Raw genomic sequence first — 57,254 nt, 5'->3', positions numbered from 1 at the left:
ACCCAGTCGACGAGCGAGGCGTAGCGGGTGAAGAACGACGCGGTGTTCCAGTACGTCATGAGCACCTTGCGGACGATCTCCTGCAGCGGCCCGTGCCCCACCCGCCGCGCCGACCACGGCGAACCCGTGCAGAGCATGAACCACCGCAGGGCGTCGGCGCCGTGCGCCTCCATCAGCGGCAGCGGTTCCAGCACGTTGCCGAGGTGCTTGCTCATCTTCCGGCCGTCCTCGGCCATGATGTGTCCTAGGCACACGACGTTCTCGTACGCGGAGCGGTCGAACAGCAGCGTGCCGACCGCCATCAGGGTGTAGAACCAGCCGCGGGTCTGGTCGATCGCCTCGCAGATGTACTGGGCCGGATAGCTCTTCGCCAGCTCCGCGACGCTGCCGGGCGCGTGCGGATAGCCGAGCTGCGCGAAGGGCATCGAGCCCGAGTCGAACCACGCGTCGACGACCTCGGGCACCCGCGTCGCGGAGCGCAGGCAGACCGGGCAGGGGAACTCGATCTCGTCCAGGTAGGGGCGGTGCGGGTCGAGGTCGGTGAAGTCCTGGCCGGTCAGCCCGCCGAGCTCGGCGCGGGAACCGATCGCCGTGACGTGACCCTCCGGGCACCGCCACAGCGGCAGCGGCGTGCCCCAGTATCGGCTGCGCGACAGCGCCCAGTCGACGTTGTTGTCCAGCCAGTTCCCGTAGCGGCCGTGCTTGACGTTCGGCGGGAACCAGTTCGTGCGCTCGTTCTCCCGCTGCAGCGCTTCCCGGATCGCCGTGGTGCGGATGTACCAGGACAGCTGCGCGTAATACATCAGCGGCGTGTGGCAGCGCCAGCAGTGCGGGTACGGGTGCTCGAAAGTGCTGTAGCGGAACAGCAGATCCCGGTGTTGGAGGTCTTCGACGAGCACCGCGTCGGCGTCCTTGAAGAACATCCCGCCGACCAGCGGGACCTCGGCGGCGAACCGGCCGTCGCCGTCGACCGGGTTCACCACCGGCAGGTCGTTCTCGCGGCAGACGGCCAGGTCGTCGGCGCCGAAGGCGGGCGCCTGGTGCACCAGGCCGGTGCCGTCCTCCGTGGACACGTACTCGGCGAGCACCACGCGGTGCGCGTCCGGGATGTCGACCAGGTCGAACGGCCGCCGGTACCGCAGCCCGGCCAGCCCGGTGCCCTGCAGCGTCGCGAGCACCTCGCCGTCCGCGCCCAGCACCGCCTCGACCAGCGGCGCGGCCACCACGAAGGTGCCGCGCACGGTGCGCACCACCTGGTAGTCGACCTCCGGGTGCACCGCGACCGCGGTGTTGGACACCAGCGTCCACGGCGTGGTCGTCCAGATCAGCAGGTCGGCGTTCCGGTGCCCCGCGACCGGCCCGTCGACCGGGAACCGCACGTAGGCCGAGGGGTCGTGCACGTTCTCGTAGCCCTGCGCCACCTCGTGGTCGGAGAGCGTCGTCTCGTCGCGCGGGCAGTACGGGGCCACCCGGTAGTCCTCGACCAGCAGCCCCGCGTCGAAGATCTGTTTCAGCGCCCACCACGCGCTGTCCACGTAGCCCGGCGACATCGTCCAGTAGGCCTCGGACAGGTCGATCCAGTAGCCCATCCGCCGCGTCACGGCCTCGAACTCGCCGACGTAGCGCTGCACCGACTCCCGGCAGCGGGCGTTGAACTCGGCGATGCCGATGCGCTCGATGTCCCGCTTGCCGCTGATGCCGAGCTCCTTCTCGACGGCCAGCTCCACCGGCAGCCCGTGGCAGTCCCAGCCCGCGCGGCGCGGCACGGAGCAGCCCTTCATCGTCTTGAACCGAGGGAAGACGTCCTTGAACGCCCGCGCCTCGACGTGGTGCGTGCCGGGCGTCCCGTTCGCCGTCGGCGGGCCCTCGTAGAACACCCAGCGCGGACCGTCTGCGGACTGGGCGAGGCTGCGCTCGAACACCTCGCGGTCGCGCCACCACTCGACGATGCGCCGCTCCACGGCGGGCAGTTCGATCGCGGGCTCGACCGGCCGAAACGGCGTTTCAGGCTGCTGCATCCCTATATGCTCACACCTTCCCCGGCCGCGGACCGGGGAAGGCGGGCTGGAGGGTGCGATGTCGCTGCCGGTGGTGTCCGACGAGGTCCGGCGGGCCGTCGCCGAGGGCCGGCCGGTCGTGGCGCTGGAGTCGACGATCATCACCCACGGGCTGCCGCGCCCGGACAACGGCGAGGTGGCGCGGGCCGCCGAGCGGCAGATCCGCGCGGCCGGGGCGGTGCCCGCGACGATCGGCGTCGTCGACGGAGTCGCGACGGTCGGCCTGACCGGCGCGCAGCTCGACCGGCTGGCCGACGACCGCGCCGCGGCGAAGGCGAGCGTCCGGGACCTGCCGGTCGCGGCGGCGAAGCGCCGCAACGCCGGGACCACCGTGGCGGCGACGTCGTTCTTGGCGCACCGCGCGGGCATCCGCGTGTTCGCCACCGGCGGGCTCGGCGGGGTGCACCACGGCGCGGCGACGAGCTTCGACGAGTCGGCGGACCTGGTGACCCTGGCCGCCACGCCGCTGGTCGTGGTCAGCGCCGGGGTGAAGTCCATTTTGGACGTCGCCGCCACGCTGGAACGGCTGGAGACGTTGAACATCCCGGTGCTCGGCTACCGGACGTCGCGCTTCCCGGGCTTCTACGTCGCCGATTCCGGCCACGAGATCGAGTACTCGGCCGACACGCCGGAGGAGGTCGCGGCGGCGGTGGCGGCCCGGGACGAGCTGGGCCTGCGCTCGGCGGTGCTGGTGGCGAACCCGGTTCCGGCGGACGAGCAGCTCGACCCGGCGCTGCACGACCGGGCGCTGGCCGAGGCGTGGGAGGAAGCCCGGCGGCAGGGCGTCGGCGGCCACGACATCACGCCGTTCCTGCTCGACCGGATCCGCAGCGCCACCGGCGGGCGCAGCCTGGCGGTCAACATCGCGGTCTACCGGAACAACATCGAGCTGGCCACCGCGATAGCCATCGCGCTCGCCGAGGCCGCCTAGGGCGGTTTCGCGCGAAACCGGCCCCGGTAGGCGTGGAGGACGGCGCTTTCGCGCGAAACCGTCGTTCGGCAGGCGTGGGTATGGCGCTTTCGCGCGAAACCGCCACGCCTCTCGTGCGCCAGCGCCGCGGCCGGGTGCACTCCGCGGGGCGGGTTCTTCCGGAGTCCGAAAGTGCTCGCCGGCCCGCCGGAGCAGCGCAGTTGGGTCGCTTGGACGAGCTGCGCGGTCCCGGCTCGCCCGCTGTACTGTTCAGTAGGTCGTGCGGGGGTGAGCGCGGCGGCAACGGAGCAGGAGGAAATTCGGCGTGAAGGCGGAATCGGCCACCGCTGAACAGGCGGGCAGCGGGCAGAACGTGGTCAAGTCCGCCGACCGCGCGCTGGTCATCCTGGAGCTGCTCTCCCGCGGCCGGCACCGGCTCAGCGACATCGCCGAAATCCTCCGGCTGCCGCTGTCCAGCGTGCACGGGCTGCTCGGCACGCTGGTGCACCGCGGCTTCGCCGAGTTCGACCCGACCACCCGCACCTACGGGCTCGGGCTGAAGGCCTGGACCGTCGGCCAGGGCTACACCGGGCACCGCGACATCGTCGGCCTGGCGCTGCCGCTGATGGAGCAGCTCGCGCAGCAGACGGGCGAGACGGTGCAGCTGTCTCGGCTGGACGGCACCGAGAACGTCTACATCGCCATCGCCGAGTCGCCGCAGCCGATGAAGCTGGTGTCCGCGGTGGGCATGCGGCTGCCCGCGCACGCCGTCGGGCTGGGCAAGGCATTGCTGGCCGGGCTGCCGGGCGACGAGCTGGAGCGCCGGTACCGCGGCGGGCAGCTGGAGCGCTTCACGGAGAACACCGTCACCGAGCCGGCCGAGCTGCTGGCCGAGGTGGAGCAGGCCCGCGTTCGCGGTTACGCCGTCGACGACGAGGAGTACATCGTCGGCTGCCGCTGCGTCGCGATGCCGATCCACGACCACTCCGGTGCGGTGGTGGCGGCCATGTCGGTCTCCGCGCCGACGCCGCGCTGCGGGCCGGACTGGACCGACGAGACCCGCGCCCCGCTGTCCACTGTGGTCTCCTCCGTGGAGCAGCAGCTCCGCCGCTGATCAGGCTTCGCGAGTCGTCCCGGTCTCCGGCCGGAAGGATGGCGATTTCGCGCGAAATCGCCATCCGGCACGCGTGGAGTGGCGATTTCGCGCGCGAAATCGCCGGCTCACGAGCCGAATTGGACGGAGCGCTTGGCCAGGCCCCACCAGAAGCCGTCGATGGCGATCTTCTGCCGGTCGAGGTCCGAGCCCGCGGCGCCCAACGTGACGAACAGCGGGGCGAAGTGCTCCGTGCGCGGGTGCGCCAGGCGGCCCGCCGGGGCCTTGTGCTCGAAGTCGAGCAGCGCGTCGACGTCGCGAGCCTCCAGCGCCCGTTTGCCCCAGTCGTCGAACTCCGTCGACCAGCTCGGGGTGGTCTCGGCGCGCAGCGCCGCGAGGTTGTGGGTGAAGAAGCCGCTGCCCACGATGAGCACGCCCTCGTCGCGCAGCGGTTCCAGCGCCTGGCCGATGCGCATCAGGCGCTCCGGCTCCAGCGTCGGCATGGAGATCTGCAGCACCGGCACGTCGGCGTCGGGGTACATCTCCTTCAGCGGCACGTAGGCGCCGTGGTCGAGCCCGCGATCCGGGAAGTCCTGCACCGGGGTGTCCGGGCCGCGCAGCAGCGAGCGCACCCGCGCGGCGAGTTCCGGGGCGCCGGGCGCGGCGTACTGGACCGAGTAGTAGTGCTCGGGGAAGCCCCAGAAGTCGTACACCAGCGGCACGGTCGTCGTGGCGCCGATCGCCAGCGGGGCCTCTTCCCAGTGCGCCGAGATGATCAGGATGGCCTTCGGCTTCGGCAGATCGCGGGACCAGGCGGCGAGCTGCCCGGGCCACTGCGGGTCGTCGGCCAGCGGTGGGGCGCCGTGGCTGAGGTAGAGGGCGGGCATCCGGCCCGTCGCCGGAGCGGTCATGGCGATCCTCCTCGTTCGAATTTGAACTACACCTCGAAAGTACGCTGTCGTTCGAATTTGAACAAGCTAGGCTGGTGGCATGACGGAACCGCGCTGGCTCGACACCGAGGAGATGGCCGCCTGGAACGCCTTCGTGGAGGCGAGCAACCTGGTCGCCCGGCGGGTCGAGCAGCAGCTGCGCGAGCAGGCCGGGCTGTCGCACCCGCAGTACGAGATCCTGGTCCGGCTCGCCGCCGAGCCCGACGGCGAGATGCGCATGACCGAGCTCGCCCAGCGGGTGGTGACCTCGAAGAGCGGCCTGACCTACCAGGTCACGCAGCTCGAGAAGGCGGGCCTGGTGCGCCGCCGGAACTGCGACACCGACGACCGCGGCGTCATCGCCGGGCTCACCGACGCCGGTCGGGAGAAGCTGCGCGAGGCCGCGCCCGGGCACGTCGAGCTGGTCCGCGCGAACCTCATCGACGTGCTCAGCCGCGACCAGCTGCGCGTCATCGCGGCCGGGCTGGGCGCGGTGACCCGCGCGCTCCGCGAGCGGCCTTGACGGCGCGCTCGCGTTCCTGATCTGATTTTCAGGACATCGAAGCCTCTTCCGATATGTGAAGCCGTGTTGGGGTATTGCCTCCTGGACCGGTTCCGTGGAAAGTCTGAGGGCTGCCGTGCCGGTGGGCTCGGGGCGCACCGCGTCCCACCCGGCCGCCCGCTCGCCGCGGCAGGACCGAAGGAAGTTGCGTGGCGCAGCGCGACCGCCACGCGCCATTTCGAAGGAGAGAAATGAAGTTTCTGAGGTTGGGTCCGGTGGGGGCCGAGCGCCCGCACGTGGCAGACGACCAGGGCCGGGTGTTCGAGTTGAGCCCGATCACCGACGACATCGACGGGGACTTCCTGGCCGGTGACGGCATCCAGCGGGCCCGCGCGGCGCTGGCCGCCGGCGAACTCCCGGCGGTCGACGACCCGGGCGACGGCACCGGCCTGCGGGTCGGCGCGCCGATCGCGCGGCCGATGGCGGTGCTGTGCATCGGCCAGAACTACGCCGCGCACGCCGCCGAGTCCGGCTCGGCCCCGCCCGAGGTGCCGATCCTGTTCTTCAAGCACCCGAACACGGTCGTCGGTCCGTACGACGAGGTGCTGATCCCGCGCGGCGCCGAGCAGACCGACTGGGAGGTCGAGCTGGGCGTCGTGATCGGCCGCCGGGCCCGCTACCTGGACAGCGCGGAGGAGGCGCTCGCCAGCATCGCCGGGTTCGTGGTGTCCAACGACGTGTCCGAGCGGGCGTTCCAGAAGGAACACTCCGGCGGGCAGTGGTCCAAGGGCAAGTGCTGCGAGACGTTCAACCCGGTCGGCCCGTGGCTGGTCCCCGCCGACGAGATCGCCGATCCGCAGGCGCTGCGGCTGCGGACGTTCGTCAACGGCGAGGCGCGGCAGGACTCCAGCACGGCGGACATGATCTTCAACGTGGCGGAGATCATCAGGCACCTCTCCCAGTACCTGACGCTGGAGCCGGGTGACCTGGTCAACACCGGCACGCCGGAAGGCGTGGCGATGTCCGGGAAGTTCCCGTACCTGGCCGCGGGCGACGTGATGGAGCTGGAGATCGACGGCCTTGGCCGCCAACGCCAGCAGCTCAAGTCGGCCTGAGAGGCTGTTTCCAGGCTCGTTCTGCGTAGCGGTGCGGCTTCAAGACAAGATCGATTCCGACTGCGCTAACGAGTTCTGACGCAAGAAAAACGGCGACCCGGCACCGAACCCCCTCGGTGCCGGGTCGCCGTCTTCGTGGAACTCCGCTGCGTCGACCCCCAGTGCGACGCTGCTGATTCCAGATCAGGCCGCCAGCTTCCGCGCCTTCGCGTAGCGGTTGTTGGCCGGCAGCCAGCACAGCACGACCGCGATGACCGCGGTCGCCAGGCCGATGTAGCCCATGGTGTTCACCAGCCCCGGGCCGCCGTCGTCGAAGGCCGCCGCCAGGCCACCGATCAGCGACAGGATCGCGAAGATGGTGACCAGCACGCGCGACCAGGTCGAGCCCTTGATCGCGAACAGGGTGAACAGCAGCAGCGGCGCGGCGAAGATGATCAGCAGGAACGCCTTGAAGATCAGCCCGGCGTGCGCGAGCGAGACCATGGTGTCCCACTCGTCAACGGACTTGGCGAGGTCGATGGCCTCCTGGGGGTTGTCGGTGCCCATGGTCTCCATGACCGTGTCGAGGCCGACCAGCGAGGGGTTGTTGATCGCGACGTCGGTCGCGTAGCTGTCGGCGAGGTCGCGGCCGCCTGCGAACAGGTAGATCGCGCCGATCAGGCCGGATAACGCGGAGATTCCGGAGATGACCACCAGCGCCAGCAGCGTGGCGGGCTTCTTCAACGCGGTCTGGACGGGGCCGTCCGCCGGGGGAGCGGTCTGGGAGTACGTCACGGCTGTTTCTCCTTGCCAGGGTTCATGAACGGGGGGATCGGTGGGGAATCCGCGGGGCGCGGTCACCTCGGTCGGCGGCTGCGGTGCCGCCGGGTGGTCGTGACCCGTTTCCGGGCGGAGCATCCGTCTGGGGAGCCGGTAGCCGTGTCGACCGCCGCGCGCCGCTCCCGCTGTCCGACGCGATTTCGCGCAGCGCGGGCCCAAGCGCTGCTGAAACGAGCCTCGTCCGACGCCGCGCCCGGGCAGGGCGCAGCGGTGGTGATGCGCATGGTGCTTCGCGAATCCTTCCCAAGCGGGTTGCGGTGCTCACGCCACCGCAGGGCCCGCGTCCGTGCGAATTGCCCCGAGCTGACCGGTCGGTGCGAACCGAACCGGGCGGTCGTCGAAGGACCGCCGTTGGGGCGAGGCAGATCATTACACTGCGCCGCAACGGATTCCAGCACTTTTCGGAAAAATTCCCCAGATCATTAGTTCTGGCACGCAGATCAGTTCGGCGCACTACACTCCGGCGCGGAAAAGGGATAGAGAGGGACGCATGCCGTGCCGTTAGCCGGAACCGCCAGCCTGCCAGCGACCGACCTGCGCAGCCGCCTGCTGCAATCGCCGTCCGCATTGCTGGACACCACAATGGACCAGATGCGGACGTTGGTCCTGGTGCACGAGTTGGGAACGGCGCTGGCAGCGGCGCGTTCGCTCGGGCGCGAGCAGTCCAGCGTGCAGAAGCAGCTGGACACCTTGAACCGGAACTTCACGCAGCTGTGCGGAGAACCGCTCGTCGTCAAGCAGGGGCGCGGGAAGAAGGTGCTGTTCACCGCCTCCGGCGAAGCGTTCGTGGAGATCGCGCGGGACACCTTGGCCGATTGGCTCGACGGAGTGCGCGAAACGAGACGACTTCGCGGCGAAACGGTTACTGTCGGCACCACTCGCTTCACTCTCGGTTTCCTCGCCAATGCGGGTGAACACGTCGCCGAGGAATTCCAGGACCGTGGAATCGATTTGCGCGTCACGCACTTGCGGACCCGCGAGTTGTTGGATGCGTTGCGGACGAAGCAGGCGGACCTCGTCTGCGGCAGCGTGCTGGTGTCCGAAGATGACGCCGCGCTGGGCGAATTCGACGTGATGGAGTGGCGGCGCAGCGGGCTGAGCCTGGTCACCAACTTATCCGGAGAACAGTTGCCGAACCGCGCGTTGCGCGCGAGTGAACTCCACGCGGTGCCGCTGGTGGTGCCGGCGAGCGGGCTGATCTCCGGGTTCCTGCACGGCTGGTTCGGCACCGACTTCCGGGACAAGCTCGACATCGCCGCCGAGATCGACGACGTCCGCTACGGGTTCGACCTGCTGCGCTCGGAACTGCTGCACGGCTGCATGATCGTCACGCAGGGCGTGGGCGAGGCGGCCGGCGACGGGCGGCTGCCGGAGGGCCAGGGTCTGCGCACCATCGAGCTGATCAACGACGTCGGCCCGAAGATGCAGGTGCTGGTGGGCGCCTTCACGCGCCGTGGGGAGCGGCAGGGCTACTACGCCGAGCACCCGCTGAACCTGCTGTGGACGGCGCTGGAGCTGGAGAACGCCAAGTGGAAGAGCGGCGAGGTCGTCACGGCCAAGGCGTCCTGACGCGATTTCATTGAGGTTTCCCATTCTCGTTGTGCGTGGCGGTGCGGGTGGCGGAACCTCAGCGTCCGCCTGGGCGGTGGGTGCCCAACCTGATGTATGTCCGATACGCGGTCCTCGCCAGGCGAACGTTGAGAACCCGTGGCGGTGCGAGCTGTGTGGGTGGGCTATGCGCCTCCGGCGCATGCGACTGCTTTCGGGATATGGTCCGTTGGCTGTCGCGGCTGCGGTCACCAGCCACGAGGTCCGGTTTCCATTGAAACTGCGGAAGTCGTCCACAGGCCCGGGGGAGTTGTCCACAGGTTCCTGCGGTCGGTCCCGGTCGGTGCCGGTTGTCGTTGGTGCTCTTGGGGTTTCGTGCTGGGCCGTTCGGGTCGAGGCGAACATGAAAGGGTTTCGGTTTTGGTTCGGGGTGGCTAGCGTCCGGACTCGGCGACGACCGACCGAGAGGACCTGGCATGCCGCGACGTTCGCGCACCCTGGCCGCGCTCAGCGCCGCGGCAGTCGTCGGTTCCCTGGTGCTCGCACCGGCTTCGACCGCCGAGCCGATCCCGGAACCCGCCCCGGACTACTGCGGGCAGCAGTGCCACCACATCCTGCCGCCCGGCCAGAACGGCAACGCGACCTTCGCCGAGCTCGTCGCGCACATGCTGCTGGGTACCCGGCCGCCGCACTCCGACGACCAGCTCGCCAAGTACGACCGCCTCGCCGGCGGCTACCGCGAGCTGACCACCGGAACCATCGACGACTTCTTCAACGACAACTCCTTCGGCGTGCGGCCCGACGACGTCGAGCGGACCTACCGGCCGCGCGAAGACGTCACCATCGTCCGGGACAAGACCGCCGGGATCCCGCACGTCTACGGCACCACGCGGTCCGGCACCGCCTACGGCGCGGGTTACGCGACCGCCGAGGACAAGCTGTTCCTGATGGACGCGATGCGTCGGGCCGGGCGCGGCGAGGTGACCCCGTTCGCCGGCGGCGCGCCGGCCAACCGGCAGCTGGAGCAGCAGTTCTTCGCCGTCTCGCCGTACACCGAGCAGGAGCTGCAGCAGCAGATCGACACCGTCGCGCGGCACGGCGAGCGCGGGCGGCAGGCGCTCGAAGATGCCAAGTCCTATGTGGACGGGATCAACGAGTACATCGAGAAGTCCTACAACGGGCGCTACTTCCCCGGCGAGTACGTCGCCACTGGACACGTCGACCCGATCACCAACGCCGGGCGGATCGAGCCGTTCCGGCTCACCGACCTGGTCGTGCTGGCGTCGCTGGTCGGCGCCCAGTTCGGCGGTGGCGGCGGCAACGAGGTGCAGAACGCCGTCGCGCGGATGTCGCTGCACGAGCGATTCGGTCCGGAGCGCGGCGAGCAGATCTGGGCGGCCTTCCGCGCCGAGAACGATCCCGAAGCGATCAGCACCATCCACGATGGACGGTCGTTCCCCTACGGCGGAACGCCGGCGGATCCGCGCGGGGTCGTGCTGCCCGATCCCGGCTCGGTGTCCGCGCAGCAGCTGATCTTCGACCCGACCGGCTCGGCCGTCGAGGCCGCCGAACCGGCTACCCGGCCGGAATCGAGCAACCCGCCGCCGACCACCGACGACCCGGTGGAGAGCCTGCGCGGCATCTTCGACGACGGCGTGGTGCCCGGCGGCATGGGGCAGGCCCGCGGCATGTCCAACGCGCTCGTCGTCTCCGGCGCGCACACCGAGAGCGGCCACCCGGTGGCCGTCTTCGGGCCGCAGACCGGCTATTTCTCGCCGCAGCTGCTGACCCTGCAGGAACTCCAGGGTCCCGGTATCTCGTCGAAGGGCGCGTCCTTCGCCGGGCTGAGCTTCTACACGCTGCTCGGCCGCGGCCAGGACTACGCCTGGAGCGCCACCACCGCAGCGCAGGACATGATCGATTCCTACGCCGTCGAGCTGTGCGAACCCGACGGCCGCCCGGCCACGAAGGACTCGAACTTCTACCGCTTCCGCGGTGAGTGCCTGCCGATGCAGACCGTCGAGCGCAAGAACGCCTGGCAGCCGAACCTCGGCGACAACACCCCGCAGGGCTCCTACCGCCTGGTGTCCTTCCGCACCCGCTACGGCCCGGTGACGCACCGGGCGACGGTCGACGGGAAGCCGGTGGCGTTCGCGCAGGCCCGCTCGACGTTCCTGCACGAGGTCGACTCGATCATCGGGTTCCAGAAGTTCAACGACCCGGGCGCGATCACCTCGGCGGCGGACTTCCAGCGCGCCGCCCACGACGTCAACTACACGTTCAACTGGTTCTACGCGGACGCCACCGACACGGCGTACTTCAACTCCGGGGCGAACGTGGTGCGCAAGCCCGACGTCGACCCGAGCATGCCGATCGCCGGCGACCCGGCGTTCGAGTGGCAGGGCTGGAACCCGGCGGACAACACCGCGGCCTACGCCCCGTTCGACGAGCACCCGAACTCGATCAACCAGGACTACTACATCAGCTGGAACAACAAGCAGGCGCCCGGGACCGCGGGCGCCAAGGCGGAGAAAGGCGCGGTGCAGCGGGGTGACCTGCTCGACCGCCGCGTCGCCGAGCACATCGCGGTGGGCGGCAAGTTCGACCGGGTCACCTTGACGCAGGCGATGGCCGACGCGGGCGTCACCGACCTGCGCGCCGAACGGGTGCTCCCGGACCTGCTGCGGCTCATCGACGGCCAATCGATCACCGACCCGGAGACCGCGGCGCTGGTCGACCGGCTGCGCGCGTGGCTCGCCGACGGCGGCAGGCGGGTGGAAACCTCGCCGGGCAGCAAGGAGTACGCGCACGCCGAGGCGATCGAGCTGCTGGACGCGTGGTGGCCGCGGCTGGTGCGCGGCGAGTTCGAGCCGGCCGTGGGCGCCGACGCCTACCAGGCGATGACGGACATGATGCAGATCAACGAGTCGCCATCGGGCTGGCAGAACGGCGAGCCCGGCCTGCACGTCGGCCAGGGCCACCAGGGCTCGGCCTTCCAGTACGGCTGGTTCGGGCAGGTGTCCAAGGACATCCGCGCGGTGCTGGGCGAGCCGGTGCCCGGCGGCTTCGGCGAGCCGCTGTGCGGCGGCGGTGACGCCGGGGCGTGCCGGCAGATGCTGCTGGACACCCTGCGGCAGGCCGCGGAGGCCCCGGCGACGGACACCTATCCCGGTGACGCGGACTGCAAGCCCGGCGACCAGTGGTGCGCGGACGCCATCCTGCAGACCAAGATCGGCGGCATTAGCCAGCAGAAGATCAGCTGGCAGAACCGCCCCACCTACCAACAGGTCGTCGAATTCCCCACCCACCGGTGAGGAGGTCCCAGCTCGTTCTGCGCAGCGGTGCGGGTGGCGGAACCTCAGGAGCCTTCTCGCTGTGGGATGCCCGACGCACGTATGACCAACAGAGGCCGCGTCGCCAACTCCGAGTTCGTCCCGAGGTGCCCGTTCCTCGGCCGGGTGTGGTGCGTGCGGGTGATCGCGCATACCGTGAGTTCCGACGAACGGAGGCGCTGTGGGCGATCTTGGGACCGTGTTGGGCCGACTCGACGACATCCGGGCCGATCTCACCGAGCTGTACAAGGACCTGCACGCGAACCCGGAGCTGTCCTTCGCCGAGCACCGGACGGCCGCCGAGGTCGCACGCCGGCTGGAAGCGCTGGGCCTGGAGGTCACCACCGAGGTGGGGCGCACCGGCGTGGTCGGCGTGCTCCGCAACGGCGACGGCCCGACGGTGCTGCTGCGCGCGGACTTCGACGCGCTGCCCGTCCTGGAGCAGACCGGACTCGACTACGCCAGCACCCGCCGCGGCACCGACCCGGACGGCAACGACGTCCCGGTGATGCACGCCTGCGGCCACGACATGCACGTCACCTGCCAGCTCGGCGCGCTGGACCTGCTGGTCGCGGCCCGCGACCGGTGGGCGGGCACGATCGTCGCGGTGTTCCAGCCCGCGGAGGAGATCGGGGCCGGCGCGCAGGCGATGATCGACGACGGCTTCCTCGACCGGTTCCCGAAGCCGGACGTCTGCCTGGGCCAGCACGTCTTCCCGTTCGAGTCGGGGACGGTCGGCATGATCAGCGGCCCCAGCATGTCCGCCGCCGACGGCCTGAAGGTCACCATGTTCGGGCGCGGCGCGCACGGGTCCCAGCCGCAGAACGCCATCGACCCGGTCGTGATGGCCTCGGCGACCGTGATGCGCCTGCAGACCGTCGTGTCCCGGGAGGTCGCCCCGAGCGACACCGCGGTGGTCACGGTGGGCTCGATCAAGGCGGGCACGAAGGACAACATCATCCCCGACCAGGCCGAACTGCGGGTCAACATCCGCTCCTTCGACGAGCGGGTCCGGGAACACGTGATCGCGGCCGTGCAGCGCATCGTGCGCGCCGAGGCGATCGCCGCCGGGGCCGAGCGCGAGCCGGAGTTCGAGCGGCTCACGGACTTCCCGGTGCTGGTGAACGATCCCGAGGTCACCGGCCGCACGACGGCGGCGCTGCGCGAGGAGCTCGGCGACGGCCGGGTGCAGGAGCTGCCGCCGGTGGTCGGCAGCGAGGACGTCGGCCTCTTCGGCACCGCGGCGGGCGTGCCGACCTGCTACTGGTTCTTCGGCGGCACCACCCCGGAGAAGTGGCAGGCGGCGAAGGACGCGGGCACCCTCAACCGGGACATCCCGTCCAACCACTCGCCGTTCTTCGCCCCGGTCGTCGAGCCGACCCTGACGACCGGCGTGACGGCGATGACCACCGCGGCCCTGGAGTGGCTGGCGAAGAGCTGACCGCCCGGCAGGTGACCGCGCCGAATTGGTCCGGCGCGGTCACATGCCGGTGGCGCCGTCGATGCGTTCGCGCAGCATGTCCGCGTGGCCGTTGTGACGGGCGTACTCGGCCAGCAGGTGGAACATGACCCAGCGCAGCGAGATCGGCTCGCCGGTGGAGCGGCGGATGCCGGTGTCGTCCAGCGAGGCGGCCGCGGCGACGATCTCGCGGGACCTCGCGCACTCCGCCCGCCAGGTCTCCAGCGCGACCGCGAAATCGCCGCCCAGGTCGTCGAAGTCCTGGTCCGGATCGTCGTCGGAGTAGTACAGCAGCGGCACGTCCTCCTGGGCGAACTGGATGCGGAACCACCACCGCTCGACCCCGGCGAGGTGCCGCACCAGGCCGTGCAGCGAGAGTCCGGAGGGCTCGACGAGCCGGGCGGACAGCTGCTCGGCAGGCACGTCGGCGCACTTCAGGGCCAGGGTTTCCCGGTGCCAATCCAGGAAAGCGCTGAGCGTCTCCAGCTCGCTGCCGGTCCGCGGCGGCTCGGCCCGATCGCCGCCGGCCCACCGAGGCGAAGTGCTGACTGGGGTTTCCGGCACGATGCCCTCCAATCGAAGAACCCCGACCCTCCCACCCGCCCCTGACAGCGGCCGTCCGGCGGTCGTGCCGGATGGCGCTTTCGCGCGAAACCGTCATCCGCCCGCCCGGCGAACGGCGGTTTCGCGCGAAACCGGCGCCGCTGTCGTCGGGCCGCGACTGGCACCGGCGCGCGGGACGAGTGCTCGGACGGTCTCCGCGGCGGGTGCTCAGGGGGCGGAACTCATGGGGTCGCGCTGGTGAGGAGGGCTTTGACCAGGTCGGCCGGGGGCGGGCTGGGCTGGTCCGTGAAGTGGGCGAAGAACGCGGACTGGAGGCAGGCCCCGAGGAGGAGCGCGGCCAGGGCTTCCGGGTTCGCTTCCCGGTCGATTGCTCCCGCCCGCTGCTCCGCCGCGAGGTAGGCCGCGAGCTTCTCGCGCACCACGTTGGGCCCCATGTTCCGCTCCTGCAGCGCGGTTCGGTGGGCCGCCAGCAGGGTCGGCTCGGAGAACAGGGACGCCGCGATCGGGAACGTGTCGGTGTAGAAGTCGATCGCCTCGGCCGCGACCTCCTCCAGCGTTTCCCGCACGGCCCCGCGTCCCGCGCGCTCGTCCAGCGCGGCGAGCAGCTTGTGGATGTTGCTGGGCACGCGCTCCATCAGGACGCCGAGGAACAGATCGGTCTTGTCGCGGAAGTGCTTGTACAGCGCGGCTTCCGAGTAGCCGGCCTCCTTGGCGATCTCCTTGGTGGTGGCGCGGGCGAGGCCGCGGGTGCGCATCACGTGCGCTGCGGCGTCGAGCATCCGGTCGCGAGTTCCCACGGCGCACCTCTCGTTGACAAGTTGGTGAGTGTTCACCCACTATAGTGGTTAGTGAACACTCACCAACTTGACGGGGTGCGGAACATGCGGATCACGATCTTCGGCGCGACCGGCGGCACCGGAAAGCACCTGCTGGAACAGGCCTGCGCGGCGGGGCACGAGGTCACCGCGGTGGTGCGGGACCCGGCGCGGCTCGACTACGACCACCCGGGGCTGACCGTGGTGACCGCCGACGTGATGGATGCCGCCGCGATCCAGCCGCACGTGGCCGGCCGGGACGCGGTGATCTCGGCGATAGGCTCGCGCGACCTGAAGCCGACCACCATCCAGACCGACAGCACCAGGAGCATCCTCGACGCGATGACCGCCGCCGGTGCGCGCCGGTTCCTCGTGGTCAGCAACTGCGGCATGCTCTCCGATGGCGACGGTCCGGTGACCAAGCACGTGGTCAAGCCGATCCTGTGGCGCGTCCTCCGGAACCCGTGGACGGACATGGGCCACATGGAGGAGGTCGTCCGGGCCAGCGGGCTGGACTGGACGATCATCCGGCCGCCGCAGCTCACGAACGGCCCGCGCACCGGGCGGTACCGGACGGCGGTCGACCGGAACGTGCGTGGTGCCAAGCGGATCTCGCGGGCGAACGTGGCCGACTGCCTGCTGCGCGAGCTCGCCGATCCGGGCTCGGTGGGCAAGGCGATCGCGGTCGCCAACTGAACCCGCCTACTTCGTGACCAGCCCGATGTCGAAGTTCGGGAACTGGTTGATCTTGCCGTCGGTCAGCGCGACGACGGCGGTGGCGGTGCCGTCGGCCGGGTCGGCGTCCGAGTCGGTCTCCGGCGCCCCGGCGTGCTGCGGCGAGAACCCCATGCCCTCCGGCGGGACGAAGCGCAGGACGTAGGTGCTGGTGCCCTGGTTGGGCATCGCGTAGTGCCCGGTGCCGTCGGAGCCGCTGCCCCATCGGCCGATCCAGAACCGGATGTCGGGCAGCAGCGGCTCGTCCGCCTGGCGCTGCCCGTCGGCGTTGAGGTCGTGCCAGGTGACGCCGGTGATGTCGCTGCCGAGCTTGCCGAAGTCCGCGCGGCTGGTGCCGCCGGGGCGCACGTCGACGATGACCTCGTCGGGGGTGGTCATCTGGTATCCGATCGGGTTGATGCCGACCCGGTACCGGCCGGGCGGCACGCCCGGGATCTCGTACGTGGCATCGGGATTCGTCCCGACCGTCGCCACCCAGCTGCCGTCCAGGTGGTAAAGCCCGACCGCGCTGCCGCCGCTCGGTTCGCCGGGCTGCCAGACGCCGTCGGCGTTGCGGTCGAAGTAGTGCAGTCCGCGCACGGTCCCGGGCGGCGGCTCGGCCGCCGCCGGCATCGCCGTTCCCAGCAGCGCCAACGCGCTCGCCGCCACGAAAACCGCGCCTCTTCCCGTCATCACGCCTCCGCTCGCAGTGGATACCCGTTCTGCGTCGAAGACGCGCTCCATTCGGCTGAGGTTGTCCAGGTGTCCCGCGCTGTCAGCGGCGGACCCGGTAGGTGATGTGCGTGACCAGCGAGGCGGGACGTGCCGAAACCAGTTCCGGGTCCAGCGCGGCACGCCGTCGAACAGCCGCTCGCCGGCGCCGATCGCGACATCGCGGTCGGCCGCGGCCTTCTCGGCCTGGTCGAGCGATCTTCCTTGTTCCTCGTCTCATCCGATTGCATTCCGCAACCGGTGGTGGGATCATAGGCATGACCGGATGCAGAGTGCAAGCGGTTTCTGATCGAAGGAGGTCCGATGAAGGACGGGCGACGATCCGGCTGCCCGATCAACCTCTCCGTCGAGGTGCTCGGCGACAAGTGGTCGCTGGTCGTCATCCGGGACATGATGTTCGGCAACCGCAGGCACTTCCGCGAGCTGCTGAACAACTCCGAGGAAGGCATCGCCTCGAACATCCTCGCGTCGCGGTTGCAGCGCCTCGCCGAGAACGGGCTGGTGTCGAAGGCCGCCGACCCGAGCCACAAGCAGAAGGTGATCTACAGCCTCACTGAGGCCGCCATCCAGCTCGTCCCCGTCATGGCGCACCTCGGCGCGTGGGGGCGCCGCCACCTGCCGGCGACGCGCGAGCTGTCGATCCGCGCCGAACTGCTCGAACGGGGCGGCCCCGAGCTGTGGAACGAGTTCATGGACGAGTTGCGGGAGCAGCACCTGGGCATCCCGCGGCCGGCCGGCGCCGAATCGGTCTCCGCCCGCCTTCGGGTCGCCTACGAGGCGGAGCTCGCGCGGAGCGAATGAATCCGGCGGTCAGCCGTGCGCGGGCTGGGCCATGAGTTCGTGCATCCGGGACTTCACCGTGGCTTCCGGTCCTAAAATAAACGTACGACCGATCGTATTGTTATCGTAAGCGGTGTGGCAGGATGACGCCGATGGGAGATCACCGGCCCCCCGCCGGCGTCGACGAAGCGGTGCTGGACCGACGCCTGCAGCGCGGCGCGCGCACCAGGCGGACGATCGTCCGCCACGCCGTCGACGTGGCGTCGTTGGAAGGGCTCAACGGGCTCAGCCTAGGCAGGCTCGCCGCCGACCTCGGACTGAGCAAGAGCGGTGTGCAGACGCTGTTCGGAACGAAGGAGAACCTGCAGATCGCCGTGGCCGAATGCGCGCGACAGGAGTTCCACGACGCGGTCCTCGACCCCGTGCAGGCGGAGGACCGCGGTGCCGAGCGGCTGCGGGCGCTGGCCGAGCGGTGGATCGCGTACGCCGAGGAGCCGCTGTTCTCGGGCGGCTGCTTCTGGGCGGCGAGCCTGCCCGACTTCGACAGCCGGCCGGGCCCCGTGCGCGACGTGCTGTCCCGCCACCAGCAGGACTGGCGCGACGTCATCGCCGCCGAACTGCGGCATGCCGCCGACTCCGGTCAGATCGCCGACCTCGACGCGGAACTCGCGGCGTTCCAGATCGACGCGGTGCTGATCGCGGCGAACACCGCCTTCCGCCTCGGCGACGGGAAAGCCGGGGACAAGGTCCGCCGCGTCATCGACGGATTCCTGACGCCGCCGCGCTGATCCGCGCGACGAGTCCGCAAGACCGGAACACCGGCCTTTGATGCCGGTTGGGCATCTATTCCCCACCGAATCGGTATTGGTCCGGGCGAGCGCGAATGTGCAAGGCTCGCAACGTGATTCGGCCAGCTGCAACGGAGGGGCGAACGTGCCGACCGACAAGACCCTGAGCCTCGCCGAGGCGATGACCCGGTACGTCCGCGACGGGCAGACGGTGGCGATGGAGGGGTTCGGCCACCTGGTCCCGACCGCCGCCGCGCACGAGATCATCCGGCAGGGCGTCACCGGCCTGACCCTGGCGCGGATGACCGGCGACACGCTCGTGGACCAGTTGCTGGCGGCCGGGTGCGTGACCAAGCTGATCTCGTCGTTCGTCGGCAACAGCTCCGCCGGGTCGCTGCACGAGCTGCGGCGGCGCATCGAGCACCACGACCCGGAGCCGCTGGAATTCGAGGAGTACAGCCACGGCGGCATGGTCGCCCGCTACGCCGCCGGCGCGGCCAAGCTGCCGTTCGCGCCGATCCGCTCCTACACCGGCAGCGACCTGGTCGCGCTGAACCCGCAGATCAAGAGCGTCACCGATCCCTACGGCGGCGGCGAGATCCACGTGGTGCCCGCGCTGAACCCGGACGTCTCGATCATCCACGCGCAGCGCGCCGACCGGGCCGGGAACGTGCAGGCCTGGGGCATGCTCGGCGTTCAGCAGGAAGTGGCGTTCGCCGGCGGATCGGTGATCGTGACCGTCGAAGAGGTCGTCGACGACGACGTGGTCCGCTCCGACCCCAACCGCACCATCGTGCCGTCGCACGTGGTCGACGCCGTGGTGGTGTGCCCGCGCGGCGCGCACCCGGCGCCGGTGCAGGGCTACTACGACCGCGACGACCGGTTCCAGCGCGAGTGGTCGGAACGGGCCCGCGACGCGGCCGCGCTGCGGGCGTGGATCGACCGGCACATCCGCGGCACCGAGGACCACGCCGGGTTCATCGCAAGCCTCGGCGAGGGCTACTGGGACCGGCTGGAGATCGACGAGCAGCTGTCCACGCCGGTCGACTACGGGAGGCGGCGATGACCGACACCACCAGCAGCGAACTCCTCGCGGTGACCGCGGCGCGCGAACTGGCCCGCCGCCGCGTGGTCTTCGCCGGGCACGGCCTGCCGACCCTGGCGGTCTCGCTCGCCCAGCGCACCGTGTCACCGGAGATCGAGATCGTCTACGAGTCGGGCGTCACCGGCGCGCACCCGGTGGACCTGCCGCAGAGCATCGCCGACTCGATGCTCGTCACCGGCGCCGAATGCGTGCTGGGCATGCCGCAGCTGTTCAGCTACGTCCTGCAGGGGCGGCGGATCGACGTCGGATTCCTCGGCGCCGCGCAGATCGACCGGTACGGCGGCCTCAACTCGTCGATCATCGGGGACTGGGCGAAACCGAAGGCGCGGCTGCCCGGTTCCGGTGGCGCGATCGAGGTGATGGCCAACGCCGGGGAGATCTTCGTGGTGATGCGCCGGCACACCGCGCGCACGTTCGTCGAAGAGCTGGACTTCTGCACCTCGCCCAGCCCGCGCCGGGCCCGCGAGGCCGGCGGCGGCGTGCAGCCGCACGGCAAGGGCGTCACGCGGGTGATCACCGATCTGGGGATCATGGCGCGCGACGGCATCGACGACGAGCTCGAACTGGTCGCGGTGCACCCGGGCGTGACCGCCGAGCAGGTCCGCGCCGCCACCGGCTGGGACCTGAAGGTCGCCGACGACCTCGCGGAGCTCGCGCCGCCGTCCGGCGACGAGCTGCGGCTGCTGCGCGAAGAACTCGACCCGAACCGCATTTACCTGCGCTGACCAGCATCGATGCCTGTGCCGGGCCTCGCGCCGAGGCCCGGCGCAGGCGCGTCGGTGCTAGAACTACCGGTGCTCGATCCGCACTCGCACCAGGTAGGTAGCCATGGATCTTCGGCACATCGAGGCTTTCATCGCGGTGGCGGAGGAGCTGCACTTCGGCCGCGCCGCCGAGCGCCTGCACACCACGCAGCCGCCGCTGAGCCGCCAGATCCGCCAGCTGGAGCGGTCCTTGGGCGCGTCGCTGCTGTCCCGCACCACGCGCCGGGTCACGCTCACCCCGGTCGGCGAGGCGTTCCTGCCCGCCGCGCACAAGGTGATGAAGTCCGTCGAGGAGGCGGCCGCGGTGGCGGCGTCGGCGGCGCACGGCGAGATCGGGACGGTGCGCATCGGCGTCGGCGGCGTCGGGCCGCTGGCGTGCCTGCCGGGCCTGGTGAAGCGGCTCAACGCGGAGAAGCCCGGGATCGAGCTCGTCGTCGTCGGCCAGGTGTACTCGCAGGCGGGGTTCGACATGGTCGTCGACGGCAGCCTGGACCTCGCCTTCGTCCGGCTGCCCGCGGTCCGCGAGGGCGTCTCGACGCGGGTGGTGTTCGACGAGCGGCTGATCCTCGCGGTGGCGCCCGACCACCCGCTTGCCGGGGCCGAGTCCGTGGAGCTCGCCGAGCTGGCCGAGGAGCGGTTCATCGCCTACCCGCCCGGCGGCGTGTCCAGCCTCCGCGACCTCATGGTGCACGCCTGCGTGGACGCGGGTTTCACGCCCCGGATCGTCCAGTACGGGCCCGAGACGAGCACCATCATGGCGATGGTCGCCGCCGGGCTCGGGGTGACGCTGACCGTCACCTCGGTGCTCGATGTGATCAGCAACGTCGTCTTCGTGCCGCTGGCCGGCCGTCCTTACCAGACGCAGGAAGCGATCGCGTGGAGCCAGGAGCACCTCTCCCCGGCGGCCGCGGCGGTGCTGCGGATCGCCGAGGAGGTGCTCCCGACCCCGTGACCGCCCGGAATTGATGCCGGCGGCGTATCAGTCCGCGACAAATCTTGTATTGGACGAAACAAAGTTCCGCCTGCGAGGCTTCTCCTCCAGTGGCAGCAGTCACATCGGCTGCCGACCTGCCCTCAACCGCCCGCGGGCGGAGAACCCCTGTGCCACACGGGGTTTCCTCAGCGTGGAGGAGCGCATCTCTTGAGCACCGTGATTCCCCCGGCCGCGTCGCGCGCGGACGACGAGCTCGTCGTCCCGCCGGCCGACCTGCGCCGCGCGGCCGTGTCCTCGTGGCTCGGTTCTGCCTTGGAGTACATGGACTTCACCCTGTACACCCTGGCGGCGGCGCTGGTGTTCGGCCCGCTGTTCTTCCCCGAGCAGTCCCCGGCGGTGGCGCTGATCGCGAGTTTCGGCGTCTACGGCTCGGGTTTCCTGATCCGCCCGGTGGGCGGGCTGTTCTTCGGCCGGGTCGGTGACCGGCACGGGCGCAAGGTCGTGCTCATCGCCACGCTGGCGATGATGGGCCTGGCCACCGCCGGAATCGGCCTGCTGCCGACCTACGCGCAGATCGGCGTCTGGGCACCGTTGCTGCTGACCGTGCTGCGCCTGGTCCAGGGCTTCGGCGCGGGCGCGGAGCTCGCCGGCGCGTCGCTGCTGATGGTCGAGTCCGCCCCGAAGCACCGGCGCGGTTTCTTCGGCTCGGTAGTCGCGATGGGCACCAACTCCGGCATCTTCCTGGCGACGGTGCTGTGGCTGTCGCTGTCGCAGATGCCCAAGGAGCAGTTCATGAGCTGGGGCTGGCGGGTGCCGTTCCTGCTGAGCCTGGTCACCACGTTCGTCGCGCTGTACCTGCGGACGTCGGTGAAGGAATCGCCGGTGTTCGAGGAACTGCGCCGCCGCCGCGAGGCGCAGAAGCACGAGGCCGAGCACGGCGGCGTGTGGCGGGACGTGGCGAAGGCGAAGAAGCCGTTCCTGCTGTCGCTGGCCATCCGGGTCTCCGAGAACGGCGCGGTCTACCTGGTCAAGGGCTTCCTGGTCGGCTACACGGCCTCGACGCTCGGCCTCGCGGGCAGCGTCGCGACGACCGGCGTGATGATCGGGACGGTGCTCGGTTTCGGGACGGTGCCGCTGTTCGGCAAGCTCAGCGACCGGTACGGCCGCCGGCCCGTCTTCCTGGCGTTCGCGGTGTTCCAGCTGCTGTTCGCGGTGCCGGCGCTGGCGCTGATCCACACGGAGAACCCGGTGATCATCGCGATCGTGTTCGCGGTCTTCGTGGGCGGGCCGCTGCCGAACCTCTACGGCGTGGAATCCCCTTGGCTCGTCGAGATGTTCGGCGCCAAGCACCGCTACACGTTCATGTCGACGGTCAAGGAGGTCGGCGCCGTCCTGTCCGGCGGCCTGGCCCCGATCCTCACCGCCGCGGTGATGGCGGCGGCGGCCCCGGCGTGGTGGCCGATCGCGGTGATCATGCTCGCCTACGCGGCGATCGGCGTCCTCGGGGCCTGGCTGGCCCCGGAGACGAATGACCGCGACCTGGCCTCGGAAGCCGACGCCTGCTGACCGGCGGTCGACGCGGCCGGGGGAGTTCGACTCCTGAAACCGTTGTGCCCCAACGGAAACGTTCACTGGTCTCGGTCGCGTCGACCAATCCCGCGAGTTGCCCCGCACGGATCGAATCCTTAGGTCCGCAAGTGGCCCAAGCGGCTCATAGCGTGCGGAGCATGACGAACGAACAGCACGACGTACGGCCCTTCCGCATCGAAATCCCGCAGGAGCAGCTCGACGATCTGCGGTCCCGGCTGGCCGGCACCCGGTGGCCGGACGAGCTGCCCGGGGTCGGGTGGAGCCGCGGTGTCCCGGTCGGCTACCTCAAGGACCTCGCCGAGCACTGGCGCGCCGGGTACGACTGGCGCGCCCACGAGGCGGAACTCAACGCGCACCCCCAGTTCGTCACCGCCATCGACGGGCAGAACATCCACTTCCTGCACGTGCGCTCGCCGGAACCGGGCGCCACGCCGCTGGTCCTGCTGCACGGCTGGCCGGGCGGGGTCGTGGACTTCCTCGACGTCATCGGGCCGCTGTCGGATCCCCGCTCGCACGGCGGTGATCCGGCCGACGCCTTCCACCTGGTGATCCCGTCGCTGCCCGGGTTCGGGTTCTCCACGCCGCTGGCCGGGCCCGGGATGAACGTGGCGCGGATGGCCGGGCTGCTGGCGCAGCTGATGGCCCGGCTCGGGTACGACGGCTACGGCGTGCAGGGCTACGACGCGGGCGCGTGGGTCGGCCCCGCGATGGGCAAGCAGGACCCGGACCACGTCATCGGCGTCCACGTCAACGCCCTGCTCGCGTTCCCGGCCGGCATCGACGGCGAGATGGACGGCCTGACCGAGGTGGAGCAGCGGCGCTGGGAGGCGATGCAGAACTTCAACGACGGCTACCTGCAGTGCAATTCGAAGCGACCGCAGACGGTCGGCTACGGGCTGCACGACTCACCGGTCGGCCAACTGGCCTGGATCGTGGAGAAGTTCAAGGAGCTCACCGACCCGCCGGAAGGGCTGCCGGAGGAGAGCGTCGACCGCGACCGGATGCTCACGGATGTCTCGCTGTACTGGCTGACGGGAACGGCGACATCGGCGGCGCAGATCTACTACGAGGAGATCTCGGCGGCCGGCTGGATCGCGGAGCCGGCGGGCAAGGGCGAGGTGCCGACGGGCGTGCTGGTCTCGACCCACGACGTGACGATCCGCCGCTGGGCGGAGCGGGACCACGACATCGTGCACTGGACGGAACTGGAGAAGGGCGGCCACTTCCTCGCGATGGAAGAACCGGAAGCCCTCGTCGAAGACGTCCGGACCTTCTTCCGCACCCTCCGCTGAAAGGCGCCCCGCCAGGCCGGTGCGGGCGGGCCGCACCCGGCGAGGACATTCCGGCGATGTGCCGGAGTGCTAGCCGAGCGGAAGGGTGGAAACGACCGCTCTCGGCGCCTGACCGGACTCCACTTGTCTTATTCGCTGACAGGACCAGGGCGATCTGGGACGCGTACTGGGCGTACCTCGCCGCCCGTAGGTGCGATTTGACCGGCAGTTAGCGCGATTTCGCTGGTCATGGCCGAACCGGACGGCGGGAACGCTCCGCATCGCGGGGGCTGGGCCCCGCGATGAGATGACGAGACGAAGGGTTCGCGCTTTCCGCGAACACACCACGCCTGGAGTCTCGTGGGGCCGGAGGGACTCGAACCCTCACTGGCTAGGACCTAAACCTAGTGCCTCTGCCAATTGGGCTACGGCCCCGCACGGCACAGCCTAGCGCGTGGGGTGATCTTGGCAGCACGGGCGTTCCCGACCGAGGCTCCCGCGCGCCCACTCGACGGGGCGCGTACCGGACGTGGTCAGTCCGCGCTCCCGTCGACGTCCAGCGAGATGGCGTTCTTGGCGCGGTTCAGGGACTCCTCGGGTGCGGGACCGTCGGGGTTCTCGGTCGCCAGGGCCTGGTTGAGCGCGACGAACGGGCGCATCCGCCGTTCGTAGGCGGCGAAGGCGGAGGTGTGGTCGATGCCGGGCCGGCCCAGTTCCTCGGCGAGGACGTATGCGCCGACCAGGGCCAGGCTGGTGCCCTGCCCGGACAGCACCGAGGCGCAGTAGCCGGCGTCGCCGACCAGCGCTACCCGGCCAGTCGTCCACCGGTCCATGTGGATCTGGGACATCACGTCGAAGTAGAAGTCCGGTGCCTCCGCCATCGCCGACAGCAGTTTCGGGACTTCCCAGCCGAGGCCGGCCAGCCGCTCGGCCATGAGCTGCTTCTGCTGTTCGGTGTCCCGGTAGTCGTAGGTCACCGGCTCGGACCTGAAGCCGAGGGTGACCCGCAGTTCGGTGTTGTCGCGCACCGGGTAGACGCCGCCACCGGCGCCCGTGGCCCCGTCCTGGAACCACACCTGCCAGTTGTCCAGGCCCAGGAAGTTGGTCATCGGGAAGATCGCCAGGTACTGGCCGAGATGCGAGCTGAACTGCTGCTCCGGCCCGAAGGCGAGCCGCCGCACGGTGGAGTGCAGGCCGTCCGCGCCGATGACGAAGTCGAAGGTGCGGAAGCCGCCGTGCTCGAACTCGACCCGGACGCCGCGCTCGTCCTGCCGCAGGGCGGTGATCGAGTCGCCGAAGACGTACTCGACCTGGTCCTTCGTCGCCTCGTGCAGCATCGCGGTGAGGTCCTCGCGCAGCAGTTCAACGTCCTCGTTGTCCAACCGGCCGCCGCTGATCGTGTGCTCTTCGGACCGGAACAGTTCGTTGCCTGCACTGTCCAACATGGACATCCCGCGCATCCGGGTGCGTGCGGCCCGGATCCGCTCACCGAGGCCCATCCGGTCCACCACGTCGAGCGCGACGCCGCGGATGTCGATCGCCTGGCCGCCATTGCGCGGGCCGGGGCTTCGCTCCACCACCGTCACCGAGAAGCCCTTGCGCTGCAGCCAGTAGGCCAGGGCCGGGCCGGCGATGCTGGCTCCGGAGATCAGGACGTTCCGCATGGGTTGCTCCACTGATGAGACGATGTACGCGTTAGTGATTGCGCTGCACACAGTGCCAGTTCGCCCGCAGAAGCGCCAAAGCTGACGTAGTACAGTTGGGCATCTGTACTAGCACAGATGAGAGAAGCGCATGCCGCCGGAACCGCGTTACCTGGCCATCGCCGCCGAGCTCCGGCGCCGGATCGAGCAAGGCGAGCTGGTCCCCGGCGCCAAGGTGCCGTCCACCCGCAGGATCGCCGCCGAGTGGGGCGTTGCGGCCGCCACCGCGGCCAAAGCTCTGGCGGCTTTGAAGCAGGAGGGCCTGATCCGTGCCGAGCCCCGCTCGGGCAACGTGGTCGAGGGCCCCAGCCGCACGGCGGCGACGAAGCCCGCCCACCGGCCCGTGCCGCGCGGCCGACCGGAAGACCTCACTCGTGGCCGGATCGTGCAAGCCGCCATCGAGATCGCCGACAACGAGGGGCTGGCCGTGCTGTCGATGCGCGGCGTCGCGGCCTGGCTCGGCGTCGCGCCGATGTCGTTGTACCGCCACGTGGCCGGAAAGGATCAGCTGGTCAGGCTGATGGCCGACGCCGCGTTCGGCGAGCGCGGCTACCCGGCCCAGTCGCCGACCGGCTGGCGGGCTCGCCTGGAGCTCTGCGCGCGCACCCTGTGGTCGCTGTACCGGCGGCATCCGTGGCTGGCCCAGCTGAGCCCGATCACCAGACCGCTGCCGCTGCCCAACCTGGCGGTGCACGCGGAGTGGGCGCTCGCCGCGCTGGACGGCCTGAACCTCGGCGCAGCCGCCATGTGCGACCTGCACGTGCTGTTCTTCAGCCACGTTCAGGGCATCGCGGTCCACCTCGAACGGGAACAGCAGGCGCTCGGTGCGTCCGGGGTGTCCGAGGACGAGTGGATGGACAGCCAGGCGCCGACCCTGGAGGCGATCATCGGCACGGGCCGCTACCCGACATTCGCCAGGGTGCTGACCACGCTGTCCGCCGAAGGCTACGACCTGATCCTGGACGACCTGTTCGATCTGGGCCTGCGCCTGCTGCTCGACGGCCTGGCCACGCGGATCCACCGCATGACCGGCTAGGGCCGTGTTTTAGGTGGCGGGTGAGTCTTGGGCGGATAGTTCTTCGGCCAGTTCCATACAGCGCAGGCGGGCCGGGGAGAAGTCGTAGGGCATCTTGCCGATGGCTTCGAACACGCTCATGGAGTCAGCCTCCCGCCTGCCAGAGCCGAGGTCGGCCTCGTCCTCGCCGTCATCGGCGGTAGCAGGGTGCAAAGCGTCCCAGGCGTCAAAGAGGGCATCGTCGTCCTTACCCAGGCCGGACTCCTCGATGACGGCATGCAGGGCGCTTTCGAAGGCGTGCCGCTCGACGGCCACTTGAGCCACCCGTGGATCATCGACGGCGACGCTGTCATCGAGTGCCTCCTCGGCGTCATCGACGCGGTCGGAATCCTCCCGCAGAGCGGGATGCGTGGCCAGGACGACGAAGCGGGTGGCCTGGACGGCCGCGCCGAGCGGGCCGAAGATCCGCTCAGTGACCAGCAGACTGTCCAGGTCCGCCTGACGCAGGGAGCCCTCGGGCAGGCTCTTGAGGAGTTCGGTGACGAAGTCGGAGAGCAGGCCCATCCGGCTGCCTTCGGCGCGCATCCGCTGCACGGCGGTCCGTTGCCGCCGCAATTCCGCCTCCTGCTCGGCGAGGGTTCCCTCCAACCGCTCCAGGATGCCCGCGATACCTTCTCCGCTGTCCGCACCGGCGGAAGCCGTGCCGGTGGTAAAGGCGTCACGGATGTCGTCCAGGGCGATCCCGGCGTCGGCCATCTTGCGAATCCACAGCAAGCGGATCATGTCCTCGTACCCGTAGCGGCGGCGGTCATCGCCGCCCCGCTCAGGCTCGGGGAGCAGGCCGATCTCGTGGTAATGGCGAATCGCCCGTGGCGTGCTGCCGGCGAAGGCCGCCGCGTCACCGATCTTGACCTGGCGGGGTGGCATGAAAGACGAATGCATGAGCAGGGACCTTTCCTCAAGGGATCGGGACGTAAGTCCACCGGACCACATGCCGCTACGGAAGGTGCAACCCCATACGCACCGCTCCGTGCCAATGCCAGGAAATGCGCCCTTCCTGGTTCGGCGCTCACTCCGCCTGGCGGTTCCTTCTGCACAGCACCGCGCCGGCGGGCACCGGCAGCATGCTGGTGTGCCCGGCAGATGGTGGAGTCGACATTGACCTCCCAGAAGATCAGCCCGGCCGCATCAGCCCTCGCCTGCAACAACGTCAGCAGCCGGGCCCACACACCCCGACGCTGCCATCTCCGGAACAGTCCATACACCGTCTGCCACGGTCCGTACTCGAACGGCAGGTCCCGCCACGGAACTCCGGTCCGAACCCGCCACCGCACACCGTCTACCAGCCACCGACAGCAAGGCCACCACGGTGGTGAAGCGCTGTGATCTGAACTTCCCCATGGGGATAGGCTGGCGTTCCACAGCTACGGGAGACGCCAGGCGCAGACCACGGCTTCGTCATCCGCGCCAGGCGGGGCACTCTCGTGGTGCCTCCTTCGACTGGCGGTCGGGCTGCCGAGGATCCGGCCAGTGCGGCGCTTTTGCGAGAAGGCAGGTCAACATGGCCGCGGCGGACGAGGCGAACGACCATCGACACTCGATGAAGTCCACCACCACCCGCTGGGTTTCGTGGACGTTGGCTGCGACGGTCATGGCCGTTGGTCTGCTGCTCTACGTCGGGGCATCGATCGTGTTCCGGGCCAACTACGAGATCTACCCCGTCTCTTCTCCCGACATGACGAACACCGTGCAGTCCGGAGACGATGCGATCGTCACTGTGGCGGGTGATCGTGACGTGCAGCGGGGCGACATCGTCGTTTTCGACGGGTCGTCCTGGTCCTTTGACGAGCCGTTCATCAAGAGGGTCGTCGCGATCGCCGGAGACACGGTGTCCTGTTGTGACCAGCAGGGCCGGATTCAGGTGAACGGCACGTCGATCTCCGAGGACTACGTCCGCCACGACGACCCTTGGGCTGACCAAGCCGGGCAGTTGCCGTTTGCAGAGGCTGTGCCCCAGGGCATGGTCTTCGTCCTTGGTGACTGGCGGGCGAACTCCGCCGACTCCCGATTTCATCGCGACCAGCAAGGACGAGGAAGCATCCCCACTACCGCGATCACGGGACGGGTCGTGGGAATCCACAAGCCCTGGACCGCCCCAAGCGCCGTGCCGCCGACCTCTGCGTTCACTGACGTCGGCCTGGCCACGCCCACCCCAGCGGATCATCGTTATAGCTACCTGCTCTGGGCGACGCCCGTCAGCGCAATGCTTTGCGGGATCGCGTCCGTGTGGCTCCTTGTCCTCGCAGCGACCACGCTCGTGCGCAGGCTGCGACGAGGACGGCGCAGTCCAGAAGGTGGGAGTGCTCTCCCACGCCACGGCTTCTAGGCAGCGCTAGCTCCAGCACCATGGCTCCAACCCGCAGCCGGCGGGGTCGCGGTGTGCGCCCTGGACCGGCTGGCGATCGCGGGCATGGCCCCGGCCCCGCGGGCGCCGGGAGTCAGCATCCCCGTAACGAACCGGACAACTGTCACTGGTGCGTGTTCAAGAGGTCGAGAGTTCGGGTTGTGACGCGTTGTGGACCTAACGAACCACGACCCGAACTCTTCGGTCGTCAGATGCGGCCACTCGAATCGTCAAGGAGCCGGGGCTCCCGCTCGGTGAGCGCGAGCAGACCGGCAGGCAAGGCGATCGCGAGGCCGAGTGCGACCATGAGCAGTGCGGCGGTCGACGGCGCGAGATGATCGAGCATGGTCAGATGTACGAAGAAGTGCGGGACCGCCCAGGTCAGGTACATGACGAGCGCGGTCCGAGTGATCCACTGTCCCATGTTGATGGTCGCGGCGCCGAGTACCACGGCGCTGGCGAGTGTCATGGCGCCGTAGTCAAGCATCAGGTGCTTGTTGTAGGCCATGCCCATGCCGACCACCTCTAGCGCGAAGAACCGCGCAGGGAGGAGCAATGCCCACAAACCAACGACGAGCTGGGTCGCCGCGAGAAACCCGAGGCCGACGCGAAGCCACCGCCGCATCACCGGCTCCGTCCGTGCGCACGGTCTCCGGCGAGGAAATCGTCGAAGGTGATCTGCCCTGCCGCCCGACTCGGGGTGATGTGATGGCCCGCGCGATAGTCCCGGATCGCCTTGCCAGGCAAGGGAACCGTCCACACCGGCCGACGACGGCCGATCGCCAGGAGGTACCTGCGGGCCAGGTCGGCGGCCTCTCGCACCTCCGGGCCGCCGATGTCCGGCACCCGGTTCGCGGCTGGTCCTGCCGCGAACGCGACCAGTTGGTCGGCCACCTCCGTGACGTCGATCGGCTGGAAACGCACCTTCGACGGCATCAGCACCACCGGCAGCAGGCGCTGGACCTCGCACATGGCGGCGATCAGGTCATGGAACTGGGTCGCGCGCAGGATCGTCCACGGCAGCCCAGAGCGCTCGACCAGCCGTTCGCACGCCAGCTTCGCCCGGTAGTAGCCGAGCGCGACGTTCTCTATACCGACGATCGACACGTACACCAGGTGCGGGCTGCCCGCCGCTTTCGCGGCCTCGATCAGGTTGTCGGTCGCGGCCACATCGCCTCGCCCGTTGGTGGTCGCCAGGTGGATGATCACGTCCGCTTCGGCGGCCGCGCCTACCAGCCCGCCGCCGCTGCGCAGATCACCCGTCACCCAGCGGTGAGCGGCAGGCTCGCGCCTCCCGCGGGTCAGCACCCGCACGTCGTGGCCCGCATCGAGCAGCCGTGGCACCAGCGCGCGCCCGAGCCGTCCAGTGCCGCCGGTGACCAGAATCCGTTTCGCCATGTCTCGCTACGTGGTGGCCGAATCTCGCCTTGCACCACTAGGAACCGAATGACTCCTCGGAACGTGACAACCGGGCCAGTTGCGTGCCGACGAACCGGAGCTTGTCCGGGTTGGCGGCTATCCGGATGCCGGTAATCCGGCCGTCCGCGATTTCCGGCACGAACACACCGAGCAACGTGGACGCGGACCGAGCGAGTAGCCCCGGAGTCCCGTTCACCTCGTAAATGGACACCGTGAGACCTTCGACATACCGGCTGGTGACAGTCGCCAGATACCGCGCCACCTTCGCCGCGCCGCGCACCGGCAACCGGGCGACACCGAGCGTGCCGCCGCCATCGGCGACCGATGTGACGTCCTCGGCGAGCATCCGCTCCAGGCCTGCGAGGTCACCGCCACGCGCGGCGTCGAGGAACCGCTCGACCAGCATCCGATTCTCGGAGGGGTCGCCCGCGGACCGCAGGGGCCGGACGACCGACAGGCGTTTCCGTGCCCGGCTGTGCAGCTGTCGGCAGTTCGACTCCGAAAGCTCGACCAGCTCGGCCACCTCGCGATGGCTGTAGCCGAATGCCTCGCGCAGCACGAAAACCGCCCGCTCTGCTGGGGTGAGCCGTTCGGCGAGCACCAGGAAGGCCAGCGATACCGTGTCCCGTTGCTCGGCCGTCTCCATCGGCCCCAGCGCGCTATCGGAGGTCAGCACCGGCTCCGGCAACCACGACCCGACATAGCGTTCTCGACGAACCGGGGCCGATCCGAGCCGGTTCAGGCACAAGTTCGTGGCGACTTTGACCAGCCACGCGGAGGGATCCTCGACCGAGCCGGGTTCGGTGCCGTGCCATCGCAGGAAGACGTCCTGAACGACATCGTCCGCGTCCGCGGCCGAACCGAGCATCCGGTACGCCAGCCCGAACAGCCGCGGCCGCTGCCGCTCGAACTCCGCGACCGGCGCGGATCCGGGGCTTCCCCCTGGGCGGTTCACGGCCGTGATTCTCGCACGACACCGCCGATGGCCGTGGTCAGTCGCGCGGCGCCCGCCTCCGGCGCGGTGCTTTCTGATCGGCGAACCTCACTGGCCAGGACCTGAACCTGGTGCCTCTGCCGATTGGGCTACGGCCCCGTTCTGCGCAGCCTGGCGCGTGGGGTGATCTCGGCGAGAGGCGCGTTCCCGACCGGGGTTGCGGGCGCGACACGCTTACCGCTGGTGCGTGGCCGGTTCGGCGGTGCTCTACGGTGTCAGCAGCCAGGTGAAGGTGAGGAGGACACGTGGCCCGTGATCCAGACGCCATCGAGCGCGACATCGAGCAGGCGCGTGAAGCGCTGGCCAGCACGCTGGACCAACTGAGCGACAAGGCGAACCCGAAGCGGTTCGTCGAGTACGGCAAGTCCAGCCTGCAGGAGAAGCTCAGCGATCCGAGGGTGCGCTACGTGCTGATCGGCGTCGGTGCTCTCGTCACCGTTGCGGTGGTGCGCAAGCTGTTCCGCTGAGGTCCGTGGGCCTCTTGGATTGTGACGGTGTGCGGTAGGGCGGGTTCTGAAGCGGCGCAGCCGCTTAGCCCGCCCTCGCAACCGGCACCGCCGCGGGTTCTCAGGGGTCTTCTCGCGAGGACAGCCCCGACGTGGTGATTTGGCTTCATGATGTCGGGGATCCCACAGCGAGAAGGCGCCTGTAACTACCGCAGGGGGGCCGCTACCCGCACCGCTGTGCAAGACACTTCTGGAAACAGGTTTGCGGCCCAGAAGGCTTAGGAAACCGCGTCGCCCACTCGTACTTCGCCGGGTTTGGTGACGCGCATGATCACGCCGAACTTGTTGTCGTGGCGGTCGATGAGGTGGGTTTGCAGTTCCCGCCAGCGCTCGCGGCCGTCGGCGTCCCAGCTGGGCACCGCGCAGCGGATGCACGGCCCGGCGCGTTCCCCGATCACCGCCAGTTCCACGTCGCCCACGGTGAGCACGGTGTCGTGCTCCCAGGTCTCCTCGGCGAAGGCCGGCAGATCGGCGGTCACGTGGATGTTCGTGCGGAACCGGCGGAGATCGACGTCGGCGCCCAGCTCGTCGGAGAGCGCCACCCTGGAGGCCTCGAAGGTCACGAGCACGGTCGGCCCGCGGTCCTGTTGCCCGTCCGCGGCGCGCAGGCTCAGCGGGATGTCCAGCGAACCGGCGAGGGCATCGGCGAGCTTCGGGTCCGTCCAGGACCAGTCCGCGCCGTCCGGGCCTCGCAGGGTCGGTGGTTCGGCCGGGTCGGCGATGTCGCCGTAGCTCGCCGACCAGCTCAGCATCACCGCGTTCTGCCGCACCGTCAGCACCTTGCCCGAACGCTTGTCGCGCTCGTCGAGCAGCGCGTAGGCACGGTCGCCCGCCATGCCGCGGTCGTCGAATCGGGCCGCTTCGACGCGCTCACCGCGCAGCGACTTCACCGGCCAGCGATTGAGCTCCGTCACCGATCCCCGCGCCACGCAGACCTCCATTCACCGCGTGGCCTCACCCTAGCGCGTGATCTCGGTGCCCCGACTCCCGCGAACGGGGATCATCGCCGGGGCGCGGCGCTGTGGAGCAGCGGTAGCAGGGCCTCGTGCAGCAGCCGGTCGACGAAACCGGTGTCGAGCGGCTCGTCGGTGAGCATCAGGCGGTAGATCAGGCTCGCGCCGGCGAGTTCGACGACCGTGTCGATCGGCGAGTCGGCGCGGATCTCGCCGCGCTGCACGCCGCGCTCGATGATGCGGCGCAGCATGTCGCGCTGCGGCAGCAGGAAGGACTCGCGGAACGCTGCGGCCAGTTCGGGCTCGTGCGGGAGCTCGCCGACCAGCGCCTGCGCCGCCTTGCCGACCGGGCCGGTCAGGAACGACGCGAATCTGCGGAGGAAGTCGCCGAGGTCGGCCTCGATGGTGCCCTGGTCGGGTTCCGGGATGCTGCGGCGCACCAGCTGGGTGCAGGTGTCGATGACCAGGTCGAGCTTGGAGTCCCAGCGGCGGTAGATGGTGGCCTTGCCCGCCCGCGCGTGGGCGGCGACGGCGTCCATGGTCAACGCCCGGTACCCGACGTCGGCCAGCACCTCCATCGCGGCCTGGCGCAGCGCCGCGTCGCGGGTGGCATCGCGCGGGCGCCCCCGGCCGCTGGCCGACCGGTTCGTTTCGACGCTGGCCAACGCTGCTTCCTCCTCGCGTGCACTGCTCGCCGCTTTCACACCGGACATCCTAAGAGGAGATTTCGGGATGGGCTTGCGTGGCGGTGCGGGTAGCGGAACCTCAGAAGCCTTCTCGACTCCGGGATCCCCGACTTGAGTATGGTCCAATACACGGCGCTGGGGCTGTCCTCGCGAGAAGACTTCTGAGAACCCGCGGCGGTGCGAGCTGAGTCCCACACCGCATGTGGCTGGCGCCGCATTCTCAAAACGCCCCTAAGGTCCGAGCCGCTTTCGTCCACTGTGCACGCGATCGGGACGTTCCGCGCGGTCACCGGCCGCCGCGTGCGTGGCCCGTCGCGGCGGCCATGGCGCTGCGGGTCGCCTCGTCGGACAGGCCGTGCCTGGCCTGCAGGTATGCGCTGGTGAAGGCGAATCCGTCGCCGTCGAGCAGGTGGATCACGACGCGGCCCGCCTTGCTGGGCGCGAGTTGCTCGATGAACTGGTCTGCTTGGTCGCGCGCCGCGATCAGGCCCGGCGCGCGGGCGGTACGCCGGTCGGCTCCGGTCGTGACCGTGATCAGCCAGTCGTCGCCGTCCGGGACGTAGTCGGCCGTGATGTGTCCGCTTCCCATGAATGCCTCCGCCTCCGGCGTGCTCGGGCGTTCGTGTGACGTCGCGGACCGGTGCGGGCTGCGTCGATCGCCGTAGGCGCTGGGCAGCCGCTGGCAGGCCGGTCGCGCGTGGCCGTCGACTCTACGGGTTGCCCCGGTCGAGGTCTTCAGGACGGTCGATGTCGAAGCCCTCCGACACGTCATCGCAGGCCACCAGCGCGACTTCGCGGCCCTTGAGGTAGCCGCGCGCGCCGGCGTCGCCGGTGGCGGCCGCGCGGGCCCCGGCCCAGTGGTCGCGGCCGAACAGCACGGGGTGGGTGCGCGCGCCGTCGTGCGCGGCGGCGGCCAGGGCGCTCCGGCTCGCGAGCGCCGCGACCCGCCGCACCGCTTCCGGGCTGATGCCGGGCATGTCGACCGGCAGCACGAGGGCGGCGTCGGCATCGGTCGGGGCGAGCGCGTCGAGCGCGGTGCGCAGCGACGAGCCCATGCCGGTGGCCCAGTCCGGGTTGACCACGGCCGTCGCGCCGGTCAGCTCGGCCCGTTCGCGGACCTCGTCCGCGGCGGCGCCGAGGACGACCACGACGGGCGCGCACCCGCCCGCGGCCAGCACTCGCACGGCCCGGTCCACCAGCAGCGATCCGTGGTACTCCACCAGCGCCTTCGGCATTCCGAAGCGGCGTCCGGCACCGGCGGCCAACACGACTCCCGCGACTCCCACGCACGCACCGTACCCATCCGGAGAAGGCGGTGGAGGGCGCCTCTCGGGGAAAGGCGCCCTCCACCTGATTCCTGGTCGGGTGGCAGCTACTCGACCAGGGCCTCGACGCCCTCGACGCCGAAGTAGAAGGCGAAGACGATCGCCAGGATGCCGACGAACCAGCCGATCTCGCGCACCTTGCCGCGGGCGATCTTGATGACCGCGAACGCGACCAGGCCCGCGCCGATGCCGTTGGTGATCATGTAGGTGAACGGGATCACCGCGATGGTCAGGAACGCCGGGATCACGTAGTCCGGGTCGTCCCAGGGGATGTGCCGGACCTGGGCCATCATCAGCGCCCCGACGATCACCAGCGCGGGCGCGGCGGCCTGCGCCGGCACCACCGCGGCCAGCGGCGTGAACAGCAGTGCCGCGCAGAACAGCAGGCCGGTGACCACGCTGGCCAGGCCGGTGCGCGCGCCTTCGGCGACGCCGGTGGCCGACTCCAGGAACACCGTGTTCGGCGACGAGCCGGTGAGCCCGCCCGCCGCGGCGGCGATGCCGTCCACGGCCAGGATCCGGCCCATGCCCTCGACCTTGCCGTCCTTCACCAGCCCCGCCTCGGAGGAGACGCTGGTGATGGTGCCCATCGCGTCGAAGAACCCGGACAGCACGAGGGTGAACAGGAAGACGGTGGCCGCGATGCCGCCGGCCGCGGCGAACCCGCCGAACAGGTCGACGTCGCCGAACAGGCTGAAGTCGGGGCTGCCGACGACGTTATCGGGCAGCTCGGGGACGATCGTGCCCCACTGCTTCGGGTCGATGGCGAAGGCCGCGTTCGCCGCGATCGCCAGCACCGTGCTCACCGCGATGCCGATGAGGATCGCGCCGGGCACCCGCCGCGCCAGCAGCACCAGCATGATCAGCAGGCTGACGCAGAAGATCGCGATCGGCACGCCGACCAGGTGCCCCTCGGTGCCCTGGCCCATCTGGACCGGCACCGTGGTGTTGGCCGCGTCCGGCTTCCGGGTCACGAACCCGGCGCTGACCAGGCCGATCAGCGCGATGTAGAGGCCGATGCCGACGGTGAGCGCGGTTTTCAGCGCGGCCGGGATGGCGTTGATGATCTTCTCCCGGACGCCGCTGACGGCCAGGACGACGATCACGATGCCTTCGAGCACCACCAGCCCGAAGGCCTGCGCCCAGGTCATGGCGGGCGCGATGGTGAAGGCGACGACGGCGTTGACGCCCAGCCCGGAGGCCAGCGCCAGCGGCGCGTTGCCGACCAGGCCCATCATGATGGTCATCACGCCGGCGGTGGCCGCGGTGGCCGTCGTCAGCTGCTCGGGCGTCAGCTCGGCGCCGGTCGCGTCCGCGGACGCGCCGAGGATCAGCGGGTTGAGCATCACGATGTAGGCCATCGCGACGAAGGTGGTCAGGCCGCCGCGCAGTTCTCGGGAAAAGGTGGAACCGCGGGCGGTGATGCGGAAGAAGCGATCTAATCCGGAAGCGCCTGCGTCGGCGGATCTTTCCGGTTGCACTTGCTGGGTCATGCGTCCTCCCATGCCGGTGGGCGCCCCCGCGCGGCACTCGGATTCGGTGCCGCCCGGACTTCTTTCCGGCGTTTTCCGGGCAGGGGAGAGCCCGGCGGGAATTCGCCGAAATCGGTGCGGGGCGTTTGATCGATTGGTTTTCGCTGTCCCGGATCGGTTCATCGGGACGGCGGGCGGGCCCAGTTCCGGCGCAATGGCGGGAACTGTCGGTGCGGCCCGTCCGCAGGCTTCGGGCGACCCGGTCGTCGCTACCGATGCCTCTGCTCAGGACGTCGTCGTCGGAATCTTCTTGCTATCCGGGGAATTGCCGGATCGGATCGCGGTTCAGTAGTCGACGCGGTCGGACTTGCCGCGCCAGGCGTCGAAGGCGGCGTTGCGGGAGGCCATCTCCACCCGGACGACGGGCGTCGGGCACTTCGTCTCGGGATCCTCGAACGCGTCGTAGAAGGCGCGGTCGTCGAAGCCCGCCTCGGCGGCGTCGTCCCGGTCGGCGGCGAACAGCACCCGGTCGACCCGCGCCCACAGCGCCGAGGCCAGGCACATCGGGCACGGTTCGCACGAGGTCACCAGCACGCAGCCGTCCAGCTTGAAGGTGCCCAGCGCCCGGCAGGCGTTGCGGATCGCGGTCACTTCGGCGTGCGCGGTCGGGTCGAGGTCGACGGTCACCTTGTTGGTGCCCGTAGCGATGATCTCGCCGTCCCGGACGATCAACGCGCCGAAGGGCCCGCCGCCACTGTCCACATTGGTGGTGGCGAGGTCGATGGCCTGCGCCATCCAGTGCTGCTCGGCGCCCGTTGCGACGTCCACGGACATTGCTTTTCCTCCTGGGTTCTCTTCAGCAAGCGGCGGTAGCCGCTTGCGGTGTGGGACTCGGCCCGCACCGCGGCGGGTTCTCAGGGGTCTTCTCGCGAGGACCGCCCCGACCAGGTGAATTGGTCATTCATGAGGTCGGGAATTCCAAGCGAGAATGCCCTGTAACTTCCGCAGGGGCCGCTATCCGCACCGCCACGCAAATCACTTTGAAATTTTCTCCGGGTTTTCCGGTGATTCCGTTGGGATGCTGGGGCGACGGCCCGGCACCGCCGCCCCAGCTGGTCTGGTCACACGATGTGCTCGGGGGCCACCGGGGTGTGCGGGAGTTCCCTGCCGGTGGCGGCGCGGATGGCCGCCACCACGGCGGGCGTGGTCGAGATCGTCGGCGGCTCGCCGACCCCGCGCTGGCCGTAGACCGCGTTCGGGTCGGCGCGTTCGATCACGTCGATCTCCATCGGCGGCGTGTCGAGGATCGTGGGGATCAGGTAGTCGGTGAAGGAGGGGTTGCGGATGTGCCCGTCCACGACCTTGATCTCCTCCATCACCGCCAGTCCCATGCCCTGCGCGGTGCCGCCCTGGATCTGGCCGATCACCGCGTCCGGGTTGATCGCCTTGCCGACGTCCTGGGAGCAGGCCAGCTGCACGACCTTGACCAGGCCGAGATCGAGGTCGACGTCGACCACCGCGCGGTGCGCGGAGAACGCGTGCTGCACGTGCACCCGTTCGCTGCGGCCGCTCTCGTCCATCGGGAAGGTCTCCCGGTGGTGGTACTCGCGGGTTTCCTCGATGACGTCGTCGCCGAGGACCTCCACGAGGTCGGCCAGCACGCCGTGGGCCTCGGACACGACCTTGCCGCCCTGCAGGGACAGCAGCGCCGGTGCGACGTCGTAGCGCTCGGTGACCCGGGCGAACAGCGCCTCCCGCACCGCGTCGCAGGCCGCCTTGACGGCGCTGCCGGTGACCAGCGTCTGCCGCGAGGCGGAGCTGGAACCGGCCGGGCCGACGCTGGTGTCGTTCGGGTGGATGGTCACCCGCTCGACGCCGAGCTCCGACCGCGCGATCTGCTGCTGCACCGTCACCAGGCCCTGCCCGACCTCGGCCGCGGCGGTGTGCACCATGGCCGCCGGCTCGCCGCCGATGGCCTGCAACCGGACCCGCGCGGTCGAGAAGTCGTCGGCGCCTTCGGCGTAGCAGATGTTCTTGATCGTCACGCCGTAGCCGACGCCGCGCACCACGCCTTCGCCGTGCGTGGTGTTGGACGCCCCGCCGGGCATGTCCCGGATGTCCACCGGCCCGGTGCGCTCGTCGGGCATCGGCAGGTCCCGCACGCGCGCCAGCAGCTCGGCCACCGGGGCCGGGAAGTCCAGCACCTGACCGGTCGGGATCGAGTCGCCCTGCTCGATGGCGTTGGCGATGCGCAGGTCGACCGGGTCCATGCCCAGCGCGGCGGCGAGCTTGTCCATTTGGGACTCGTACGCGAAAGTCGGCTGCACCGCGCCGAGTCCGCGCATCGCGCCGCACGGCGGGTTGTTGGTGTAGAGCCCCCAACCCTCGATGTCGACGTTCGGCACCTTGTACGGCCCGGCGCCGAGGGTGGTGCCGTTGCCGACCACGACCGGCGTCTTCGAGGCGTACGCGCCGCCGTCGAAGTACTGCCGCGCCTTGACGTACACGAGCTTGCCGTCGCGGGTCGCGCCGTGCTCGTAGTACATCTTGGCCGGGTGCCGGTGCACGTGGCCGTAGAACGACTCCTCGCGGTTGTAGACCATCTTGACCGGTTTGCCCAGGTGCAGCGCCAGCATGCACACGTGCACCTGGATGGACAGGTCCTCCCGGCCGCCGAACGCGCCGCCGACGCCGGACATCGTCATCCGCACCTTCTCCGGCGGCAGCCCGAGCGCCCGCGCGGTCTGCCGCAGGTCGGAGTGCAGGTCCTGGGTCGCCAGGTACAGGTCGACGCCGCCGTCCTCGGCCGGGATGGCCAGCCCGGACTCGGGCCCCAGGAACGCCTGGTCCTGCATCCCGACGGTGTACACGCCGGAGACCACGACGTCGGCCGTCGCGTTCGGGTCGCCCTTGACGATCTTCTGGTGCCGCACCACGTTGCCGTCCGGGTGCAGCCTCGGCAGCGTGTCGTCGTGCGCGACGCGCTCGGCGTCGAGCACCGGCTCCAGCACCTCGTAGTCGACGACGATCTTCTCCAGCGCGCGCCGCGCCGTCTCCGGGTGGTCGGCCGCGACCAGCGCGACCGCCTCGCCCTTGTAGCGCACCACATCGGAGGCCAGCACCGGCTGGTCGGCGTACTTCAGGCCGAAGCAGTTGTCGCCGGGCACGTCCCCGGCGGTGAGCACGGTCTGCACGCCGGCCATCGCCATCGCCGGCCCGATGTCGATCGAGCGGATCCGGGCGTGCGGGTGCGGACTGCGCAGCGTCGCGCCCCACAGCATGTCCTCGGCCCACAGATCCGAGGAGTAGGCGAACTCGCCGCGCACCTTGATGGCGCCGTCCGGGCGCAGCGGGGATTCGCCGATGCCGCCGCCGATGGCGTCGTTGAGCTCCTGAGGACTGCGAGCAGGCGCATGGCTACTGCTCATGCGGACACCTCCGGTGTGAAAACCTGTTTCCAAACGCGTTCTGCGTGGCGGTGCGGGTAGCGGAACCTGAGAGGCCTTCTCACTCCGGGATCCCCGACTTGTGTATGGACCAATACGCGGCGCCGGGGCTGTCCTCGCGAGAATGCCTCTCAGAACCCGCGGCGGTGCCGGTTGCGAGCGTGGGCTAAGCGGCTGCGCCGCTTCAAAGGCAAAACCCGAGCTCGACAACAGGTTTCTAGGAAGGAAACTTGCGCCGGATCGGTTCGCGCCGTTCATGACGCCTCCCGGGTGCGGATCCGGGCGCTCGCCCGGTCGAGTTCGTGGGTGAGTTCGGCCTCCGACACCGGCATCAGCCGGCCGTCGTCGACCACGACGCTGCCGCCGCGCAGCAACCGCTCCAGCTTCGGCAGGCGGCCGAGCACCAGGGCGGCCACCGGGTCGGCGATGCCCGCGTGGTCGAGGCCGCCGAGCCGCCAGACCGCGATGTCGGCGAGCTTGCCGTTCTCCAGCGAACCCAGCTCGTCGTCGCGGCCGAGGCACCGCGCGCCGCCACGGGTGGCGAGCCGCAGCGCGTCGCGGACCGACAGCGCCTCCGGCCCGTAGCGGGCGCGGGCGGTCAGCAGGGCTTGGTGCATCTCCTCGCCGAGGCCGCCGGCCTCGTTGGAGGCGACCCCGTCGACCCCCAGCCCGACGGGGGCACCGGCGTCCAGCAGCGGCCGCACCGGCGCGATCCCGGCGCCGAGCCGGCCGTTGGAGCTGGGGCAGTGCGCCGCGCCGGTGCCGGTCTCACCGAGCCGGGCGATGCCCTTCTCGGACAGGTGGATCGTGTGCGCCAGCCATACGTCCGGCCCGAGCCAGCCCAGGTCGTCGGCGTACTCGACCGGCGTGCGGCCGAACTCGGCCCGGCACTGCTCCTCCTCGTCGGTGGTCTCGGCGAGGTGGGTGTGCAGCCGGACCCCGTTGCGGCGCGCCAACTCCGCGGCCTGGCGCATCAGGTCGGTGCTGACCGAGAACGGCGAGCACAGCCCGACCGCGACGCGCACCTGCGCGCCCGGGTTCGGGTCGTGGAACCGGTCGATCGCCTCCTGAGTGCCGGCCAGCGCGGCGTCGAGGTCCTCGACGACCGAGTCCGGCGGCAGGCCGCCTTGCGAGCGGCCCCGGTCCATCGAGCCGCGCACCGCGTGCAGCCGCACGCCGATCCGCTGGGCCGCCGAGACCACGGCGCCGAACACGTCGCCGCCGCCGCGCGGGAAGACGTAGTGGTGGTCGGCGGCGGTGGTGCAGCCGGACAGGGCCATCCGGGCCAGGCCCGCCGACGCCGCGGCGTGCGTGATCTCCTCGTCGATGCCCGCCCAGACCGGGTACAGCTCGGTCAGCCAGCCGAACAGCGTCGCGTCCGCCGCGTAGCCGCGGGTGGCCCACTGGTACAGGTGGTGGTGGGTGTTGATCAGGCCGGGAGTGACCAGGCAGCCGGACGCATCGATGCGCCGCACCGGGCCCTGCTGGGCCGGCGCGGAACCGGGGCCGACCGCGACGATGCGGTCACCCTCGACGACGACGTGGCCCTCGGTGAACTCGGTGCCCGAGTCGTCGACGGTGACCACGGCGCCACCCTCGATGACGGTCCGGCTCATGCCATTCCGCCTCTCCGCGATTCGCAGTGGTGGTTGCGTCCGGGACCGATTTCGCGTTTCGCGGTTGTTTGTGGTCGGGTTGCGTCGCGGTCCCCTGAGGTGCGGTTGCGCAGCACTCGGGTTGACAGAGGGCTGCTCATGCCATTCCGCCTCTCCGCGATTCGCAGTGGTGGTTGCGTCCGGGACCGATTTCGCGTTTCGCGGTTGCTTGTGGTCGGGTTGCGTCGCGGTCCCCTGAGGTGCGGTTGCGCAGCACTCGGGTTGACAGAGGACTGCTCATGCGTTTGCCTTCCGCTCCGCAGCTTTCCGCTGGGCGGCGAGCCGGACGGCGTCCATGATCTTTTCGTAGCCGGTGCAGCGGCACAGGTTCCCGGCCAGCGACTCGCGGATCTCCGCGTCGGACGGGTCCGGCTTCCGGTTCAGCAGGTCGTGCGTCTGCACGAGCAGGCCCGGCGTGCAGAAACCGCACTGCACGGCACCGGCCTCGACGAACGCCTCCTGCACCTCGTCCAGCTTCTCGCCGTCGGCGAGGCCTTCCACGGTGCGCACCTCGCGGCCCTCGGCCTGCCCGGCCGCGACCAGGCACGAACACGCCGGCACGCCGTCCAGGTAGACCGTGCAGGAGCCGCATTCGCCCTGCTCGCAAGCGTTCTTCGAGCCCGGCAGGCCCAGCCGCTCGCGCAGCACGTACAGCAGGCTCTCGCCCTCCCACACGCCGTCGGCCTCGTGCGGTTGTCCGTTGACGGTGAACTTCAGGCGCATTCCTGCCTCCCGGAACAGTGGTCGTTCCAGACCCAGGACAGGGTCCGGCGGGCCATCACGGCCAGCGCGTGGCGGCGGTAGTCGGCGGTGCCGCGCACGTCGTCGATCGGCGACGCGGCCTGCGCGACCAGCTCGCCGAACCGGCGGGCCACCGACTCCTCCAACGGCCGCCGTTGCTCCCAGTCGAGCTCGGCGCTCAGGAACTCTTCGGCCGCGAGCGCGCGCAGCGGCGTCGGGGCGGCCGAGCCGATCCCGGTGCCGACCTGCTTGCGGTCGGGGTGCAGCGCGATCGCGAAGGTGCACACCGCGATGACCATCGCGTTGCGGGTGCCGACCTTGGAGAACTGCTGCGCGCCGGTCGCCGGGGCGATGTGCACGGCGGCGATCAGCTCGTCCTCGGCCAGCGCGTTGCGCTTGACGCCGGTGAAGAACTCCGTCGCCGGGATCAGCCGCTTGCCGCGCACCGACTCGACCTCGATCCGCGCGTCGGAGGCCAGCAGCGGGGGGTGGCCGTCGCCGGCGGGGGAGGCGGAGCCGAGGTTGCCGCCGAGCGTGCCGCGGTTGCGGATCTGCGGCGAGCCGACGGTGCGGCTGGCGATGGCCAGGCCCGGCACCCGGTCGCCGAGCTCGTTGATCAGGTTGGTGTAGGGCAGGCCCGCGCCGATGCGCAGCTCCCCGCCCTCCTCGGACCAGCCGGTCAGCTCCGGGACGCCGGTGAGGTCGAGCAGGGTGCTGGGGCGGCGGTGGTCGAAGTTGATCTCGACCATCACGTCGGTGCCGCCGGCGATCGGCGTCGCATCCGGATGCGCGGCCTTGGCTTCGAGCGCCTCCCGCCACGAGGCGGGGCGGAGGAATTCCACGGTTGTACTCCTTGTCACGGCCGGTGAAAAGGTGTGAGTCAGTACACAGCCGGGGAGTAGTCGGTGACTAGCGGTGGAAGGCCCGAAAAAGCCTTTCGGTGGGCGGACGGGAGTTGTATGTTTCTCCAAACGCGCGGAGCACCGGTGCGCCGTTCAGGCCACCCGGCCGAAACATCGCGGAGCTCCGCACTGGAAACAGGTGGCTGCCTCGCGCCGGCAGCGGGATCCGAGGTGCGCAGGTGCAGCTGAACGATCTTCTCGCCGATCCGGAACTCGGACTGGTGCTGCTCAACGGCGCGGAGAAGATGGCCCGCCCGGTCCGCGGCGTCTACATCACCGACCTGCTGGATCCCCGGCGCTACCTGCACGGCGGCGAGCTGGTGCTCAGCGGCCTGATGTGGCGCAACGAGCCGGCCGATTCGGAGGCGTTCGTCGCCGCGCTGGTCGACGCCGGGGTGGCGGGCCTCGCCGCGGGCACCGCGCGCCTCGGCCACGCCCCGCCGGACCTGGTCGAAGCGTGCCGGCGGCACGGCCTGCCCGCCTTCGAGGTGCCGCTGACGGTCAGCTTCAACGCGCTCGCCGACCGCATCCAGCGCCGCTCCGCGCCGCGCCGCGAGCTGGTCTCCGCGGTCGCCGGCGGCGCCGACCTCGACCAGGTGCTGCGGATGGCGGCCGACGAGCTCGGCACCGACTGCTGGGTGCTGTCCGCGGTCGGCTGGATCGTCGGCGGCACCGCCGACCTGCCGGAGAAAACCCGCTGCGCGGCGCTGCGGGAGTTCGCGACCGGCCGCCTCCCGCGCACCGTGCGACCGGGCGACGCGCACGTGCTGTGGCCGGTGGAGTCCGGCATCGAGCCGCCCGCCGCCGGCTGGTTCGTGCTGGCGCGCGGCGACGTCGCCGACTGGGACGAGGAGAAGGAAGCCATCGCCACCGACCTGGGCACGGTCGTGGCGCTGCTGCGCGCGCGGGTGGACGAGGCCCGCCGGATCGCGGGTCGTTCGGTGGAAGCGGCCCTGCGGCGGCTGCTCGACGGCACCTCCACGCAGGCTGAGGTCGCGGCGCGGCTGGAGACCGCGGGACTGCCGACCGCCGAGCCGCTGCGGGCGGTCGCGCTCAGCGTCGGCGACCCGGCCGAGTCGACGACGCTGCTGCGCGAGATCGCCGCGGCGACGGGCATGGCGTCGGTCACGGCGCCGCTCGGCGAGGGTGCGACGGCGTTGTTCGTCGACGACGAAGTCCACCTGGCGGAGCTGGACGCGCTGCTGCGCCGCATCGCCGCCGAGACGGAGCCCGGCCTCGGAAAGCGGCGGCTGGCGGTCGGCGTCAGCGACGTCAGCCCGGCGACGGCGCTGCGCGGAGCGCTGGAGGAGGCGGGCTACGCGCGGCGGCTCGCGCAGCAGCGCCGGGGGCGCGCCGAGGTCGTCGCGGCGGCGGAGCTCGCGTCGCACGAGGTGCTGCTGGCGTCGGCGCCCGACGAGCTGCGCCGCTCCTACCGCCAGCGGTTGCTCGCGGACCTGATCGCGTACGACTCGGCGCACAACTCCGACCTGGTGCGCACTCTGCGGACCTTCCTCGACTGCTCGGGATCGTGGTCGCGCTGCGCCAAACAACTCCACGTGCACGTGAACACGCTGCGCTACCGGATCCAGCGGATCGAGGAGATCACCGGCCGGGACCTCGCCGACTTCCCGTCCCGAGTGGACTTCTACCTCGCCCTCGAACTCGACCGCGAGCCCGCCGAGTAGCGCGGCGGGGCCGTTGCGGGCCGCTCCCGCGAACCGGCGCCGCGATCACGGGAAGTCCTATTTCGACCACGCAACGCGACGACATCGGCGCGGTCCCGTGGGGGTGCTCACACTCGGTTCCGCTGTCCGGGGGAAGGGCCGGGCGCGGTTCGAAATCTGTGCGTGAGCGGGGTACTGTGCTTGGTCGCGGTCGCGCTCCGAGGACGCGCGCCCCCGGCGGTCGGACCCCGGGGAGAACCCAGCCCCACCAGCCGAGACGGAGGTACCGGGATTGACCGATCTGTCCGCCACCACCGGTGTGACGGACCGCCCGAGCGGCACCGCGCAGCAGACCGAATCCGCCGCGCCGGACGCGATTTTGCAGTTCCTCGACCGGCAACGCCCCGAAACCCCCTGCCTGGTCATGGATCTGGCGCAGGTGCGCGACCGCTACCGGCAGTTGCGAACCGCCCTGCCGGACGCCCGGATCTGCTACGCGGTCAAGGCCAATCCCACCCCCGAAGTGGTCGGTGAACTGGTCGGCCTGGGGGCCTCCTTCGACGTCGCCAGCCCCGGCGAGATCGACCTGTGCCTCGCCAAGGGCGCGGCCCCGGAGTCCATCTCCTACGGCAACACCATCAAGAAGCGCCGCGACGTCGCCCGCGCCTACGAGCAGGGCGTTCGCCTGTTCGTCACCGACAGCGCCGCCGACCTGGCCAACATCGCCGAGGTCGCGCCGGGTTCGCGGGTGTTCTGCCGGGTCCTGGTGGACAACAAGGGATCCCGCACCCCGTTCGGCCGCAAGTTCGGCTGCTCGCCGGAGACCGCCGCGCAGCTGCTGCGGCGCGCGCAGGAACTCGGCCTGGACGCCTACGGCGTGTCGTTCCACATTGGATCGCAGCAGCTGGAACCCGCCGCGTGGGAGCTCGGGATCAGCGCCGCCCGGCGGGTTTTCGAGGACTGCGCCGCGCACGGCGTGCGGCTGCGGATGGTGAACCTCGGCGGCGGATTGCCCGCCGGCTACACCGAATCAGCGCCGCCGCTGGCCGACTACGTGCGCCGCATCGAGGAGTCGCTGGACCGCAACTTCGGCGCCCAGCGGCCGGAACTGCTCATCGAGCCGGGGCGCTTCATCGTCGGCGACGCGGGCGTGCTGCGCAGCGAGGTCGTGCTCGTCAGCGACGCCGTCGACGGCGACCGCAGCTGGGTCTACCTGGACATCGGCCGCTACAACGGGCTCGCCGAAACGGAAGGCGAGGCCATCACCTACCGGCTGCGCACCTCCCGCGACGGCGACCCGCGCGGCCCCGTGGTGCTCGCCGGGCCGACCTGTGACGGCGACGACGTGCTCTACCAGCGCACCCGGTACGAGCTGCCGCGAACGCTGCGCGGCGGCGACTGGGTCGACCTGCTCAGCGCGGGCGCGTACACCGCGAGCTATTCATCGGTGGGTTTCAACGGATTCACCCCGCTACCCACGTATTGCGTCGACGGCGACGAACAGCCGTGATCGCCTCGGCAACTCCGAGAAGCCGACACCGAGCAGTGCCGACTGGTGCTGAACTCTGCGAAATGATGGGAGGTCGATAGATGTCCGTTGACACCGGGACGCCGGTTGGGTTGTTCACCGGCCAGCATGTCCTTGCCGAGCTGGAGGGCGTTGATCCGGATCTGCTCGACGACGAGCAGTTCCTGCGGGAGACGCTGCACGACGCGTTGAGCCGGTCGCACGCCACCGTGTGCCAGATGATCGCCAAGCGGTTCGAGCCGCAGGGTGTCACCGTGTTGGCGTTGCTGTCGGAGTCCCACGCTTCGCTGCACACTTACCCGGAGGACGGCTCGATCTTCATCGACGTCTTCACCTGCGGGCACACGGCCCAGCCGGAGCACGCGGTCAAACTGCTCGCCGAGGCGCTGAAACCGGCCTCGCAGAACATCCAGACCATTCAGCGAGGCCGCGACTACGCCGGCCTGGCTTCGTGACATCGCCAAGACAATAACGAGCGCGTTTTGCGCAGGTGATCCCGTGGCGGAACCTCAGACGCCGACTCGGTCCGGGATCCCCGACGTCCAATGCACCACGTCGGGGCAGGTTCTCCCAGAGAACCCCGGCGGGGTGGGCACGGTCCGAGAACCCGCGGGTGGTCACCGTGCGTGCGTGGGCTGAGCGGTTCCGCCGCTTAGCAGACATGCCTTACCAGGCAAGCCGAATCAAGGAGGAGCACCGTTGATCGAACTCGACGGGCACCGGTGGATCAAGGAGCCGATGGGCGACGACCTGCAGCGCCTGTGGCGGGTCGACGAGGTGCTGTGGGAAGGCGACACCGACTACCAGCACGTCGTCATCGGCCGCACCGGGCAGGGTGTTTCGCTGTTCTGCGACGACGACCGGCAGAGCACCGAGTTCTCCCAGCTGGTCTACCACGAAGCGATGATGGTCCCGGCGTTCCTGCTCGCCGCGCAGGTCGAGCGGGTGCTGATCATCGGCTCCAGCGAGGGCGTGGCCAGCCAGCTGGCGGTCGCGGCCGGGGCCGGCCGGGTCGACCACGTCGACATCGACGAGCAGTGCGTGCGCGTCTGCGCCGAGCACCTGCCGTACGGCTACAGCACCGAGGAGCTCGGCCGCGTCGAGCAGGGTGACGGGCCGATCAAGCTGCACTACGCGGACGGCTGGGGCTTCCTCGACCAGGCGCCGCCGGAGGGCTACGACATCGTCGTCGTCGACCTGCCCGACGAGCGGGCCGACGACGCCGACGGCCAGCACAACCGGCTGTACGGCCTGGAGTTCATCCAGCGCTGCCAGGCGGTGCTCGCGGCCGGTGGCGTGGTCGCGGTCCAGGCCGGCTGCCCGACGGTGTGGCGCAACGAGACGCTGATCCGCGCCTACAACCGGTTCCAGTCGCTGTTCGACACCGTGGCCTACTTCGGCTCCGACGAGCACGAGTGGGCGTTCCTGTTCGGCCGGGTCGAGCCGATCGACGACCCGACGAACGTGATGCTGGAGGCGTTCTCCAAGTCCGCTTACCAGCCGGAGACGATCGACGAGGCCAGCCTCATCGGCTGCACCGTCCCGCCGTACTCCGTCCGCAACCAGGCCTGACCCTTCCGCAATACGGAACTCCAGTTCCATCGACCGCAATTTCAATGGGCTTGCACCGCCGCGGGTTCTCAGAGGCTTCCTGGCGAGGACGGCCCCTCCGCCGTGTATTTGTGGAATACATCAGGAGGGGCATCCACAGACCAGGGAGCCTCTGAGGTTCCGCTACCCGCACCGCCACGCAAATCGAGGTTGGAAAGACCTCGTTGAAATCGCGGCCTAGAGCGAGCCGAAGTAGGGGTGGCGGCCCGGGTTGCCGTCGCGGGGGATGAACCACTGGGCGAAGGCCACGCCCCGCGAGCGCAGCTCGGCCTCGACCTTGGAGACCTGCTCCGCCACCTCCGGCTCCGCGTCCTCCGACAGCGGCAGGTCCACCTCGTAGAGCTCGTCGTGGTCGACGTCGCCGAAGGCCCGCCCGGCGAAGGCGGCGAACACCGTCTCGCTTTCGTCCCAGCTCATCAGCTCGGCGGCCTCCAGCACCACGCGCGCCTCGTTGACCACCAGCCGCAACGCCAGCGCCTCGGCGACCGTGCGCGGCGGAGTCCAGTCCGGCTCCGTCAGCCGCACCGCGACCGCCGCCGACGACAGCACGAAAGCGCGGGCGAAGAACGCGTCGTAGCGGTGGTCGTAGCAGGGCGGCAATTCCTCCAGCACCAGCAGCCCGACCGCGTCGGCCACCGTCGCGTTGTTCACCGCCAGGGCCAGTTCGTCGTAGAAGATCTCGTCGGTGACCACCCGCACCGCGTGGATCAGCGCCCCGGCGGCCAGCACGTGGGTGTCCGGATCGGCACCGAACGTGCTCGCCTCGAACGCCCGCAGCTGCGGAGCCAGCTCGGTGAGCCGGGCGCGCCAGTGCTCGGCGTCCATCGCGGGCTCGGCGGAGGTCTCCAGCGCCTCCTCGACCGCCGCCTCCAGCTCCTCGTTGACGTCCGACGCCGCCGCGAGCCGCTGGTTGAACTCGTCCTCGGTGATCCGCACCTCCGAGTGCGCCACCGACCAGCCGGTGAGCACCTCGCTCTCGCCGATCAGCTCGTCGAGCACCGAGGCGGCGGCTTCCTCGGCCGCCAGCAGCGACGGCGCGTCGAGTGCCAGCACCACGCTCGCGCCGGTCAGGTGCACCGTGATGCGGTAATCGAGGACGTCGATGTCGGCATCCCCTGGGCCGGAGACCCCCTCGACCAGCGCGAGGTGGCGGTCGAGCACGGCCGCTATCCCCTCCTGCTGCAGCGCGTCGAGCTCCACGACCTCGGTCGGCGGCGCGAGCTCCGCTGTCACCGCATAGTCCACCGCTTCTCGCCCTCTCCTCGACGGTTGGTCGGCATGTTACGTCGTCCGGCAGGCGAGGACCCGTCAGCCGATCGAGGGCCCCTCATCGGCCATGATGAACCACGTGACGACGACTGTGGCCGTATTCGGCAGCTGCAACATGGACCTGGTGGCCTACGTCGGGACGGCCCCGAAGCGCGGCGAGACGGTGCTGGGGCGGGAGTTCCACACGGTGCCCGGCGGCAAGGGCGCCAACCAGGCGATCGCTGCGGCCAAGGCGGGCGCGGCGGTGCGCATGATCGGCGCGGTCGGCGAGGACGAGTTCGGCGCCCAGATCCGCGACACCCTGCGGAAATCCACTGTGGACGTCACAGGGGTGCGCACGGTGCCGGGGCGCAGCGGCACGGCGCACATCGTGGTGGACGACGAGGGCGGCAACTCGATCGTCGTGGTGCCGGGCGCCAACGCGACCGTCGACGGGCTCGCCGACGGTGACGAGGAATTGATCGCCGGATCGCGGAGTTTGCTGCTGCAGCTGGAGATTCCGCTCCCCGGCGTGGCCGCGGCCGCGGCGGCCGGGCGCCGCAACGGGGTGCGCGTGGTGCTCACGCCGGCCCCGGCGGTGCCGTTGCCCGCGGAAATCCTGTCGAACGTGGACCTGCTGGTGCCCAACGAGCACGAGGCGGCGGTCCTGGCGGGCGACGACGACCCGCACCGCGCGCTCGCCGCGCTGCTGGAGCTGGTTCCGGAAGTGTTGATCACGCTCGGTGCCCGCGGCTCGCTCTACGGCAACCGCGACGGCGCGCGCGTGGAGGCGCCCAGCTTCCCGGTCGACGCCGTGGACACCACGGCTGCGGGCGACACCTTCGTCGGCGTGCTGAGCGCAGCGCTGGGCGAGGGCGCCGAGATGCCCGAGGCACTGCGGCTGGCTTCCGCCGGTGCGGCGGTGTCGGTGCAGCGCAACGGGGCCAGCAGCTCGATGCCGACCCGTCAGGAAATCACCGACTTCTTGGCCTCTGCATAAGAGATTCACCGTGACAATTACTGCACGTTCACGACCGCGTTACGAGGAGTCATTGCGTGAGTTTCACGGGCGGCCGGATTGGTCCCGAGTTCGAACCGGCCGCCCGTGGCACGTGCTCACTGAGCGTTGTCGTACGCCTCGACGACCTCCGCCGGAATGCGGCCCCGGTCGGAAACCTGCATGCCCTGATTCCGGGCCCATTCCCGAATGGCCTGGTTGCGTTCGCGGTCGGCCGCGGTCGGCGTCGCCGAGGGCTTGCCGGGCTTGACGGCGACGCGCTTGCGGCCACCGGTCTTCCGCGCGTTGGCCACGAAAGACGCCAGCGAGTCGCGGAGTTTGGCCTCATTTTCGGTGGACAGGTCAATTGCGTAGTTCACCCCGTCCAAGGCGAACTCGACAGTGCTGTCGGCTGCTGTGCCGTCGACGTCGTCGACGAGCTGAACGGTGACTTTCTGCGCCACGGTAACCCTCGATTCCGGCTCGATTCCCCGTCTTCTCCACGCGCCTCGTGCGGAGAAGAGCGAGCGAACAATAAACGATCGGCGCAAGAATGATCCAGCCGCGGCCGGAATTTCCTGCGATGTGCGCTGGATTACTTTCCAGGATTGCCCCGCAGCGGTTACTGTCAGTTGGTGGTCGGGCGCTCGCCGGCGTGTGACGTGGCGCGTGACCCGCCCGGCGGTTATCGACAGGTCGCCGAGTTGTTCTATGGTTAAGTACGAGACAACAGCGATGCCGCGTGCTACAACGTGGTCAGGGCTCGCAGTAGTCTTACCTGCAAGTGTCGCGGATCGAGGCGGGGCACGTTCCCGAGACAGGTGATCATGGCCGAGCGGATTCAGGTCGAACTCGTCGATGACATCGACGGGTCCACAGCCAACCACACCGTCACCTTCGCACTGGATGGTGTGACGTACGAAATCGACCTGAACGACAAGCACACCAAGCAACTCCGGGCCGTGCTCGATCGCTACATCAAGGCCGCGCGGGCGCCCAAGCCGGAGCCGGTGCGCAGCACCCGCCAGCAGGAGCGCGAAGAGGAACAGGCCCGGCAGGCCAACAAGCAGCTGACTGAGCAGATCCGCGGTGCCGCGCAGCGCACCCGCGAGCACCTCAGCAAGAAGGCCGCCGAGCCCGAACCGGAGTCCGCCGAGCAGCCGGAGCCGGTCGAGCAGTCGGAGCCGGTCGAGAAAACGCTCTTCGACGCGACGCCGGCCGAAGAAGCGAAGTCGGACGCCGCCCGCGTGCCGGCCGTTTCGCTGCCGACGTTCTCCTCCGCCGTCGACTGAGCTCGCCGGGCAGGTTCGGCGAGACCGCGCTCATTTCGGCCTGACGCCATGCCGTGACCGAATTCCGCAAGATGCCGGAATGATCACGGATCTGGACACGCCCGGTCCGGTCAAAATACGGTGCTCGCGTTTACCCCGGCGGCAGACGGGAGACGCGAGTGGCGGATCGCGGCAGACGAGGCGTGCTGGTGGCGCTGGCCACCGCGATCGCCGCGACCGGCTGCGCCCCGCTGGTGGACGTCGAGCAGACGGCCGCCGAGGTGCGCTCCTCCGTGCAGGCCCCGACGGTGCGCGGTGGCGAGGCGGTGATCGCGCTCGACCAGGAACCGGACAAACTCGACCCGACGCTGGCGTCGACGCTGGCCAGCCGCCAGATCTTCACCAGCATGTGCGAGAAGCTCTACGACGTCGACGAATCCGTCCGCCTGGTGCCGCAATTGGCCGCCGCGCTGCCGCAGATCTCCGCCGACGGCCGGGAACTCACGATCCCGCTGCGCACCGGGGTGCTGTTCAACGACGGCACCCCGCTCGACGCGTCCGCGGTCAAGAAGAGCCTCGACCGGCACCGCGAGCTCAAGGGTTCGGCCCGCAAGACCGAGCTCAACGCGGTCGAATCGGTGGCGGTCGTGGACCCGAGCACGGTACGGCTCACCCTGTTCCGGCCCTACGCCCCGCTGACCAGCATGCTCGCCGACCGCGCCGGCATGATCATGTCCCCGGCGAAGCTCGACGAACGCGGCGCGGACTTCACCGACGACCCGGTCTGCGTCGGACCGTTCCGGTTCACCGAACGCGTCGCGCAGGACCGGATCGTGCTGGACCGCAGCGAGTTCTACTACGACCGCGACCGCGTCCGGCTGGACCGGCTGGTGTACCGAACGGTCCCCGACGACAACATCCGGATGGCCAACCTGCGCTCCGGCGAGTTCGACGTGATCTGGGAGGTGCCCACTCCCGAAGTGCCGATCCTGTTGCGGGACAACGGAATCGTGCTGCTCAACCAGCCGACGCTGCAGTACTACGGCATCACCGTCAACGTGCGCAACGTCGGCGGCGAGACCGGCGAGGTGACCGGCCCGCTCGCCGACGATCCCCGGCTGCGGGAAGCCCTTTCGCTGGCCGTCGACCGGCGCACGCTCAACAAGATCGCCTTCAACGGGCTGTTCCGGGCCGCCTGCGGGCCGATCCCGGACAGCAGCGAGTACGCTACCCCGAAGACCCAGGAATGCCCGCCGCACGACCCGGAGCGGGCCCGCCGGCTCATCGCCGAGACCGGCGTGCGGACGCCGGTGCGGTTCGAGATGACGCTGGCCAACGACCCGACCCAGCTCCGGGCGGGCCAGGTCATCCAGGCGATGGCCGCCCAGGTGGGCTTCGACGTGGTGCTGCGCCCGACCGAGTCGGCCACCGCGATCAGCGAGGCGCGGCAGGGCCGCTTCCAGACCTTCTTCGTCGGCTGGTCCGGTCGGCCCGACCCGGACGGCAACATCGCGGCCTTCCACACCGAAGGCGGCTCGCAGAACTACAGCGGTGACTTCAGCCCCGCCACCGACGAGCTGATCGAGCAGGCCGGCAGCGAGCAGGACGTGCCCCGGCGCCGGGCCCTGTACGAGCAGATCGTCGACGACCTGCACCAGCGCAACAACGTCGTCTACCTCTACCGCACGCAGTACTACACCGCGCACACCGCGCAGCTCGCCGGCGTCGAGACCTTCCCCGACGGGATCATCCGGATGAAGTCCGCGGGCCACGTCCAGGCGGGGAGATGACATGCGCAGCTACGCGCTCCACCGGATCCTGCAGTCCGCGGTGACCCTGGTGCTGGTGTCGCTGGTGGTGTTCGCGGGGCTCCGCGCGCTGCCCGGCGACCCGGCCGTCGCGATCGCCGGCATCGAGGCCGACGACGCGGTGATCGCGGAGATCCGCCGCGCCCACCTGCTCGACGAGCCGATCCACGTGCAGTACGCGGCCTGGCTCGGCCGCGTGCTGCAGGGCGATCTCGGCGAATCGGCCCAGACCGGCCTGCCGATCGGCGACATCGTCCTCACCCGGCTGCCGGTGACCCTCGAACTGGCGGTGCTGAGCCTGCTGTTCGCCGCGCTGATCGGCCTGACCGCCGGGGTGCTCAGCGCGGTGCGCCGCGGCACCGCGGTGGACTGGCTCGGCAACGGCGCGTCGCTGTTCGGGCTGTCCATCCCGAACTTCTGGCTCGGCCTGATGTGCGTCCTGGTGTTCGCCGTCTGGCTCGGCGTGCTGCCCGCCTCCGGCTACGTCCCGTTCACCGAGTCGCCGCTGGGCAACCTGCAACGGCTGATCCTGCCCGCGTTCGTGCTCGGCAGCGGCCTGGCCGCGGTGCTGATGCGGCAGATGCGGTCGTCCATGTTGGACGCTTTGGGCTCGGACTACGTGCGGACCGCGCGCGCCAAGGGAGCCGGGGAGTGGCGGGTGGTCGGTATCCACGGCCTGCGCAACAGCCTGATCACGGTCCTGACGATCCTCGGCCTGCAGCTCGGCACGCTGATCTCCGGCGCCGTGGTCACCGAGCAGATCTTCGTGCTGCCGGGCTTCGGCAAATTGATGGTCGATGCCGTGTTCACCCGCGACTACCCGGTGATCCAGGCGGCGGTGCTGGTCTCCGCGACCGGCTACATCCTGGTGAACCTGCTCGTCGACCTGCTGTATTCGGTGGTGGATCCGCGAATCCGAGTCGGTGGAGGTGCCGGATGACCCAGGCGGATCTGCCGCGGGTGAGCGGCTCGCGACGGGTGCTCCGCCGCCTGCTGCGGCACCGCACCGGCGTCGTCGGGCTCGTGCTGTCGGCTCTGTTCGTGCTGGTGGCGCTGGCCGCACCGGTGATCGCGCCGGTGGACCCGGCGGCGGTGGACTTCGACCAGGTCCTCCAGCAGCCGTCGCTCGCGCTGCCGCTGGGCAGCGACGAGCTCGGCCGCGACCAGCTCGCGCGCGTCATCTACGGCATCCGCGCGTCGATCGTGGTCGGCGTGCTGTCCGTCCTGCTCGCGGTGGTCGTCGCGGTGCCGCTCGGCCTGATCGCCGGCTACTACCGCGGCTTCGCCGACACCGTCGTCTCGCGCCTCACCGACACCCTGCTGGCATTCCCGTTCCTGGTGCTGGCCGTCGGCCTGGCCGCGGTGCTCGGCGCGTCGATGGTGAACGCGGCCATCGCGATCGGCCTGTCGCAGGTGCCGAACCTGATCCGCGTCATGCGCGGGGAGGCCCTGCGGCTGGCCGGCGAGGACTACGTGGCCGCCTCCGTCGCGGCCGGCGCGCGCGGTACGACCGCGATGTTCCGGCACATCCTGCCCAACGCGGTGAACGCGCTGCTGATCCAGATCACGGTCGCCATCCCGCTGGCGATCATCGGCGAGGCGCTGCTGTCGTTCCTGGGGCTGGGCGTGCAGCCGCCGGAGGCGTCGCTCGGCGTGATGCTGTCGGCCGCGCAGACGTACCTCGCGCAGGCGCCCTGGCTGGTGGTCTTCCCCGGCCTGGCGGTCGTGCTCGCGACGCTCGCCTTCAACCTCCTCGGCGACGGCCTGCGCGACGCCCTCGACCCGAAGGGGCAGCGATGAGCGACGTGCTTTCCTTCACCGACCTGCGGGTGCGCTTCCGCGCCGAGGACGGCGTCGCGGAGGCGGTCCGCGGCGTCAGCTTCGGCATCGCGCCCGGCGAGATCCTCGCGGTGGTCGGCGAGTCCGGCTCCGGCAAGAGCGTCACCGCGATGTCCGCGCTCGGGCTGCTCGCACCGACCGCGGAGGTCACCGGGCGCATCGAACTGGACGGCGCCGAGCTGAGCGTGCGGGACCTGCGGCGGATCCGGGGCAAGCAGCTCGCGATGGTCTTCCAGGAGCCGATGACCTCGCTCAACCCGGTCTTCACCATCGGCTGGCAGCTCGTCGAGGCGATCCGGCTGCACCGGGACATGCCGGCCGGCGAGGCGCGCGAGCACGCGGCGGAACTGCTCGACGTCGTCGGCATCCCGGAGCCGCGCCGACGGCTGAAGCACTACCCGCACCAGCTCTCCGGAGGGCAGCGGCAGCGGGTGGTGATCGCGATGGCGCTGGCCTGCGAGCCCAGGGTGCTGATCGCCGACGAACCGACCACCGCGCTGGACGTGACGGTGCAGGCCGAGATCCTGGCCCTCTTGCGCGACCTCCGCGAACGCCACGGGATGACGATCCTGCTGATCACCCACGACATGGGGGTCGTGGCGGACCTCGCGGACCGGGTGGTGGTGATGCATCGCGGCGTGCTGGTCGAGCAGGCCCCCGTCGAGCAGCTGTTCCGCGCGCCCGAGCACGACTACACCAAGGCGCTCCTGGCGGCAGTGCCGAGACTGGAGGTCGGCGAGCGCGCCGAAGCCGAGCCCGCAGAGCCGGTGCTCCGCATCGAAGACCTGATCGTGAGCTACGCCGGCCGGCGCGCCGTCGACGGGGTGTCGCTGCACGTCGAACGCGGCGAAATCCTGGCACTGGTCGGAGAATCCGGCTCCGGCAAGTCGACGGTGGGCAAGGCGGTGGCCCGCCTGCTGACCCCGGCGGAGGGCCGGATCGTGCTCGACGGCCAGGACATCAGCCGGCTACCGGCCCGACGGCTGCGCTCGGTGCGCCGCAACATCGGCATCGTCTTCCAAGACCCCGGCTCATCGCTGGACCCGCGCATGACGATCGCGGACAGCATCGCCGAACCACTGCGCCTGCACCGCGCGGCACGCGGCCGCGACCTGGCGGAGCGCGTGAACGCAATGCTCGACGCCGTGGAGCTCGGCGCGTCGATGCGAAGCCGCTACCCGCACGAGTTGTCAGGCGGGCAGCGCCAGCGCGTCAGCATCGCGCGGGCGCTGGCGCTGGAGCCGCGACTGCTGATCGCCGACGAACCGACCAGCGCGCTCGACGTGTCGGTGCAGGACGCGGTGCTCCGGCTGTTCCAGGAGCTCCAGGCCAGGCTGAACTTCAGCTGCCTGTTCATCAGCCACGACCTGGCGGTGGTGAACCTGCTCGCCCGCCGGGTGGCCGTCATGCACCGGGGCGAGGTGGTCGAGCAGGGAGACCGCACCCAGGTGCTCGGCGACCCGCAGCACGAGTACACGCGACGACTCCTGGCCGCGGCTCCGGTGCCCGACCCGATCCGCCAGCGTGCGCGACGGGCGGTGTCCTGAGGGAGCAGGTCAGTCCTCGGCGCGGTGCCGCCGCGACCTGCTGCGCGAACCGGGCCCGGTTCGCGCGCCCTTCTTCGCCTCGGCCTTCGGGCGCTCGACACGCTCGGCCAGGGCGGCGGCGAACTCGGGCGGGGCGCTGGGACCCCAGTTCCGGTCTTCCGGGTCCCCAAGCGTCTTGCGTAGCTCGGTGTAGATCGGTGTGGAGTCCACTGCTACCCCCGTTCAGACGATCGTCTGGGAGGCTACCGGCGCTTTCCAGGTGATTCGCGGCGACGAAGCAGGACCACACGAACGTGGACTCGAACGCGGTCCCGGCAGCCACCCCGCGCAAGCGCCCCAAGATCGCCTCTGACCTGGTGTTTTGATGTTTAAGGGGGGGTGGTTGCAGGGGGTGTTTTGGGGGTGTGTAAATTTATCCAAGTCAGAGCGACACGGGCCGGGAAAACCGGGCCGGGCCTGATGCGGGTCGCGAACCAAGCTCCCACGAGTGAGTGGTAGAGTGGGCGAACCGGATAAGCGGTGAAGAGGAAATGCTCCCCGGAGCTGCGGTCCTGATTGGGCCGGGTGATGGTGTGGGTGTGTTCTTTGAGAACTCAACAGCGGACTGTTTTGGTTAGTGTTCTTTTATGCCCCCGACCATGCAGATTGTGTGTGGTTGGTGGTTTCTTTGAGTATGACGCTCGCCCGGTTGGGTTTGAG

52 protein-coding genes, 1 tRNA gene and 1 pseudogene (1 of these 54 running past the window's edge) are annotated in these 57,254 nt (G+C 70.1%); 28 read left to right on the top strand and 26 right to left on the bottom strand.

Translation table 11 applies throughout. The features are described 5' to 3' along the window. Positions 1–2,018 carry the 5' portion of an isoleucine--tRNA ligase gene (gene ileS, locus BLW84_RS05205; protein ID WP_093261873.1) on the bottom strand. Its footprint begins 1,120 nt before the window's first position, so the window shows 2,018 of its 3,138 coding nt (coding positions 1–2,018); its start codon is at positions 2,016–2,018; its stop codon lies beyond the left edge, outside the window. A gap of 58 nt (positions 2,019–2,076) precedes the next feature. Between ileS and BLW84_RS05200 the strand changes: the two genes are divergently transcribed. Together BLW84_RS05200 and BLW84_RS05195 are read left to right on the top strand one after the other, a co-directional pair. Beyond that, entirely contained in the window at positions 2,077–2,988 is a 912-nt protein-coding gene (locus BLW84_RS05200; protein WP_093261869.1) for a pseudouridine-5'-phosphate glycosidase, read from the top strand. A 304-nt stretch (positions 2,989–3,292) separates the two neighbouring features. Then, positions 3,293–4,081 (top strand): IclR family transcriptional regulator, encoded by a 789-nt coding sequence (locus BLW84_RS05195; RefSeq protein ID WP_093261866.1) that lies wholly within the window; start codon positions 3,293–3,295, stop codon positions 4,079–4,081. Between the two features lie 107 nt (positions 4,082–4,188). Here BLW84_RS05195 and BLW84_RS05190 read toward each other — a convergent pair whose 3' ends face one another. After that, a complete protein-coding gene (locus BLW84_RS05190; RefSeq protein ID WP_093261863.1) occupies positions 4,189–4,971 on the bottom strand; it encodes a dioxygenase family protein in 783 nt (260 codons plus the stop codon). A 79-nt stretch (positions 4,972–5,050) separates the two neighbouring features. On the opposite strand from BLW84_RS05190, the gene BLW84_RS05185 reads away from it, so the two are divergent. Together BLW84_RS05185 and BLW84_RS05180 are read left to right on the top strand one after the other, a co-directional pair. Beyond that, entirely contained in the window at positions 5,051–5,512 is a 462-nt protein-coding gene (locus BLW84_RS05185) for a MarR family winged helix-turn-helix transcriptional regulator (protein WP_093261861.1), read from the top strand. Between the two features lie 230 nt (positions 5,513–5,742). Next, positions 5,743–6,606, top strand: coding sequence for a fumarylacetoacetate hydrolase family protein (locus tag BLW84_RS05180; protein WP_093261859.1), 864 nt, complete (start codon positions 5,743–5,745; stop codon positions 6,604–6,606). A gap of 183 nt (positions 6,607–6,789) precedes the next feature. Here the strand turns inward: BLW84_RS05180 and BLW84_RS05175 are convergent, their stop codons facing one another. Continuing rightward, on the bottom strand, positions 6,790–7,380 hold the full coding sequence (locus BLW84_RS05175) for a hypothetical protein (protein ID WP_093261857.1): 591 nt from the start codon (positions 7,378–7,380) through the stop codon (positions 6,790–6,792). 627 nt (positions 7,381–8,007) lie between these two features. Here BLW84_RS05175 and BLW84_RS05170 point away from each other — a divergent pair. The 3 genes from BLW84_RS05170 (at position 8,008) to BLW84_RS05160 (ending at position 13,746) form a co-directional block, all read left to right on the top strand. Then, positions 8,008–8,994 carry a LysR family transcriptional regulator gene (locus BLW84_RS05170; RefSeq protein WP_245760976.1) on the top strand — a complete coding sequence of 329 codons (987 nt, stop codon included), beginning with the start codon at positions 8,008–8,010 and terminating at the stop codon, positions 8,992–8,994. 455 nt (positions 8,995–9,449) lie between these two features. After that, positions 9,450–12,287, top strand: a complete 2,838-nt coding sequence (locus BLW84_RS05165; RefSeq protein ID WP_093261853.1) for a penicillin acylase family protein — start codon at positions 9,450–9,452, stop codon at positions 12,285–12,287. A 199-nt stretch (positions 12,288–12,486) separates the two neighbouring features. Beyond that, positions 12,487–13,746: a M20 family metallopeptidase gene (locus BLW84_RS05160; protein WP_093261851.1), complete on the top strand. Its 1,260-nt coding sequence runs from the start codon at positions 12,487–12,489 to the stop codon at positions 13,744–13,746. A 39-nt stretch (positions 13,747–13,785) separates the two neighbouring features. Here the strand turns inward: BLW84_RS05160 and BLW84_RS05155 are convergent, their stop codons facing one another. Both BLW84_RS05155 and BLW84_RS05150 read right to left on the bottom strand, forming a co-directional pair. Then, the gene (locus BLW84_RS05155; protein ID WP_093262380.1) at positions 13,786–14,328 is read right to left on the bottom strand and encodes a DinB family protein; all 543 of its coding nucleotides are present in this window, start codon (positions 14,326–14,328) and stop codon (positions 13,786–13,788) included. Between the two features lie 221 nt (positions 14,329–14,549). Beyond that, positions 14,550–15,125, bottom strand: a complete 576-nt coding sequence (locus tag BLW84_RS05150) for a TetR/AcrR family transcriptional regulator (protein WP_218157206.1) — start codon at positions 15,123–15,125, stop codon at positions 14,550–14,552. Between the two features lie 84 nt (positions 15,126–15,209). Between BLW84_RS05150 and BLW84_RS05145 the strand changes: the two genes are divergently transcribed. Continuing rightward, a complete protein-coding gene (locus BLW84_RS05145) occupies positions 15,210–15,839 on the top strand; it encodes an NAD(P)-dependent oxidoreductase (protein ID WP_093261847.1) in 630 nt (209 codons plus the stop codon). 6 nt (positions 15,840–15,845) lie between these two features. Here BLW84_RS05145 and BLW84_RS05140 read toward each other — a convergent pair whose 3' ends face one another. Beyond that, a complete protein-coding gene (locus BLW84_RS05140) occupies positions 15,846–16,550 on the bottom strand; it encodes an SdrD B-like domain-containing protein (RefSeq protein ID WP_177226293.1) in 705 nt (234 codons plus the stop codon). Between the two features lie 342 nt (positions 16,551–16,892). Here BLW84_RS05140 and BLW84_RS05135 point away from each other — a divergent pair, with 342 nt between their 5' ends. The 7 genes from BLW84_RS05135 to BLW84_RS05105 all read left to right on the top strand — a co-directional run bounded on the left by BLW84_RS05135 (position 16,893) and on the right by BLW84_RS05105 (position 23,842). Beyond that, positions 16,893–17,390, top strand: a complete 498-nt coding sequence (locus tag BLW84_RS05135) for a winged helix-turn-helix transcriptional regulator (protein WP_093261845.1) — start codon at positions 16,893–16,895, stop codon at positions 17,388–17,390. 131 nt (positions 17,391–17,521) lie between these two features. Then, positions 17,522–18,157: a TetR/AcrR family transcriptional regulator gene (locus BLW84_RS05130; RefSeq protein ID WP_177226292.1), complete on the top strand. Its 636-nt coding sequence runs from the start codon at positions 17,522–17,524 to the stop codon at positions 18,155–18,157. A 145-nt stretch (positions 18,158–18,302) separates the two neighbouring features. Then, complete coding sequence (locus BLW84_RS05125; RefSeq protein WP_281247361.1) at positions 18,303–19,223, top strand: CoA transferase subunit A; 921 nt, start codon at positions 18,303–18,305, stop codon at positions 19,221–19,223. After that, complete coding sequence (locus BLW84_RS05120; protein ID WP_093261837.1) at positions 19,220–19,987, top strand: CoA-transferase subunit beta; 768 nt, start codon at positions 19,220–19,222, stop codon at positions 19,985–19,987. Before BLW84_RS05125 ends, BLW84_RS05120 begins: the two co-directional genes overlap by 4 nt. A 103-nt stretch (positions 19,988–20,090) precedes the next feature. Further along, entirely contained in the window at positions 20,091–20,978 is an 888-nt protein-coding gene (locus BLW84_RS05115) for a LysR family transcriptional regulator (RefSeq protein WP_093261835.1), read from the top strand. A gap of 198 nt (positions 20,979–21,176) precedes the next feature. Then, entirely contained in the window at positions 21,177–22,526 is a 1,350-nt protein-coding gene (locus BLW84_RS05110; RefSeq protein ID WP_245760974.1) for an MFS transporter, read from the top strand. A 161-nt stretch (positions 22,527–22,687) separates the two neighbouring features. Further along, positions 22,688–23,842, top strand: coding sequence for an epoxide hydrolase family protein (locus BLW84_RS05105; RefSeq protein ID WP_093261833.1), 1,155 nt, complete (start codon positions 22,688–22,690; stop codon positions 23,840–23,842). Positions 23,843–24,182: 340 nt separating this feature from the next. Here the strand turns inward: BLW84_RS05105 and BLW84_RS05100 are convergent. Both BLW84_RS05100 and BLW84_RS05095 read right to left on the bottom strand, forming a co-directional pair. After that, positions 24,183–24,256: transfer RNA gene (locus BLW84_RS05100), tRNA-Leu, on the bottom strand. Positions 24,257–24,354: 98 nt separating this feature from the next. After that, on the bottom strand, positions 24,355–25,485 hold the full coding sequence (locus BLW84_RS05095) for an FAD-dependent monooxygenase (RefSeq protein ID WP_093261830.1): 1,131 nt from the start codon (positions 25,483–25,485) through the stop codon (positions 24,355–24,357). 130 nt (positions 25,486–25,615) lie between these two features. Between BLW84_RS05095 and BLW84_RS05090 the strand changes: the two genes are divergently transcribed. Beyond that, entirely contained in the window at positions 25,616–26,560 is a 945-nt protein-coding gene (locus tag BLW84_RS05090; protein WP_093261828.1) for a TetR/AcrR family transcriptional regulator, read from the top strand. 9 nt (positions 26,561–26,569) lie between these two features. Here the strand turns inward: BLW84_RS05090 and BLW84_RS05085 are convergent, their stop codons facing one another. Then, the gene (locus BLW84_RS05085) at positions 26,570–27,481 is read right to left on the bottom strand and encodes a MerR family transcriptional regulator (RefSeq protein WP_093261826.1); all 912 of its coding nucleotides are present in this window, start codon (positions 27,479–27,481) and stop codon (positions 26,570–26,572) included. A gap of 164 nt (positions 27,482–27,645) precedes the next feature. Next, positions 27,646–27,963, bottom strand: a pseudogene (locus BLW84_RS05080) (transposase); the annotation flags it as partial. Between the two features lie 137 nt (positions 27,964–28,100). Between BLW84_RS05080 and lepB the strand changes: the two are divergent. Beyond that, positions 28,101–28,925, top strand: a complete 825-nt coding sequence (gene lepB, locus BLW84_RS05075; RefSeq protein WP_177226291.1) for a signal peptidase I — start codon at positions 28,101–28,103, stop codon at positions 28,923–28,925. Between the two features lie 226 nt (positions 28,926–29,151). On the opposite strand, the gene BLW84_RS05070 is transcribed toward lepB, so the two are convergent. Genes BLW84_RS05070 through BLW84_RS05060 form a run of 3 tightly spaced genes read right to left on the bottom strand, consistent with a single transcriptional unit; the run spans position 29,152 to position 31,317 of the window. Next, the gene (locus BLW84_RS05070; RefSeq protein WP_093261821.1) at positions 29,152–29,568 is read right to left on the bottom strand and encodes a hypothetical protein; all 417 of its coding nucleotides are present in this window, start codon (positions 29,566–29,568) and stop codon (positions 29,152–29,154) included. Then, a complete protein-coding gene (locus BLW84_RS05065) occupies positions 29,568–30,341 on the bottom strand; it encodes an SDR family oxidoreductase (RefSeq protein WP_093261818.1) in 774 nt (257 codons plus the stop codon). The genes BLW84_RS05070 and BLW84_RS05065 overlap by 1 nt, the downstream gene beginning before the upstream one ends. 37 nt (positions 30,342–30,378) lie before the next feature. Continuing rightward, on the bottom strand, positions 30,379–31,317 hold the full coding sequence (locus BLW84_RS05060; protein ID WP_093261816.1) for an RNA polymerase sigma-70 factor: 939 nt from the start codon (positions 31,315–31,317) through the stop codon (positions 30,379–30,381). 284 nt (positions 31,318–31,601) lie between these two features. Between BLW84_RS05060 and BLW84_RS05055 the strand changes: the two genes are divergently transcribed. After that, positions 31,602–31,823, top strand: coding sequence for a DUF3618 domain-containing protein (locus BLW84_RS05055; protein ID WP_093261814.1), 222 nt, complete (start codon positions 31,602–31,604; stop codon positions 31,821–31,823). 257 nt (positions 31,824–32,080) lie between these two features. On the opposite strand, the gene BLW84_RS05050 is transcribed toward BLW84_RS05055, so the two are convergent. The 10 genes from BLW84_RS05050 to BLW84_RS05005 form a co-directional block, all read right to left on the bottom strand. Beyond that, positions 32,081–32,776, bottom strand: coding sequence for an MOSC domain-containing protein (locus BLW84_RS05050; protein ID WP_245760944.1), 696 nt, complete (start codon positions 32,774–32,776; stop codon positions 32,081–32,083). A gap of 86 nt (positions 32,777–32,862) precedes the next feature. Then, entirely contained in the window at positions 32,863–33,480 is a 618-nt protein-coding gene (locus BLW84_RS05045; RefSeq protein WP_093261812.1) for a TetR/AcrR family transcriptional regulator, read from the bottom strand. 307 nt (positions 33,481–33,787) lie between these two features. Then, positions 33,788–34,090, bottom strand: coding sequence for a hypothetical protein (locus tag BLW84_RS05040; RefSeq protein ID WP_093261810.1), 303 nt, complete (start codon positions 34,088–34,090; stop codon positions 33,788–33,790). A 121-nt stretch (positions 34,091–34,211) separates the two neighbouring features. Continuing rightward, on the bottom strand, positions 34,212–34,787 hold the full coding sequence (locus tag BLW84_RS05035; protein WP_245760943.1) for a nucleotidyltransferase family protein: 576 nt from the start codon (positions 34,785–34,787) through the stop codon (positions 34,212–34,214). An 86-nt stretch (positions 34,788–34,873) separates the two neighbouring features. After that, positions 34,874–36,319, bottom strand: coding sequence for an NCS2 family permease (locus BLW84_RS05030; RefSeq protein ID WP_093261806.1), 1,446 nt, complete (start codon positions 36,317–36,319; stop codon positions 34,874–34,876). A gap of 324 nt (positions 36,320–36,643) precedes the next feature. Beyond that, positions 36,644–37,132, bottom strand: a complete 489-nt coding sequence (locus BLW84_RS05025) for a nucleoside deaminase (RefSeq protein ID WP_093261804.1) — start codon at positions 37,130–37,132, stop codon at positions 36,644–36,646. 287 nt (positions 37,133–37,419) lie between these two features. Then, a complete protein-coding gene (gene pucD / locus BLW84_RS05020) occupies positions 37,420–39,726 on the bottom strand; it encodes a xanthine dehydrogenase subunit D (protein WP_093261803.1) in 2,307 nt (768 codons plus the stop codon). A 272-nt stretch (positions 39,727–39,998) separates the two neighbouring features. After that, positions 39,999–41,360: an 8-oxoguanine deaminase gene (locus BLW84_RS05015; RefSeq protein ID WP_093261801.1), complete on the bottom strand. Its 1,362-nt coding sequence runs from the start codon at positions 41,358–41,360 to the stop codon at positions 39,999–40,001. A 276-nt stretch (positions 41,361–41,636) separates the two neighbouring features. Next, positions 41,637–42,122, bottom strand: a complete 486-nt coding sequence (locus BLW84_RS05010) for a (2Fe-2S)-binding protein (protein WP_093261799.1) — start codon at positions 42,120–42,122, stop codon at positions 41,637–41,639. After that, positions 42,113–42,982 carry an FAD binding domain-containing protein gene (locus BLW84_RS05005; protein WP_093261797.1) on the bottom strand — a complete coding sequence of 290 codons (870 nt, stop codon included), beginning with the start codon at positions 42,980–42,982 and terminating at the stop codon, positions 42,113–42,115. Before BLW84_RS05005 ends, BLW84_RS05010 begins: the two co-directional genes overlap by 10 nt. 239 nt (positions 42,983–43,221) lie before the next feature. On the opposite strand from BLW84_RS05005, the gene BLW84_RS05000 reads away from it, so the two are divergent. The 4 genes from BLW84_RS05000 (at position 43,222) to BLW84_RS04985 (ending at position 47,806) form a co-directional block, all read left to right on the top strand. After that, positions 43,222–44,727 carry a PucR family transcriptional regulator gene (locus tag BLW84_RS05000; RefSeq protein WP_093261795.1) on the top strand — a complete coding sequence of 502 codons (1,506 nt, stop codon included), beginning with the start codon at positions 43,222–43,224 and terminating at the stop codon, positions 44,725–44,727. A 271-nt stretch (positions 44,728–44,998) separates the two neighbouring features. Beyond that, positions 44,999–46,216, top strand: a complete 1,218-nt coding sequence (locus BLW84_RS04995) for a type III PLP-dependent enzyme (RefSeq protein WP_093261794.1) — start codon at positions 44,999–45,001, stop codon at positions 46,214–46,216. An 80-nt stretch (positions 46,217–46,296) separates the two neighbouring features. Then, positions 46,297–46,689 carry an adenosylmethionine decarboxylase gene (gene speD, locus BLW84_RS04990; protein WP_093261792.1) on the top strand — a complete coding sequence of 131 codons (393 nt, stop codon included), beginning with the start codon at positions 46,297–46,299 and terminating at the stop codon, positions 46,687–46,689. Between the two features lie 244 nt (positions 46,690–46,933). Further along, the gene (locus tag BLW84_RS04985; protein WP_093261790.1) at positions 46,934–47,806 is read left to right on the top strand and encodes a spermidine synthase; all 873 of its coding nucleotides are present in this window, start codon (positions 46,934–46,936) and stop codon (positions 47,804–47,806) included. Between the two features lie 216 nt (positions 47,807–48,022). Here BLW84_RS04985 and BLW84_RS04980 read toward each other — a convergent pair whose 3' ends face one another. Continuing rightward, complete coding sequence (locus tag BLW84_RS04980; RefSeq protein WP_093261788.1) at positions 48,023–49,090, bottom strand: hypothetical protein; 1,068 nt, start codon at positions 49,088–49,090, stop codon at positions 48,023–48,025. A 103-nt stretch (positions 49,091–49,193) separates the two neighbouring features. Here BLW84_RS04980 and rbsK point away from each other — a divergent pair, with 103 nt between their 5' ends. Then, on the top strand, positions 49,194–50,093 hold the full coding sequence (rbsK, locus tag BLW84_RS04975) for a ribokinase (protein WP_093262372.1): 900 nt from the start codon (positions 49,194–49,196) through the stop codon (positions 50,091–50,093). Between the two features lie 116 nt (positions 50,094–50,209). Here rbsK and BLW84_RS04970 read toward each other — a convergent pair whose 3' ends face one another. Then, a complete protein-coding gene (locus tag BLW84_RS04970; RefSeq protein WP_093261786.1) occupies positions 50,210–50,554 on the bottom strand; it encodes a histone-like nucleoid-structuring protein Lsr2 in 345 nt (114 codons plus the stop codon). A gap of 363 nt (positions 50,555–50,917) precedes the next feature. On the opposite strand from BLW84_RS04970, the gene BLW84_RS04965 reads away from it, so the two are divergent. From BLW84_RS04965 to BLW84_RS04945, 5 genes are all read left to right on the top strand, one after another. Further along, complete coding sequence (locus BLW84_RS04965; RefSeq protein ID WP_245760942.1) at positions 50,918–51,382, top strand: histone-like nucleoid-structuring protein Lsr2; 465 nt, start codon at positions 50,918–50,920, stop codon at positions 51,380–51,382. 158 nt (positions 51,383–51,540) lie between these two features. Continuing rightward, positions 51,541–53,151, top strand: coding sequence for an ABC transporter substrate-binding protein (locus BLW84_RS04960; protein WP_093261782.1), 1,611 nt, complete (start codon positions 51,541–51,543; stop codon positions 53,149–53,151). Between the two features lies 1 nt (position 53,152). Beyond that, positions 53,153–54,109: an ABC transporter permease gene (locus tag BLW84_RS04955; RefSeq protein WP_093261780.1), complete on the top strand. Its 957-nt coding sequence runs from the start codon at positions 53,153–53,155 to the stop codon at positions 54,107–54,109. Then, a complete protein-coding gene (locus tag BLW84_RS04950) occupies positions 54,106–54,969 on the top strand; it encodes an ABC transporter permease (RefSeq protein ID WP_093261778.1) in 864 nt (287 codons plus the stop codon). Before BLW84_RS04955 ends, BLW84_RS04950 begins: the two co-directional genes overlap by 4 nt. Next, on the top strand, positions 54,966–56,555 hold the full coding sequence (locus tag BLW84_RS04945) for an ABC transporter ATP-binding protein (protein WP_093261775.1): 1,590 nt from the start codon (positions 54,966–54,968) through the stop codon (positions 56,553–56,555). Before BLW84_RS04950 ends, BLW84_RS04945 begins: the two co-directional genes overlap by 4 nt. Positions 56,556–56,564: 9 nt before the next feature. On the opposite strand, the gene BLW84_RS04940 is transcribed toward BLW84_RS04945, so the two are convergent. Further along, positions 56,565–56,765 (bottom strand): hypothetical protein, encoded by a 201-nt coding sequence (locus BLW84_RS04940; protein WP_093261773.1) that lies wholly within the window; start codon positions 56,763–56,765, stop codon positions 56,565–56,567. Positions 56,766–57,254: the final 489 nt, after the last annotated feature.

Origin of the sequence: Saccharopolyspora shandongensis, from assembly GCF_900106995.1 — a bacterium.
GTDB lineage: Bacteria > Actinomycetota > Actinomycetes > Mycobacteriales > Pseudonocardiaceae > Saccharopolyspora > Saccharopolyspora shandongensis.
This window is presented reverse-complemented; position numbering and strand designations above follow the sequence as displayed.

Excerpts from the sequence above, each read along its gene's own strand:
- BLW84_RS05095 (WP_093261830.1), bottom strand. The coding sequence starts at position 25,485 with ATGCGGAACGTCCTGATCTCCGGAGCCAGCATCGCCGGCCCGGCCCTG.
- pucD (WP_093261803.1), bottom strand. The coding sequence starts at position 39,726 with ATGAGCAGTAGCCATGCGCCTGCTCGCAGTCCTCAGGAGCTCAACGAC.
- BLW84_RS05065 (WP_093261818.1), bottom strand. The coding sequence starts at position 30,341 with ATGGCGAAACGGATTCTGGTCACCGGCGGCACTGGACGGCTCGGGCGC.
- BLW84_RS05180 (WP_093261859.1), top strand. The coding sequence starts at position 5,743 with ATGAAGTTTCTGAGGTTGGGTCCGGTGGGGGCCGAGCGCCCGCACGTG.
- BLW84_RS05010 (WP_093261799.1), bottom strand. The coding sequence starts at position 42,122 with ATGCGCCTGAAGTTCACCGTCAACGGACAACCGCACGAGGCCGACGGC.
- BLW84_RS05040 (WP_093261810.1), bottom strand. The coding sequence starts at position 34,090 with ATGGGAAGCGGACACATCACGGCCGACTACGTCCCGGACGGCGACGAC.
- BLW84_RS04965 (WP_245760942.1), top strand. The coding sequence starts at position 50,918 with ATGGCCGAGCGGATTCAGGTCGAACTCGTCGATGACATCGACGGGTCC.
- BLW84_RS04945 (WP_093261775.1), top strand. The coding sequence starts at position 54,966 with ATGAGCGACGTGCTTTCCTTCACCGACCTGCGGGTGCGCTTCCGCGCC.
- BLW84_RS05025 (WP_093261804.1), bottom strand. The coding sequence starts at position 37,132 with ATGTCCGTGGACGTCGCAACGGGCGCCGAGCAGCACTGGATGGCGCAG.
- BLW84_RS05090 (WP_093261828.1), top strand. The coding sequence starts at position 25,616 with ATGCCGCCGGAACCGCGTTACCTGGCCATCGCCGCCGAGCTCCGGCGC.
- BLW84_RS05145 (WP_093261847.1), top strand. The coding sequence starts at position 15,210 with ATGCGGATCACGATCTTCGGCGCGACCGGCGGCACCGGAAAGCACCTG.
- BLW84_RS05030 (WP_093261806.1), bottom strand. The coding sequence starts at position 36,319 with ATGACCCAGCAAGTGCAACCGGAAAGATCCGCCGACGCAGGCGCTTCC.
- BLW84_RS05190 (WP_093261863.1), bottom strand. The coding sequence starts at position 4,971 with ATGACCGCTCCGGCGACGGGCCGGATGCCCGCCCTCTACCTCAGCCAC.
- BLW84_RS05070 (WP_093261821.1), bottom strand. The coding sequence starts at position 29,568 with ATGCGGCGGTGGCTTCGCGTCGGCCTCGGGTTTCTCGCGGCGACCCAG.
- BLW84_RS05015 (WP_093261801.1), bottom strand. The coding sequence starts at position 41,360 with ATGAGCCGGACCGTCATCGAGGGTGGCGCCGTGGTCACCGTCGACGAC.
- speD (WP_093261792.1), top strand. The coding sequence starts at position 46,297 with ATGTCCGTTGACACCGGGACGCCGGTTGGGTTGTTCACCGGCCAGCAT.
- BLW84_RS04955 (WP_093261780.1), top strand. The coding sequence starts at position 53,153 with ATGCGCAGCTACGCGCTCCACCGGATCCTGCAGTCCGCGGTGACCCTG.
- BLW84_RS05135 (WP_093261845.1), top strand. The coding sequence starts at position 16,893 with ATGAAGGACGGGCGACGATCCGGCTGCCCGATCAACCTCTCCGTCGAG.
- BLW84_RS05105 (WP_093261833.1), top strand. The coding sequence starts at position 22,688 with ATGACGAACGAACAGCACGACGTACGGCCCTTCCGCATCGAAATCCCG.
- BLW84_RS05085 (WP_093261826.1), bottom strand. The coding sequence starts at position 27,481 with ATGCATTCGTCTTTCATGCCACCCCGCCAGGTCAAGATCGGTGACGCG.
- BLW84_RS05130 (WP_177226292.1), top strand. The coding sequence starts at position 17,522 with ATGGGAGATCACCGGCCCCCCGCCGGCGTCGACGAAGCGGTGCTGGAC.
- BLW84_RS05200 (WP_093261869.1), top strand. The coding sequence starts at position 2,077 with ATGTCGCTGCCGGTGGTGTCCGACGAGGTCCGGCGGGCCGTCGCCGAG.
- BLW84_RS05165 (WP_093261853.1), top strand. The coding sequence starts at position 9,450 with ATGCCGCGACGTTCGCGCACCCTGGCCGCGCTCAGCGCCGCGGCAGTC.
- BLW84_RS05120 (WP_093261837.1), top strand. The coding sequence starts at position 19,220 with ATGACCGACACCACCAGCAGCGAACTCCTCGCGGTGACCGCGGCGCGC.
- BLW84_RS05115 (WP_093261835.1), top strand. The coding sequence starts at position 20,091 with ATGGATCTTCGGCACATCGAGGCTTTCATCGCGGTGGCGGAGGAGCTG.
- BLW84_RS05185 (WP_093261861.1), top strand. The coding sequence starts at position 5,051 with ATGACGGAACCGCGCTGGCTCGACACCGAGGAGATGGCCGCCTGGAAC.
- BLW84_RS05140 (WP_177226293.1), bottom strand. The coding sequence starts at position 16,550 with ATGACGGGAAGAGGCGCGGTTTTCGTGGCGGCGAGCGCGTTGGCGCTG.
- BLW84_RS05170 (WP_245760976.1), top strand. The coding sequence starts at position 8,008 with ATGGACCAGATGCGGACGTTGGTCCTGGTGCACGAGTTGGGAACGGCG.
- BLW84_RS04950 (WP_093261778.1), top strand. The coding sequence starts at position 54,106 with ATGACCCAGGCGGATCTGCCGCGGGTGAGCGGCTCGCGACGGGTGCTC.
- lepB (WP_177226291.1), top strand. The coding sequence starts at position 28,101 with ATGGCCGCGGCGGACGAGGCGAACGACCATCGACACTCGATGAAGTCC.